At 70.0% G+C, this 56,018-nt stretch carries 55 protein-coding genes (2 of these 55 cut by a window edge); 22 read left to right on the forward strand and 33 right to left on the reverse strand.

Translation table 11 applies throughout. The annotated features are described in order from the left end of the window. Both ACZ60T_RS08985 and pglW read right to left on the reverse strand, forming a co-directional pair. On the reverse strand, positions 1–218 hold the beginning of the coding sequence (locus ACZ60T_RS08985; protein WP_469665358.1) for a hypothetical protein. It extends 268 nt beyond the left edge of the window; the window shows 218 of its 486 coding nt (coding positions 1–218); its start codon is at positions 216–218; the stop codon falls past the left edge of the window. A 76-nt stretch (positions 219–294) separates the two neighbouring features. Further along, positions 295–4,764 carry a BREX system serine/threonine kinase PglW gene (gene pglW / locus ACZ60T_RS08990; protein ID WP_469665359.1) on the reverse strand — a complete coding sequence of 1,490 codons (4,470 nt, stop codon included), beginning with the start codon at positions 4,762–4,764 and terminating at the stop codon, positions 295–297. A 549-nt stretch (positions 4,765–5,313) separates the two neighbouring features. Here pglW and ACZ60T_RS08995 point away from each other — a divergent pair. Together ACZ60T_RS08995 and ACZ60T_RS09000 are read left to right on the forward strand one after the other, a co-directional pair. Continuing rightward, a complete protein-coding gene (locus tag ACZ60T_RS08995; RefSeq protein ID WP_469665360.1) occupies positions 5,314–6,063 on the forward strand; it encodes a hypothetical protein in 750 nt (249 codons plus the stop codon). After that, the gene (locus ACZ60T_RS09000; protein ID WP_469665361.1) at positions 6,060–7,403 is read left to right on the forward strand and encodes a 7-cyano-7-deazaguanine synthase; all 1,344 of its coding nucleotides are present in this window, start codon (positions 6,060–6,062) and stop codon (positions 7,401–7,403) included. The genes ACZ60T_RS08995 and ACZ60T_RS09000 overlap by 4 nt, the downstream gene beginning before the upstream one ends. Before the next feature lie 726 nt (positions 7,404–8,129). On the opposite strand, the gene ychF is transcribed toward ACZ60T_RS09000, so the two are convergent. Beyond that, a complete protein-coding gene (ychF, locus tag ACZ60T_RS09005) occupies positions 8,130–9,218 on the reverse strand; it encodes a redox-regulated ATPase YchF (protein ID WP_365621703.1) in 1,089 nt (362 codons plus the stop codon). 346 nt (positions 9,219–9,564) lie between these two features. On the opposite strand from ychF, the gene ACZ60T_RS09010 reads away from it, so the two are divergent. After that, complete coding sequence (locus tag ACZ60T_RS09010) at positions 9,565–10,005, forward strand: DUF6542 domain-containing protein (protein WP_469665362.1); 441 nt, start codon at positions 9,565–9,567, stop codon at positions 10,003–10,005. A 50-nt stretch (positions 10,006–10,055) separates the two neighbouring features. Here ACZ60T_RS09010 and ppgK read toward each other — a convergent pair whose 3' ends face one another. Further along, positions 10,056–10,811, reverse strand: a complete 756-nt coding sequence (gene ppgK, locus ACZ60T_RS09015) for a polyphosphate--glucose phosphotransferase (protein ID WP_469665363.1) — start codon at positions 10,809–10,811, stop codon at positions 10,056–10,058. Positions 10,812–10,880: 69 nt separating this feature from the next. Continuing rightward, positions 10,881–11,885 carry a 4-hydroxy-3-methylbut-2-enyl diphosphate reductase gene (locus ACZ60T_RS09020; RefSeq protein ID WP_469665565.1) on the reverse strand — a complete coding sequence of 335 codons (1,005 nt, stop codon included), beginning with the start codon at positions 11,883–11,885 and terminating at the stop codon, positions 10,881–10,883. A 196-nt stretch (positions 11,886–12,081) separates the two neighbouring features. On the opposite strand from ACZ60T_RS09020, the gene xseA reads away from it, so the two are divergent. The 3 genes from xseA to ACZ60T_RS09035 all read left to right on the forward strand — a co-directional run bounded on the left by xseA (position 12,082) and on the right by ACZ60T_RS09035 (position 14,271). Next, complete coding sequence (xseA, locus tag ACZ60T_RS09025) at positions 12,082–13,317, forward strand: exodeoxyribonuclease VII large subunit (RefSeq protein ID WP_469665364.1); 1,236 nt, start codon at positions 12,082–12,084, stop codon at positions 13,315–13,317. Positions 13,318–13,327: 10 nt separating this feature from the next. After that, positions 13,328–13,552 carry an exodeoxyribonuclease VII small subunit gene (locus tag ACZ60T_RS09030; protein WP_469665365.1) on the forward strand — a complete coding sequence of 75 codons (225 nt, stop codon included), beginning with the start codon at positions 13,328–13,330 and terminating at the stop codon, positions 13,550–13,552. Positions 13,553–13,680: 128 nt separating this feature from the next. Next, a complete protein-coding gene (locus tag ACZ60T_RS09035) occupies positions 13,681–14,271 on the forward strand; it encodes a malonic semialdehyde reductase (protein ID WP_365621688.1) in 591 nt (196 codons plus the stop codon). 120 nt (positions 14,272–14,391) lie between these two features. Here ACZ60T_RS09035 and ACZ60T_RS09040 read toward each other — a convergent pair whose 3' ends face one another. Continuing rightward, positions 14,392–14,913: a DUF4245 domain-containing protein gene (locus ACZ60T_RS09040; RefSeq protein WP_469665366.1), complete on the reverse strand. Its 522-nt coding sequence runs from the start codon at positions 14,911–14,913 to the stop codon at positions 14,392–14,394. Between the two features lie 126 nt (positions 14,914–15,039). Here ACZ60T_RS09040 and glpX point away from each other — a divergent pair, with 126 nt between their 5' ends. After that, a complete protein-coding gene (gene glpX, locus ACZ60T_RS09045; RefSeq protein ID WP_365621682.1) occupies positions 15,040–16,074 on the forward strand; it encodes a class II fructose-bisphosphatase in 1,035 nt (344 codons plus the stop codon). 84 nt (positions 16,075–16,158) lie between these two features. Here the strand turns inward: glpX and ACZ60T_RS09050 are convergent, their stop codons facing one another. Together ACZ60T_RS09050 and ACZ60T_RS09055 are read right to left on the reverse strand one after the other, a co-directional pair. Beyond that, entirely contained in the window at positions 16,159–16,527 is a 369-nt protein-coding gene (locus ACZ60T_RS09050) for a WhiB family transcriptional regulator (RefSeq protein ID WP_365621679.1), read from the reverse strand. 163 nt (positions 16,528–16,690) lie between these two features. Then, positions 16,691–17,395, reverse strand: a complete 705-nt coding sequence (locus ACZ60T_RS09055; protein WP_365621676.1) for a DUF1707 domain-containing protein — start codon at positions 17,393–17,395, stop codon at positions 16,691–16,693. A 208-nt stretch (positions 17,396–17,603) separates the two neighbouring features. On the opposite strand from ACZ60T_RS09055, the gene ACZ60T_RS09060 reads away from it, so the two are divergent. The 5 genes from ACZ60T_RS09060 (at position 17,604) to ACZ60T_RS09080 (ending at position 25,572) form a co-directional block, all read left to right on the forward strand. Continuing rightward, positions 17,604–19,259 (forward strand): fumarate hydratase, encoded by a 1,656-nt coding sequence (locus tag ACZ60T_RS09060; protein WP_469665367.1) that lies wholly within the window; start codon positions 17,604–17,606, stop codon positions 19,257–19,259. Between the two features lie 140 nt (positions 19,260–19,399). Then, a complete protein-coding gene (locus tag ACZ60T_RS09065; RefSeq protein ID WP_469665368.1) occupies positions 19,400–20,785 on the forward strand; it encodes a class II fumarate hydratase in 1,386 nt (461 codons plus the stop codon). Between the two features lie 97 nt (positions 20,786–20,882). Continuing rightward, positions 20,883–21,575 (forward strand): cytidylyl-2-hydroxypropylphosphonate hydrolase, encoded by a 693-nt coding sequence (gene fomD, locus ACZ60T_RS09070; RefSeq protein ID WP_469665369.1) that lies wholly within the window; start codon positions 20,883–20,885, stop codon positions 21,573–21,575. A 280-nt stretch (positions 21,576–21,855) separates the two neighbouring features. Next, positions 21,856–23,949 (forward strand): SpoIIE family protein phosphatase, encoded by a 2,094-nt coding sequence (locus ACZ60T_RS09075; protein ID WP_365621667.1) that lies wholly within the window; start codon positions 21,856–21,858, stop codon positions 23,947–23,949. Positions 23,950–24,108: 159 nt separating this feature from the next. Continuing rightward, positions 24,109–25,572, forward strand: a complete 1,464-nt coding sequence (locus tag ACZ60T_RS09080; RefSeq protein ID WP_365621664.1) for a catalase — start codon at positions 24,109–24,111, stop codon at positions 25,570–25,572. Between the two features lie 59 nt (positions 25,573–25,631). Here ACZ60T_RS09080 and ACZ60T_RS09085 read toward each other — a convergent pair whose 3' ends face one another. After that, positions 25,632–27,908 (reverse strand): transglycosylase domain-containing protein, encoded by a 2,277-nt coding sequence (locus ACZ60T_RS09085; protein WP_469665370.1) that lies wholly within the window; start codon positions 27,906–27,908, stop codon positions 25,632–25,634. A gap of 239 nt (positions 27,909–28,147) precedes the next feature. On the opposite strand from ACZ60T_RS09085, the gene ACZ60T_RS09090 reads away from it, so the two are divergent. The 5 genes from ACZ60T_RS09090 (at position 28,148) to ACZ60T_RS09110 (ending at position 33,049) form a co-directional block, all read left to right on the forward strand. Then, entirely contained in the window at positions 28,148–29,083 is a 936-nt protein-coding gene (locus ACZ60T_RS09090; protein ID WP_365621658.1) for an SPFH domain-containing protein, read from the forward strand. Next, entirely contained in the window at positions 29,080–29,328 is a 249-nt protein-coding gene (locus tag ACZ60T_RS09095; protein ID WP_469665371.1) for a type II toxin-antitoxin system antitoxin, read from the forward strand. The genes ACZ60T_RS09090 and ACZ60T_RS09095 overlap by 4 nt, the downstream gene beginning before the upstream one ends. A 165-nt stretch (positions 29,329–29,493) precedes the next feature. Next, on the forward strand, positions 29,494–30,018 hold the full coding sequence (locus ACZ60T_RS09100) for a PadR family transcriptional regulator (RefSeq protein ID WP_365621652.1): 525 nt from the start codon (positions 29,494–29,496) through the stop codon (positions 30,016–30,018). Beyond that, complete coding sequence (locus ACZ60T_RS09105; protein ID WP_365621649.1) at positions 30,015–30,704, forward strand: ABC transporter ATP-binding protein; 690 nt, start codon at positions 30,015–30,017, stop codon at positions 30,702–30,704. Before ACZ60T_RS09100 ends, ACZ60T_RS09105 begins: the two co-directional genes overlap by 4 nt. After that, positions 30,701–33,049, forward strand: a complete 2,349-nt coding sequence (locus tag ACZ60T_RS09110) for an ABC transporter permease (protein WP_469665372.1) — start codon at positions 30,701–30,703, stop codon at positions 33,047–33,049. The genes ACZ60T_RS09105 and ACZ60T_RS09110 overlap by 4 nt, the downstream gene beginning before the upstream one ends. Before the next feature lie 47 nt (positions 33,050–33,096). Here ACZ60T_RS09110 and ACZ60T_RS09115 read toward each other — a convergent pair whose 3' ends face one another. Then, a complete protein-coding gene (locus tag ACZ60T_RS09115; RefSeq protein WP_469665373.1) occupies positions 33,097–34,062 on the reverse strand; it encodes a LysR substrate-binding domain-containing protein in 966 nt (321 codons plus the stop codon). A gap of 167 nt (positions 34,063–34,229) precedes the next feature. Here ACZ60T_RS09115 and ACZ60T_RS09120 point away from each other — a divergent pair, with 167 nt between their 5' ends. Beyond that, positions 34,230–34,784 carry a peroxiredoxin gene (locus ACZ60T_RS09120; RefSeq protein WP_365621641.1) on the forward strand — a complete coding sequence of 185 codons (555 nt, stop codon included), beginning with the start codon at positions 34,230–34,232 and terminating at the stop codon, positions 34,782–34,784. A gap of 2 nt (positions 34,785–34,786) precedes the next feature. Continuing rightward, entirely contained in the window at positions 34,787–35,320 is a 534-nt protein-coding gene (locus tag ACZ60T_RS09125) for an alkyl hydroperoxide reductase (protein WP_365621638.1), read from the forward strand. A gap of 117 nt (positions 35,321–35,437) precedes the next feature. Here the strand turns inward: ACZ60T_RS09125 and ACZ60T_RS09130 are convergent, their stop codons facing one another. The 10 genes from ACZ60T_RS09130 to ACZ60T_RS09175 all read right to left on the reverse strand — a co-directional run bounded on the left by ACZ60T_RS09130 (position 35,438) and on the right by ACZ60T_RS09175 (position 45,364). Further along, positions 35,438–36,814: an AI-2E family transporter gene (locus tag ACZ60T_RS09130; protein ID WP_469665374.1), complete on the reverse strand. Its 1,377-nt coding sequence runs from the start codon at positions 36,812–36,814 to the stop codon at positions 35,438–35,440. 172 nt (positions 36,815–36,986) lie between these two features. Then, positions 36,987–37,721, reverse strand: coding sequence for an aggregation-promoting factor C-terminal-like domain-containing protein (locus tag ACZ60T_RS09135; protein ID WP_469665375.1), 735 nt, complete (start codon positions 37,719–37,721; stop codon positions 36,987–36,989). A gap of 447 nt (positions 37,722–38,168) precedes the next feature. Then, complete coding sequence (locus tag ACZ60T_RS09140) at positions 38,169–39,494, reverse strand: PhoH family protein (RefSeq protein WP_365621630.1); 1,326 nt, start codon at positions 39,492–39,494, stop codon at positions 38,169–38,171. Between the two features lie 359 nt (positions 39,495–39,853). Continuing rightward, positions 39,854–40,627, reverse strand: a complete 774-nt coding sequence (locus tag ACZ60T_RS09145) for an isoprenyl transferase (RefSeq protein WP_365621628.1) — start codon at positions 40,625–40,627, stop codon at positions 39,854–39,856. Between the two features lie 609 nt (positions 40,628–41,236). Then, positions 41,237–42,010 carry a class I SAM-dependent methyltransferase gene (locus tag ACZ60T_RS09150; RefSeq protein ID WP_469665376.1) on the reverse strand — a complete coding sequence of 258 codons (774 nt, stop codon included), beginning with the start codon at positions 42,008–42,010 and terminating at the stop codon, positions 41,237–41,239. A gap of 125 nt (positions 42,011–42,135) precedes the next feature. Next, the gene (locus ACZ60T_RS09155) at positions 42,136–43,008 is read right to left on the reverse strand and encodes an LLM class flavin-dependent oxidoreductase (RefSeq protein ID WP_365621623.1); all 873 of its coding nucleotides are present in this window, start codon (positions 43,006–43,008) and stop codon (positions 42,136–42,138) included. Positions 43,009–43,089: 81 nt separating this feature from the next. Next, complete coding sequence (locus ACZ60T_RS09160; protein ID WP_365621620.1) at positions 43,090–43,671, reverse strand: dihydrofolate reductase family protein; 582 nt, start codon at positions 43,669–43,671, stop codon at positions 43,090–43,092. 96 nt (positions 43,672–43,767) lie between these two features. Continuing rightward, complete coding sequence (locus tag ACZ60T_RS09165; protein ID WP_365621617.1) at positions 43,768–44,109, reverse strand: helix-turn-helix domain-containing protein; 342 nt, start codon at positions 44,107–44,109, stop codon at positions 43,768–43,770. After that, on the reverse strand, positions 44,106–44,489 hold the full coding sequence (locus ACZ60T_RS09170) for a type II toxin-antitoxin system RelE/ParE family toxin (RefSeq protein WP_365621614.1): 384 nt from the start codon (positions 44,487–44,489) through the stop codon (positions 44,106–44,108). Before ACZ60T_RS09170 ends, ACZ60T_RS09165 begins: the two co-directional genes overlap by 4 nt. Before the next feature lie 110 nt (positions 44,490–44,599). After that, a complete protein-coding gene (locus ACZ60T_RS09175) occupies positions 44,600–45,364 on the reverse strand; it encodes a prepilin peptidase (RefSeq protein WP_469665377.1) in 765 nt (254 codons plus the stop codon). Between the two features lie 74 nt (positions 45,365–45,438). Between ACZ60T_RS09175 and ACZ60T_RS09180 the strand changes: the two genes are divergently transcribed. After that, positions 45,439–45,801, forward strand: a complete 363-nt coding sequence (locus ACZ60T_RS09180; RefSeq protein ID WP_469665378.1) for a DUF192 domain-containing protein — start codon at positions 45,439–45,441, stop codon at positions 45,799–45,801. 14 nt (positions 45,802–45,815) lie between these two features. Here the strand turns inward: ACZ60T_RS09180 and ACZ60T_RS09185 are convergent, their stop codons facing one another. The 3 genes from ACZ60T_RS09185 to ACZ60T_RS09195 form a co-directional block, all read right to left on the reverse strand. Further along, positions 45,816–46,352 carry a hypothetical protein gene (locus tag ACZ60T_RS09185; protein WP_469665379.1) on the reverse strand — a complete coding sequence of 179 codons (537 nt, stop codon included), beginning with the start codon at positions 46,350–46,352 and terminating at the stop codon, positions 45,816–45,818. 110 nt (positions 46,353–46,462) lie between these two features. Continuing rightward, positions 46,463–46,666 carry a hypothetical protein gene (locus ACZ60T_RS09190; protein WP_469665380.1) on the reverse strand — a complete coding sequence of 68 codons (204 nt, stop codon included), beginning with the start codon at positions 46,664–46,666 and terminating at the stop codon, positions 46,463–46,465. Next, positions 46,663–46,836: a hypothetical protein gene (locus ACZ60T_RS09195; protein ID WP_469665381.1), complete on the reverse strand. Its 174-nt coding sequence runs from the start codon at positions 46,834–46,836 to the stop codon at positions 46,663–46,665. Before ACZ60T_RS09195 ends, ACZ60T_RS09190 begins: the two co-directional genes overlap by 4 nt. A 237-nt stretch (positions 46,837–47,073) precedes the next feature. Between ACZ60T_RS09195 and ACZ60T_RS09200 the strand changes: the two genes are divergently transcribed. Both ACZ60T_RS09200 and ACZ60T_RS09205 read left to right on the forward strand, forming a co-directional pair. Beyond that, positions 47,074–47,388, forward strand: a complete 315-nt coding sequence (locus ACZ60T_RS09200; protein ID WP_469665382.1) for a GntR family transcriptional regulator — start codon at positions 47,074–47,076, stop codon at positions 47,386–47,388. Further along, the gene (locus ACZ60T_RS09205) at positions 47,385–47,648 is read left to right on the forward strand and encodes a GntR family transcriptional regulator (RefSeq protein WP_469665383.1); all 264 of its coding nucleotides are present in this window, start codon (positions 47,385–47,387) and stop codon (positions 47,646–47,648) included. The genes ACZ60T_RS09200 and ACZ60T_RS09205 overlap by 4 nt, the downstream gene beginning before the upstream one ends. An 86-nt stretch (positions 47,649–47,734) precedes the next feature. On the opposite strand, the gene ACZ60T_RS09210 is transcribed toward ACZ60T_RS09205, so the two are convergent. The 10 genes from ACZ60T_RS09210 to ACZ60T_RS09255 all read right to left on the reverse strand — a co-directional run. Continuing rightward, complete coding sequence (locus ACZ60T_RS09210) at positions 47,735–48,379, reverse strand: OmpA family protein (RefSeq protein ID WP_469665384.1); 645 nt, start codon at positions 48,377–48,379, stop codon at positions 47,735–47,737. Continuing rightward, the gene (locus tag ACZ60T_RS09215) at positions 48,379–48,918 is read right to left on the reverse strand and encodes a hypothetical protein (RefSeq protein ID WP_469665385.1); all 540 of its coding nucleotides are present in this window, start codon (positions 48,916–48,918) and stop codon (positions 48,379–48,381) included. The genes ACZ60T_RS09210 and ACZ60T_RS09215 overlap by 1 nt, the downstream gene beginning before the upstream one ends. Positions 48,919–48,999: 81 nt before the next feature. Then, complete coding sequence (locus ACZ60T_RS09220) at positions 49,000–49,650, reverse strand: pilus assembly protein TadG-related protein (RefSeq protein WP_469665386.1); 651 nt, start codon at positions 49,648–49,650, stop codon at positions 49,000–49,002. Beyond that, positions 49,647–49,883, reverse strand: coding sequence for a hypothetical protein (locus ACZ60T_RS09225; RefSeq protein ID WP_469665387.1), 237 nt, complete (start codon positions 49,881–49,883; stop codon positions 49,647–49,649). Before ACZ60T_RS09225 ends, ACZ60T_RS09220 begins: the two co-directional genes overlap by 4 nt. 164 nt (positions 49,884–50,047) lie before the next feature. Beyond that, a complete protein-coding gene (locus tag ACZ60T_RS09230) occupies positions 50,048–50,971 on the reverse strand; it encodes a response regulator (RefSeq protein WP_469665388.1) in 924 nt (307 codons plus the stop codon). A gap of 13 nt (positions 50,972–50,984) precedes the next feature. After that, positions 50,985–52,391, reverse strand: a complete 1,407-nt coding sequence (locus tag ACZ60T_RS09235) for a sensor histidine kinase (RefSeq protein WP_469665389.1) — start codon at positions 52,389–52,391, stop codon at positions 50,985–50,987. A gap of 74 nt (positions 52,392–52,465) precedes the next feature. Beyond that, positions 52,466–53,353, reverse strand: a complete 888-nt coding sequence (locus ACZ60T_RS09240) for a DUF5936 domain-containing protein (protein ID WP_469665390.1) — start codon at positions 53,351–53,353, stop codon at positions 52,466–52,468. A gap of 31 nt (positions 53,354–53,384) precedes the next feature. Next, a complete protein-coding gene (locus tag ACZ60T_RS09245; RefSeq protein ID WP_365621572.1) occupies positions 53,385–54,323 on the reverse strand; it encodes a type II secretion system F family protein in 939 nt (312 codons plus the stop codon). A gap of 98 nt (positions 54,324–54,421) precedes the next feature. Continuing rightward, positions 54,422–55,765: a CpaF family protein gene (locus tag ACZ60T_RS09250; protein WP_365621569.1), complete on the reverse strand. Its 1,344-nt coding sequence runs from the start codon at positions 55,763–55,765 to the stop codon at positions 54,422–54,424. A gap of 88 nt (positions 55,766–55,853) precedes the next feature. Then, a protein-coding gene (locus tag ACZ60T_RS09255) for a TadE/TadG family type IV pilus assembly protein (protein WP_469665391.1) crosses the window boundary here: on the reverse strand, positions 55,854–56,018 show its 3' portion. It continues 246 nt past the right edge of the window; 165 of the gene's 411 nt are visible here — the last part of the coding sequence; its start codon lies off the right edge, out of view — the gene reads right to left on this strand; the stop codon is at positions 55,854–55,856.

Consider the following 56,018-nt stretch of genomic DNA (forward strand, 5'->3'; position numbering starts at 1 on the left):
TCGGCCCACGGCTTGGACGACGGCTTCGCCTCGCCGGGCTTGGGGTCCATGCTCACCTCGGTGAACCGCAGCAGCAGGCTCTTCGCCGCGCACTCGGCCGCGAAGCCGTAGAGATGGTCCGCGGCGGGCAGCCGCCCGTCCTTCTGTAAGTAGTCGGCATCCCAGAAGTGACGATCCGCGGCGGAGGCGAAGTGGTCTTCCTGCTCGAGTTGCGGCACACGATGATCTTAGGTCGGACCCTGTGCTGAGGCAGGGGAAACACGAGCGCAAGTTCCTTGCCAGATCGGGTGGTTGTCAGCCGGTCGCCTTCAAAGCCCCCTGCCCACCGGCTGTTTCCTCTGCCAATTCCGCCGCAGGGCCCTGTCCCTTCAGCTCCTTCAGGAACAATCCCCCCAGGACCACCCACTCGCTGGCCCGGTCCACGATGTCCACCGTGCGGCCGTCCAGCGCCGGCGAGACCTCCGGGTCCTCCATGGGCACGACCAGCCACAGGCCGTGCGGGGCGTCCGCCGGGCGGCGGGCCGCCTCCTGGAGTGCGACCAGTGCCTCCCGTCCGCCGGACGTCCAGTAGCGAGCCGCGAGGGCCGTCTCGTGAGCGAGGAGCACCGTACGCGGACCCGTGCGCTCCGCCAGCGCCGCGGCACGGGCGACGAGCCGCTCGGACGCCACACGTGCATAGGACGCGAGGCCCGCCCCGATCGCTCCGGAGGATGTCAGCGTGGCGTCCGCCCGTAGCAGCGCCTGCCACGGCACCCCCTGCTCCGCGGCCAGCTCCCGCAGCACACCCAGGAACAGCTCGTCCAGCGACACCGGTACAACCCCGAATCGCTCCGCCAACCGCCCTGCCACACCGGGGAGTTCGGGGCCCTTGACGGTGAGGGCGAGGAAACCGCCGCGCCGATGGGCGGCCTCCAGGCGGGCGGACATCATCCGGCGCGGGTCCCGCCCCAGCGCCAGCTCGCTCTGCGCCGCGGCGATCAGGCTGCCCGTGCTGGTCAGCGCGGAGACCATCGGTCCGTCGGTACGGGTGTCGGTCGTCTCGCGGGCCCGCGGCACGAACCGCTTGCGCTGCTGGTCGTACTCGAGCGGGAAATCGGTCTGCGCCAGGGCCTCTTCCAGCTCCACGTACGTCGTGTCGGCCAGGACCGACAGACCGGGGAAGCGCGCGCGGATCCGGGCCACCAGGTCCGCGGTGCTGATGCCGCTGACCGCGCGTACCTCCGCGGGGGCCTGGGAAGTGCGAAGGGCGCGGACCAGGTCGAGGTCCAGCGGGAACAGTTCCAGACGCGGTGAGACCCCGACGCCGCCTGCCATGGCCGCCGCCAGGTCGACAAGCCTGGTATCCGCCAGCGACATCATGCCGTCGGGCGAGGACATCGCACGCAGCTCACGCAGTACCGTCGCCCGGCCCGGCAGCGGATCCCGGACGGCCAGCCTGGTCGCAGCCGCGCCGAGGGCGGCAGCGTAGTCGGCGAGTTCTGCGGGTGTTGGGTCATCGGAGCCCGGCTGGTCCTCCAGTGCCAGCACCACCCGGCCCCCACGCCGCAGGACGCCGAGCCTGGCGGGGGGTTCGTCGCCTGCGGCGTCCTCGTCCCGTTTACGGGTCTCCGTATCCGAGGCTGCACGTACCACGGCGAGCGCCTGGGCCAAAGTGTCGGTGGCCTCGTCCTCGTCCGCCGCGCCGTGCCGGGCGCGCAGCTCGCCGGCCAGTTCCTCGGCGGTCATCACCCTGCCCTGCTCAGACAGTATGGCGATCAGTTCATTGCGGATGCGCGTCAGCCACGGCAGGGCCGCCCACTGCTCGACCGCGGCCAGCTGGTGCTTCGAGACGGTGGTCTGGGTGACGCCGAGCGCCTTGGCAATGGCAGGCTGGGCCGGCCAGGGCTCCAGGGGGGCACCGCCGGGGAGCTGGAGCGTGGCGCGGACGACGTCGGGGCGTGGCCGCGCGCCACGCTTGCCCGCGGGCGGGGTGAGCCGGGCGGCGAGCACTTCGACCGGCTCCAGCGCCTCTTCGGGCGCGTCGGCCGGGACCGCCACCGGCCTGCGCTCCGCGGGGCGTTGACGGAGGGCCTGCGTCCACTGGCGGTGGCGTCGGTTGAGTTCCTTGCGGATGAGATTTCCCGCCCCCCGCGCGCGGGAGATCGTGTGCGGGGGGATCTCCAGCAGGGCTTTCACGGTCGACGCGCCCAGCCCGGCGGCCACGGACACGGCACGGGGCGACAGGCCGGCCGCCTCCAAGGGAGTGTTGAGATCCGCCACGGCGGCGGCCTGCTCGCGGGCGTCCTCGATGTCTTCCGCGGTCATACCGACCGTGGCGGGTGTGGTAGCCGGGCGAGCCCCGTCAGCCTTGCGGAAGATCCGGCGCCACGCCTCCTGTATGTCGCGCAGGCTGTCGTAGCGCTGCTCTACATCCCGGTGCAGCGCGCGCTCGAAGAATTCGGTCAGGCCTTCGCTCAGCGACTGGTCGAACAGCTCACTGGCCACGTACAACTTGGCGTCGGGAACCGTGAGCGGATCGATCTGGCCGTCCCCCCACACCGGGCGCACACCCGAGGCCATCTCGTGCAGAGTGACCGCGGCGGCGTACCACTCGGCGTGATCGTCGTAGCGCTCACGGCGGCTGCCTCCGAGGAACGGGTCGAGATAGCCGCGTGTGCCCGCGTGCAGGTCCTGGTCGGGGGCGTCGGCCAGGGAGAAGTCGAACAGCATCAGCTGCCAGGACCCGTCGCTGCGCTTGAACAGCCCCAGGTTGTCCGGCTTGATGTCCCGATGCCGCACCCCTCGGGCAGCGAGGCTGTCGAGGGCGGCGAAGAGGTCGTTGCCGAAGCGCTCCAGCCGGTCGTATCCCAGCGCTCCCACCCCGCGCAGCCGGGACCCCAGGCTCACTGGGTCCCGGTCGGCGGGCGAACGGAAGCCGCCCGCGTACTCGATCTCCAGTACGGTACGGCCGCCCAGGTCCCGCGGCTCGGCGAGCAGCTTCACGATGTGCCCGCCGCCCACCTCGCGCAGCGCCCTGGCCTCCGCGTACAGACGGGCGTCCTTGTCGTGGTCGAGCGCGATCTTGAAGACGCGGAGGGCGTCTTCCTCGGAGTCCGGCTCATCGCCGGTGCGCCGGACCAGCAGGGCACGAGCAGTCGCGCCGGTACCCAACACCCGGAGGACCGTCCAGGTGTCGCCGAGCGACTGGCCCGGCTGGACGGCGAGCGGGTCCGGGACCGGTGCCCCGGCCGATTCGGGGGGCGCTGCGTCGGCCTCGGCAGCGTCGAGGAGGCGCAGGAACTCCTCGGCGGACGACAGCCGGTACCGGGCATCGGTCTGCGTGGCCTGGAAGACCAGGTCGTCCAGGAAGGCGGAGACGCCGTCCGCCACAGCGTACGGATGCAGTCCGCCCTCGGCGGCCAGCCGGTCCACCAGGGCGCTGCGCCGGTCGGCCGGCGGACGTCCGGTGAGTAGCAGGTAGGCGAGGCTGCCCAGACCGAAGACATCCAGGTCGACCGGGTCCGCGAACTCCTGGTCCGTCTCGGGCGCGAGATACACCTGGGCGACATCGGCAATCAGCCCGGCGTCCAGCGGGGTGTCCCCGAGCGAGCGGTGCAGGGTGGTCTCGAAGTCCCGGGCGGCCGTCTGCCAGTCGGCGATCCGCAGCACCGGCTCGGAACTGTCCTCGCGCGCCGACACGTAGATCGAGCGCGCGGACAGGGCGCGGTGGTAGAGGGAGCGATTGTGCGCGTAGCGCACCGCCTCGGCGAGCTGCCGCACCAGGTCGAGGCGGACCTCGTGGGTCAGCCGGCCGCCGTACGCGTCGAGGTAGGCGTCGAGGCGCAGATCCGAGGGGCGATGACGGAACAGGATCGCGGGGCCGCCGACGTGCTCGCGGATCTGGGCAGCCTGCACGATGCCCCGGTGGTTGATGCCCTGCAGCACCTGGTACTCGCGCAGAGCCGCCCGGTCCACCGCTTGCCGCTGCTGCGTCGACGCCCCCTCGCCGACCAGATAGATCCTCACCCGGCCGTGCTCCGGTACCAGGCCGTCATCCCGTTCGGCGAGCCGGTCCTCCCAGCCGGGCCCCGCATCGAGGGCCCTCGGCTCAAGGCGCCAGTCGTCCCCGAACCGCAGGTGCGCCGTCGAGTGGCTGACCCCGATCCGCTGCATGAGCGTTTCGAGGAACTGCGCCTTATGCGGAGTGATGCGCCAGGTCTCGCGCTCGGGCGGCAGTCCCAGCAGGGCGTCCCAGATCCCCGGCAGGCCGCTGCCGCCGTCGTTGCGCCCGAAGACCGAGGTCCGCTGGAACTCGTCGAGTTCGCTGACGGCATCCGGGCTGTGCAGGAACACCGCCGGCTTGATGAAGGGCACCCGGCGCGGGTCCGCGCCCATCGCGCGGGCTGCCCGCTCCAGCTGGCTCCTGAGCTCCTTGGCCTTGAGGTCGGTCAGGTACAGGGGGTTCTTGAGCGTCCGGACCCGGTCCGCGTGGAACTGCCAGGTGTCACCGTGGTTCACCAGCCGTCCCGGATGGCCCTTCAGTTCCAGCAGGTACAGCCCTCCGGGAACAGCGATCAGCAGGTCGCACTCGTTGACCCGCCCGGACGGGCCCGTGAACTGGAACGTCGCCCACGCGCGGTACGGCTCGGCGTCCGGCAATAGCCGCCGTACGTGCTCGAGGCCCTCCTGCTCCCACGCGAAGCCGGAGCGCCGGGGCTGGAACCAGCGGGTACGGCGGGGCGGCGGGCCCGGCTTCGGAGCGGACGGCCGCTCGGCTGGCGTCACCGGGAGACCTCCTGAATCTAGTCGGTGAGAGCACGGCTGGGTGGTGAGGGCTTGCCGGCGGGGACCTGTCTTCGTCCGCCGGTATCCGCCGCGATCTGCCCCCGTTGGCCTCCCCGCACCCTGCTCGGCACACAGTGCAGCATCGTAGTCGGTACTGGTCGACTGGTTCGGCGCTGCGTGGATCAGGCGGTGCGATCAGCATCCCAATCTTGCCAGCCTGTGGACTGCTGCTGCGGACGCATAGAGGGATTACGCAACCATGCGATCACAGTGCGTGGCCACAGCTGTCTCATCTTTCGCAGATCTCACGCTGCGTGGCCCAGGACAGCCTCACACCCGCTTATCCGGACCGACGGATGCCGTACGGAAGCCGCGCATGGGCTGACTCAGTCGCGCCCTGTTGCGCGCATGCCATTCCCTGCTCCCCTGGAAGGGGCGAGACGCGCCGGACTCCTGCACGCCGGCTGGAAGGGATGGTGGGGCGTGGGCACGTCGTCGACATGGCCAGGACCGAGCGGACGCACCGGCATGGCGGGCGAGTGGAGCCGGGTGAGCAAGCGGATCTCATCGTGGCGGCCGGGCCCGGATGCGCATGATGCGGCGCGCAACCTCGACAACATCGCAGCCGACCACCTTGACGTGCTCCACCGCACCCTGAGGGAAGACCGGGACACCTTCGGGCTGTTCGAGGCGGTCTGTGCGGGCGGAGAGCGGCTGACGGTGACCCTTGAGAATTGGACACCGGCCGGGAACAGCAATAACGCCGTGACCCGCTTCGTCACGGCTGTGGGGGGCACCGGCGGCACCATGGCAGACGTCGCGGTACGCCGGGCCGTTGCCTCGACCGCGGCCCGACTGAACCGGTTCCTTCACAAGCACCCCAACGCCCTCGCGTCCGGCGGAGGCCTCACCGGCGAGCTCTTCTGCCTGATCTACCAGTGGTTCTTCGGAGACACGGTGGCGGAATTTCTGCGCCTCGCCGTCGCCGAGAAAGTCAAGCTCGCGGTTCCGTTGCTGAACGGACTCGACCCGGAGGACCACATCGCCGACTGGATAGCCGAACGCGTCCTCGACCTGCTGCCGAACCCATGTGAGGAGGCGGCCAACCTGGCGGGGGAAGTGGAACAGGCAGAGCAGGCAGCGACTGCCGCCACCAATCCGCTGGGTGTCCTGCGGCTGGTCGCCGGGGAGTTGGTGCCGCGGTCAGCCGGACGGGCACTGGGGCTGATCACAGATGGTCAGGACGAGGAAGGCGAAGCGGAAGCGTGCACGTCGGACGAGGAAGTGAGCACGGCATGACGGACACTCGCACGCAGTTCTTCTGGCTTTCCTCTCCGGGTACCGCAACATCACCGAAGCATCCGTGGCGGTCTCTTGATGACAGCGTCTACTCAGAACATTCCTCGCGTTTTGCGGACCACCGCCCACTGCACGGCCCCGCCCCCGACTGGGCAGACGACCTTCTGCGGGTGGCACGCGCCGTGTTCGCCGCGGACAAATTCGCATCCCGGGCCGACTGCTTCGACCAGTGGACCCGCCATATCCTTCTCTCTGTGCCGGTTACGGCTCCCGACCGATGGAACCGGGCCCTGCCCGCGCTATCGGCACTGCTGGGCACCATGACAGGTGACAGGTGGGAGATTTCGTTCCGGCACCCGGATACCGGGTTCACCCGGAACGTGCCTTTCGAGATTCCCGAGCAGTACGCGGGCGAGGTCGCCCTGTTCTCCGGTGGGCTCGACTCCCTGGGCTGGGCAGCCCAACGCGCAAGCGAACGGAGCACGCGCTCCCTGTTGTTCATCATGTTCGAGGAGCGCAACCTGAAAGCAGCGCAGGACACTGTGTACGACGCCGTGTGCGGACTGCGTGCACGCCCCCTGCGTCGCCTCGTCCAAAGCCAGACCGTACGGGGCTCTGGTGGCGGCGAACGGAGACTGGAGCTCTCCACCCGTTCGCGCGGTCTGCTCTACACGGCATCCGCCGTGCACGCCGCCGCCGCGGAAAAGGTGCCTATCGTGCATCTGCCGGAGAATGGTCAGCTCGCCGTCAATCCCCCATTGTCCACCGCCCGGTCCGGAGCCTGTTCGACGCGCTCGGTGCACCCTTGGACGCTGTACCACCTGAACCAGGTGATCAAGGAAGTGGCTGACCCGGACACGCCGACCTCGGACCCGGCGGTCCGCGTCGAGAATCCCTTCGCATACCTCACCAAGGGAGAGGCATGCGCCGCGTCCCGTAATGTCGGCTTGCCGCAACGCGTGCTGGAGGCCACGCTGAGCTGCGGCGCCTCCCCGGTGCGCCAACCCGGTGATTCCAAATTCGCCCACTGCGGCCTCTGCTACCCGTGCCTGGTCCGCCGCTCCGGCCTCCTGCATGCGCTCGGCGAGGACCGTACCCCGTACGAGGCCGATCCCTGGGACCCGGACCTGCCCGAAACCCGTACCGGCACCTGGCGGGCCCTGCGGCGATGGCTGGACAGAAGGTACACATTGCTCGATCTGGTAGCCGATACGCCGCTGCCGCCAGGCGCAGAACCCGCACGGCTCCTGGACGTCATCGAAAAGGGTCGCAACGAGCTTCGGGCGCTGGTGACATGGGCAGACACAGAGGGGATCCGGGCGGCTCGGGTGGCTCTCTGAGTGATCACCGGACAGCCTGGTGCGCTGGTTTCTACAGGAAGCCAGGAGACCCAAGTTCCTTTCGGCAGTGCGCCGAGCGCTGCCTTGGCGGCACCCCAGCCCGACTCGAGCGAGCGCGCAGGTCTGCTGACGACTTGCCATGGCCCCGCACCCGTGTACACCTGCATGTCCGGCCCCATGCCGATCGTCACGCGGATGCGAGGGCCCGGCGCACCCCTCGGCTGCTCCTGCCGGGAACTCGCCCCCGTGGCCAAGCGTCGACGGCTACCGGTTCAGCCGGACAATCATCTCGACCACCAACTGTCCGCCACAGACCAGCGGTTCCGCCCGCCCCCATGTTCCGTGTAGTGCCCCGCCGGGGACTCGACCCTGCGGCCAGCCGCGCCACCACCCCACGCCCCGGCGCCCCGCACACAGCCACCACGGGCAGCGACAGCGCCGCTGGCACCACCCCCGGCCCCTGTCATGCGAACCCCGAAATGCTCGCCCCACACGGGCACGACGCCGCCCCGCCGCACATACCGGCTCGCTGACTCTTCGTTCAGCCCACTCCAGCCAGAATCCAGCCGCCGTACAAAGAACGACGGATGACGACAGGTGACGAGCCGTCAGTTCATCCAGCCAACATCCAGCCGCGGGTACACCAACGGGGCCGACCCGGAATCGGGTCGGCCCCGCCTGACCTGCATATTTGCCTAGTTCGCCAGGTCCATGCTACCGCGTGGCCTATACATTGAAGCGGAACTCCACCACGTCGCCGTCCTGCATCACGTAGTCCTTGCCCTCCATGCGCGCCTTGCCCTTGGCGCGGGCCTCCGTGACCGAGCCTGTTTCGACCAGGTCGGCGAAGGAGATGACCTCCGCCTTGATGAAGCCCTTCTGGAAGTCGGTGTGGATGACGCCGGCGGCCTCGGGGGCGGTGTCGCCCTTCTTGATCGTCCAGGCGCGGGCCTCCTTCGGGCCCGCCGTCAGGTAGGTCTGGAGGCCCAGGGTGTCGAAGCCGACGCGGGCCAGGGTCGCCAGGCCCGGCTCGTCCTGGCCGACCGACTGGAGGAGTTCGAGGGCCTCGTCCTCCTCCAGCTCGGCGAGGTCCGCCTCCAGCTTGGCGTTGAGGAAGATCGCCTCGGCGGGGGCGACCAGGGCGCGCTGCTCGCTCTTGAAGTCGTCGTCGATCAGCTCGTCCTCGTCGACGTTGAAGACGTAGAGGAAGGGCTTCGTCGTCAGCAGGTGCAGGTCGTGCAGCAGCTCGGCGCGCTCGCTGCCCTGGACGATGCCGTGCGCGAAGAGCGTGTCGCCCTTCTCCAGCAGCTCCTTCGCCTCCTCGACGGCCTTCACCTTCGGGGCGACGTCCTTCTTGATCCGCGACTCCTTCTGGAGGCGCGGCAGGACCTTCTCGATGGTCTGGAGGTCCGCGAGGATCAGCTCGGTGTTGATCGTCTCGATGTCGTTCTTGGGCGAGACCTTGCCGTCCACGTGGACGACGTTCTCGTCCTTGAAGGCGCGGATGACCTGGCAGATCGCATCCGACTCACGGATGTTCGCCAGGAACTTGTTGCCCAGGCCCTCACCCTCGCTGGCGCCGCGCACGATGCCCGCGATGTCGACGAAGTCGACCGTCGCCGGGAGGATGCGCTGCGATCCGAAGACCTCGGCCAGCTTGGTCAGACGGGCGTCGGGGACACCGACGACACCGACGTTCGGCTCGATCGTGGCGAACGGGTAGTTGGCCGCGAGCACGTCGTTCTTGGTCAGGGCGTTGAACAGGGTCGACTTGCCGACATTGGGCAGGCCGACGATTCCGATCGTGAGCGACACGTTGCGACTTCCCGTACATGAGGAGGATGACTGGACTGGGGCTGCGTGGGCCCGGGTCCGTCAGGAGGTGTGCGGGCCGATCCCCCAGTCTACGGCGTGCCGGGCAGCGGACCGGCGACGTATCGAACGCTTGGCCAAGGTCTCGTCGTCGGCGTGTCTGAGGGGCTATTCCGCACATAAACAGACCTAAGTTGGTCCAGTGGAGCAACACAGGACGCGATCCGGGCAGCACGAACAGCGACGCGGTGCGCCCCTGCCCCCGCAGGGACGGCGGGGCGCTTCGGTACGGCCCGGCCCGGCCCCCCGCCCGGCGGCCCGCGGGCCGGTCGGTGCCCCGCGGCACCCTATGGCACCCGGGCGGGGCCTGCCTCCGCTGATCCAGCGGCTTCGACGGCTGCCCAACCCCCGGCTCACCGGTCTCGGCGGCGGGCTGTTCTGCGGGGCCCTCATGATCGTGCTCGGCTGCCTCGACCAGGTGCTGTTCGGCGCGTCGATGACCGCGTACGGCGTGCTGTTCCTCCCCGTGGCCGCGCTGACCGCGCTGTGGGTGCGGCGCGGGGACCTGGTGACCGCGCCCGTGGTGGTGCCGCTCGCCTACGCCGCCGGTCTGCTGGTCGTGGCCGACGCGGACGCGGGGTTCGCCGGCCACCTGGTGGGCCTGGTCACCGCGCTCGCCACGCAGGCGGGCTGGCTGTACGGCGGCACACTCATCGCGGGCGTCATCGCGACGGTACGCAGAGTACGGATGATGCGTCGCCGCCTGGCACAACGCCGCCGTTTGGCCTGACGGCCACCACCACCGGGCTCACACCTCGTCGTCCCGCCCTACGGCCGCCCTCACACAGGCCGCACATCCTTCGACGCCCGCATCGCCGCCCCCACGATCCCCGCGTTGTTCTGGAGCTGGGCCGGGACGATCTCCGCGGTCACTCCCTCGATCAGGGGCAGGAACTTGTGGGCCTTGCGGCTGACGCCGCCGCCGATGACGAACAGGTCCGGGGAGAACAGCATCTCCACATGGACCAGGTACTTCTGGACCCGGCGGGCCCAGTGCTCCCACGACATGTCGTGGTCTTCCTTGACCTTGGTCGAGGCCCGCTTCTCCGCCTCGTGGCCGCCGAGTTCCAGATGGCCCAGCTCGGTGTTCGGGACGAGGACGCCGTCGGTGAACAGGGCGCTGCCGATGCCCGTACCGAAGGTCAGCATCATGACCGTGCCGCCGCGGTCGCGCCCCGCGCCGTAGCGCATCTCGGCCACGCCCGCCGCGTCCGCGTCGTTCAGCACGGTCACCGGAAGGCCGCCCAGGCAGTCGGCGAACAGGGCGCGGGCGTTCGTGCCGACCCAGCTCGGGTCGACGTTCGCCGCCGTACGGATCGTGCCGCCGCCCGCGACCACTCCGGGGAACGTGATCCCGACCGGGCCCGACCAGCCGAAGTGGCCGACGACCTCCCGCACGCCGTCGACCACGCTCTGCGGCGTCGCGGGATGCGGCGTGAGCACCTTGAAGCGCTCCTCCGCCACATCGCCCCGGTCCAGGTCGACGGGTGCGCCCTTGATGCCCGATCCGCCGATGTCCACGCCGAAGATCTGCATGGGCACCACGGTACGACGTACGTCCGGTCGGCACGTCCCGATCGACGAGGCGGCACCACCGCCCCGGCGTCACTTCTCGCCGGTGCGCTCCGCCATGAGGTCCGCCGCCTCCGCGCGCAGGTCGCGGCGCAGCTCCTTGGGCAGCGAGAAGGCGATGGTCTCCTCGGCCGTCTTGACGATCTCGACGTCCTCGAAGGCGCGCTGCGCGAGCCACTCCAGGACCTGCTCCACCAGGACGTCCGGGACGGAGGCGCCCGAGGTCACGCCGACCGTCGTCACGCCCTCCAGCCAGGCCTCGTCGATCTCGTCCGCGAAGTCCACGAGGTACGCGGCACGCGCGCCCGCGAGCATCGCGACCTCGACCAGCCGCTTGGAGTTCGAGGAGTTGCGGGAGCCGACCACGATGACCAGGTCCGACTCGGCGCCCATCTGCTTCACCGCGACCTGGCGGTTCTGCGTCGCGTAGCAGATGTCGTCGCTGGGCGGCGAGATCAGTTGCGGGAACTTCTCCTTGATCGCGTCGACCGTCTCCATGGTCTCGTCCACCGAGAGGGTGGTCTGGGAGAGCCAGACGACCTTCGACGGGTCGCGCACCTCGACGTTCGCGACGTCGTCGGGGCCGTCCACGAGCTGGATGTGGTCCGGGGCCTCGCCGGAGGTGCCGATGACCTCTTCGTGGCCCTCGTGCCCGATCAGGAGGATGTCGAAGTCCTCCTTGGCGAAGCGGACCGCTTCCTTGTGGACTTTGGTGACCAGCGGGCACGTCGCGTCGATGGTGGCGAGCCGGCCCTTCTCGGCCTCCGCGTGGACCGTCGGCGCGACACCGTGCGCCGAGAACATGACGATGTTGCCCGGGGGCACCTCCTCCGTCCGCTCGACGAAGATCGCGCCCTTCTTCTCCAGGGTCTGCACGACGTACTTGTTGTGGACGATCTCGTGCCGTACGTAGATCGGGGCCCCGTACTGCTCCAGGGCCTTCTCGACGGCGATCACGGCACGGTCGACACCCGCGCAGTAGCCCCGGGGGGCGGCGAGCAGAACACGGCGGCCAGGCGAAGCGGTCATGGTCACCATCGTAAGGCCGCGCAACGCCCGTGCCGAGGCCGAACGGCGGACCGGGGCGGCCTCCCGGCCACCGGCCACCGGCCGCGCCTCCTCGCGTACCGGCCGCACGCCCTCGCGTACCGGTCGGGCCAGTACGTACCGGTCGGCGCACTCCGCACCCGTCACGCCACCCGCGTTGTCGGTCACGGCCGTTACGCTCGGGCGCATGGCTGTGAACACGTCCGCGGAATCCCCGTTGCCCGTCGGTGAGGTGTCGCGGCTCATCGGGGGGTGGATCGACCGGCTCGGGGCCGTGTGGGTCGAGGGGCAGATCACCCAGCTCTCGCGGCGGCCCGGCGCGGGCGTCGTCTTCCTGACGCTGCGCGATCCCTCGTACGACATCTCCATCAACGTCACCTGCTATCGCCAGGTGTTCGACGCGGTCGCCGATGTCGTGAGCGAGGGGGCGCGGGTCGTCGTCCACGCCAAGCCCGAGTGGTACGCCCCCCGGGGGCAGCTCTCGCTGCGGGCCGTGGAGATACGGCCCGTGGGCGTCGGTGAGCTGCTCGCGCGGCTGGAGCAGTTGAAGAAGTCCCTCGCCGCCGAGGGGCTGTTCGCCCTGGAGCGCAAGAAGCCGCTGCCCTTCCTGCCGCAGCTCATCGGGCTCGTGTGCGGGCGCGCCTCCGCGGCCGAGCGGGACGTACTGGAGAACGCGCGGCACCGCTGGCCCGCCGTCCGCTTCGAGGTGCGCAACGTCCCCGTACAGGGCGTGCACGCCGTGCCACAGGTCGTCCAGGCCGTGAAGGAGCTGGACGCGCTGGACGACGTCGACGTGATCATCGTGGCGCGCGGCGGCGGCAGCGTGGAGGACCTCCTGCCGTTCTCCGACGAGCAGCTCGTCAGAGCGGTCGCCGCCTGCCGTACGCCCGTGGTCTCGGCCATCGGGCACGAGCCGGACAACCCGCTGCTGGACCATGTCGCGGACCTGCGCGCCTCCACCCCGACCGACGCCGCGAAGAAGGTCGTGCCGGACGTCGGCGAGGAGGTGCAGCGCGTCCAGGCGCTACGGGACCGGGCGCGACGCTGTGTGCTGGCACTGGTCGAACGGGAGGAGCGCGGGCTCGCGCACGCACTGGCGCGACCCTCGATCCAGCATCCGCACCGCATGATCGACGAGCGGTCCGACCAGGTCAGCGCACTGGTCGACCGGGGTCGGCGCACGCTCGGGCATCTGCTCGACCGCGCCGATTCGGAGCTGACGCACACGCACGCGCGCGTGGTGGCCCTCTCGCCGGCCGCGACGCTCCAGCGGGGCTACGCGGTGCTCCAGAAGCCCGACGGGCATGTCGTGCGCACGCCGGACGAGGTGACGGCGGGCGAGGCGCTGCGGGCGCGGGTCGCCGAGGGCGCGTTCACGGTTCACGTGGAGAAGGCCGAACAGGCCGCGAAGGCCGAGAAATAGGGTGGGCGGTATGACCAGCAAGACGGACGAAACGCTCGGGTACGAGCAGGCGCGGGACGAGTTGATCGAGGTCGTACGGCGCCTGGAGGCCGGCGGGACGACGCTCGAGGAGTCCCTGGCGCTGTGGGAGCGGGGCGAGGAGCTGGCCAAGGTGTGCCGGACCTGGCTGGAGGGCGCCCGCAAGCGGCTCGACGCGGCGCTCGCCGAGGAGGAGGGCGCGGAGGGCTCCGGGTGACCGCGGGCGCGCTGTGAACTCGATCACCGCAGGCCAGGGCTTTGTTGAACCTTGAACCGACCTTCTCGTACGGTCGCTTCGTCAACCCTGAATCCGGGTTGCGACGCACCACCGAGAGAGTTCACGCAATGCCCCTCGTTCTTGACCCCGCCGCCCAGGACCTGCTGTTCCGTGAGGCCCGCACCGCCAACGCCTTCACGGACGAGCCCGTGACCGACGAGCAGGTGCGAGCGATCTACGACCTGGTCAAGTACGGCCCGACCGCGTTCAACCAGACCCCGCTGCGCATCACGCTGGTCCGCTCGCCCGAGGCCCGTGAGCGCCTGGTGTCACACATGGCCGAGGGCAACCGGCCCAAGACGGCCACCGCGCCGCTGGTCGCGATCCTCGCCGCGGACAACGAGTTCCACGAGGAGCTGCCGACGCTGTTCCCGGCCGTCCCCCAGGCCAAGGACCTGTTCTTCACCGCGCGCCCGGTCCGCGAGGGCTCCGCCGCGCTGAACGCCGCTCTCCAGGCCGCGTACTTCATCGTCGGCGTGCGCGCCGCCGGTCTGGCCGCGGGCCCGATGACCGGCTTCGACGCGGAGGGCGTCCGCAAGGAGTTCCTGGACGACGACCACACCCCGCTGATGATCGTGAACATCGGCAGGCCCGCCGAGAACGCCTGGTACCCGCGCTCCCCGCGGCTGGCGTTCGACCAGGTCATCACCACGGTCTGACCTGGGACCGGACCCGCGTACATGCGTAAGGGGCCCTCGGTGATCACACCGAGGGCCCCTTGCGCACAACCGGTCCGAAAGGCCGCGAGGCTCCTCAGCGGGGCAGCCGCCGCCGAGGTCTCACTTCGTCCGCAGCGCCTCCGCCATCTTCGTGAGCTGCGCGAACGACGCCGTTCCGGTCACCAGGGTCGTGGAGTCGTCGCCCTTGAGCGCCAGCGCGCGGTAGCGGCCGCCGGTGTAGCGCTGCCAGCTCTGGCCGCCGATGTCCTGTGTGACCTTCGTCTCCCGGGCGCCGTGCGTGGCCTCCTCGATGAACGTGGCGGCCTTCTGCGTCGACTGCTCGACCGCCACGTACTCGCCCTCGGGGTCCTGGAAGCCGAGGTGCCAGGAGGAGGCGGGCTCGGCGTCGTACCGCACCGACGTGGCCTTCCAGGTGTCGGGCAGACCCGCGGGGGCCGCGACCGGGTACGCCGCCGCACGCCGTGCCGTGAGCAGCTCGACCCGGTAGTCGACGCGCTCCAGCTCCGGCGCATGGTCGTCATGCGGGATGAAGAGATAGATGAGGCCCGCCATCAGCCCGATCAGGCCGAGGGAGAGAATCATGTCCCGGACGGTCTTCTGCTTGCCTTTCAAACCTGCCACGCCTCTTATCGTCGCAGGTGCCAGGGTCTGCTCATCCGTTGGCCCCTGTGCTCATTTTGTCTGCCCGGCGATAGAGTCATGGGACCACCCTCACCCGGCCGTCGCCGTACAGAAAGGTGTGCTCCGATGACCGAAAATCATCATTTGCCGTCCGAACTGGAAGTTCCCTCCGAGGCTCCTGACCGCAATCTCGCCTTGGAACTGGTCCGCGTCACCGAGGCCGCCGCGATGGCCGCGGGCCGCTGGGTCGGCCGCGGAGACAAGAACGGCGCCGACGGTGCCGCTGTACGTGCCATGCGGAACCTCGTCCACACCGTGTCGATGAACGGCATCGTCGTCATCGGCGAGGGGGAGAAGGACGAGGCCCCGATGCTCTTCAACGGGGAGCGGATCGGTGACGGAACCGGCCCCGAGTGCGACATCGCCGTGGACCCGATCGACGGCACCACGCTCACCGCGAAGGGCATGCCGAACGCGATCGCGGTGCTCGCCGCCGCCGACCGCGGCACGATGTTCGACCCGTCCGCCGTGTTCTACATGGACAAGCTCGTCACGGGCCCCGAGGCGGCCGACTACGTCGACATCAACGCCCCGGTGTCCGTGAACATCCGTCGCGTGGCCAAGGCCAAGCAGTCCGCGCCCGAGGACGTCACCGTCGTGATCCTCGACCGGCCGCGCCACGACGGCCTCATCAAGGAGGTCCGGGAGACCGGCGCGCGGATCAAGCTGATCTCGGACGGCGATGTCGCGGGCTCGATCCTGGCGCTGCGCGAGGGCACCGGCATCGACCTGCTGCTCGGCATCGGCGGCACCCCCGAGGGCATCATCTCGGCCTGCGCCGTGAAGTGCCTGGGCGGCACCATCCAGGGCAAGCTGTGGCCCAAGGACGAGGCGGAGCGGCAGCGGGCCCTCGACGCCGGGCACGACCTCGACCGGGTGCTGACCACGGACGACCTGGTCTCCGGCGAGAACGTCTTCTTCGTCGCCACCGGCATCACGGACGGCGAGCTGCTGCGCGGTGTCCGCTACCGGTCCGAGACGGCCACGACCGACTCGATCGTCATGCGCTCCAAGTCCGGCACGGTCCGCCGCATCGAGTCCGTGCACCGGCTGAGCAAGCTGCGCGCCTACAGCTCGGTCGACTTCGACCACGCGAAGTAGGCGGCGGGCAAGGCCACTTGCGGCTCGATGAGGAGGGGCACCTCGGTGCGGAGCCGTGCCCCTTCCACGCGCCGACGCGCAGACTCAGCCGGCCGCGGCTATCGCCCCTCGCGTGGCCTTCTTCAGCTCCACCTCGCGGCGGCGGCGCCGGGCCAGCACCACACGCCGCTCGGCGGCGGTGAGCCCGCCCCAGACGCCGTACGGCTCGGGCTGGAGCAGCGCGTGCTCCCGGCACTCGACCATCACCGGGCAGCGCGCACAGACCCGCTTGGCGGCCTCCTCACGGGACAGCCGGGCCGCGGTGGGCTCCTTGGAGGGGGCGAAGAACAGCCCGGCCTCGTCGCGCCGGCACACCGCCTCCGTATGCCATGGGGCGTCCTGATCTCTGTCACGCGCCGGCACCCGCTGGTGCGGAACGTCAGCGACCCGGGGCGGATGCAGCGGTTGCAGCACGGTCTACTCCTGACGACGGCTTCGCGAGCGAGAGACGATGCAGCAAGGCCTACCCGCTGTGCGCGCGCCTATGCATTGCGTTCCCAACCCCCGGAATTCCAGGGGCTGTTCATGCCGTCGGAACAGGACCGGTTCGGTCCGCGGGCGACCGAATTCGCAAGCGTCAACGGTCCAGGTGTTTGCGCATGGCCTTGTCCACCTTGCTGGAGACCCGGTCGAGGATGTCCGCGACGAGCTTGCCGCGCTTGGGCTTCGCCTCGACATTGCCGAGGACGGCCAGTCCGTCCACGTAGACGACCGGGGCGTTCCGGTCGTCCGAATCCAGCGGGTTCACCTCGAAGTTGCCGAGCACACCGCCGCCGGTGCCACGCAGCGAGACGTTCTCCGGGACGCGGATCTCCACGTTGCCGAAGACCGATATCGCCTTGATCATGACCTGTTGGTGCTCGAATATCGCCTCGCTCAGATCGATCTCGACGTTGCCGAAGATCGCGTAAGCGTGCATCCGGCGGCCGGGGCGCCAGCGGCCCTTGCGGACGGCGCTGCTGAACACCGCCACCACGTTCTCGTCGGGATCGGCCGGGATCGCGCCCGGGGTGGGCCGGTGGGGGGCCGGGGCGGACACGGAGGCCGCACGGCGCGCGTGCCCCGCGGGCAGGTCGCGGACGAACCGCTCCAGCTCGCCGACCGTCTTGGCGCTCAGCACCCCGTCGACACGCTCGGCGTGCTCCTCGGCCGTGAGACGGCCCTCGGCCAGGGCGTCACGCAGGATGTCCGCGACGCGGTCGCGGTCGGCGTCCGAGCAGCGCAGCTCGGCCGGGGGCACGGGCTGCCCGTCCGTCGGGGCGGGGCTCTTGTGAAGGTCCACGGCAGCAGCGTACCCAAACGCGATAGATCGCGACTACCCCCGGGCCCGACCTGTGGACAACCGGCCCGCCCCCCCCTCGCCCGGTCACGGCCCCCTCACCTTCTCAACTGAGCCTCACCTCACACACGCGCGGTCCGCGCCAGGTTCTACGCTGGTGGACGCTGCCAACGGAGGCCAGCCGCTGTCTGTCTAGTGAGGAATGGGCGAGATGCCTGAGTTCGCGTACACCGATCTGCTTCCCACAGGAGAGGACACCACCCCGTACCGGCTGGTGACCTCCGAGGGTGTCTCGACCTTCGAGGCCGACGGACGGACGTTCCTCAAGGTCGAACCGGAGGCGCTGCGCAAGCTCGCCGAGGAGGCCGTCCACGACATCCAGCACTACCTGCGGCCCGCGCACCTGGCCCAGCTCCGGCGCATCATCGACGACCCCGAGGCGTCCGCGAACGACAAGTTCGTCGCGCTGGACCTGCTGAAGAACGCCAACATCGCCGCCGCGGGCGTCCTGCCCATGTGCCAGGACACCGGTACGGCGATCGTGATGGGCAAGCGCGGGCAGCACGTCCTCACCGCGGGCGCGGACGAGAAGGCCCTCTCGCGCGGCATCTACGACGCCTACACCAAGCTGAACCTGCGCTACTCGCAGATGGCTCCGCTCACCATGTGGGAGGAGAAGAACACCGGCTCCAACCTCCCCGCGCAGATCGAGCTGTACGCGACGGACGGCGGCGCCTACAAGTTCCTGTTCATGGCGAAGGGCGGCGGCAGCGCCAACAAGTCCTTCCTGTACCAGGAGACGAAGGCCGTTCTGAACGAGGCCTCCATGATGAAGTTCCTGGAGGAGAAGATCCGTTCGCTGGGCACGGCCGCCTGCCCGCCGTACCACCTGGCGATCGTCGTCGGCGGTACGAGCGCCGAGTACGCGCTGAAGACCGCGAAGTACGCCTCCGCGCACTACTTGGACGAGCTGCCGGCCGAGGGCTCCGAGCTGGGCAACGGCTTCCGGGACAAGGAGCTGGAGGAGAAGGTCTTCGAGCTGACGCAGAAGATCGGGATCGGCGCGCAGTTCGGCGGCAAGTACTTCTGCCACGACGTACGCGTGGTCCGCCTCCCCCGCCACGGCGCGTCCTGCCCGGTGGCGATCGCGGTGTCCTGCTCGGCCGACCGGCAGGCCGTCGCGAAGATCACCGCGGAGGGCGTGTTCCTGGAGCAGCTCGAGACGGACCCGGCGCGGTTCCTGCCCGACACCACCGACGAGCACCTCGCGCAGGACGGCGACGTCGTGCGCATCGACCTCAACCAGCCGATGGACGACATCCTCGCCGAGCTGACCAAGTACCCGGTCAAGACGCGGCTCTCGCTGTCCGGCCCGCTGGTCGTGGCGCGCGACATCGCGCACGCCAAGATCAAGGAGCGGCTGGACCGCGGCGAGGACATGCCGCAGTACCTCAAGGACCACCCGGTGTACTACGCGGGCCCGGCCAAGACCCCCGAGGGCTACGCGTCCGGCTCCTTCGGACCGACGACCGCCGGCCGGATGGATTCCTACGTCGAGCAGTTCCAGGCGGCGGGCGGCTCCAAGGTGATGCTGGCGAAGGGCAACCGCAGCAAGCAGGTCACCGACGCGTGCGGCGCCCACGGCGGCTTCTACCTCGGCTCGATCGGCGGCCCCGCGGCCCGGCTCGCCCAGGACTGCATCAAGAAGGTCGAGGTCGTCGAGTACGAGGAACTCGGCATGGAGGCCGTCTGGAAGATCGAGGTCGAGGACTTCCCGGCGTTCATCGTGGTGGACGACAAGGGCAACGACTTCTTCCAGGACCCGGCACCGCAGCCGACGTTCACGTCGATCCCGGTGCGCTCGTAGCGCTCGCGCGCGGCGGGGTGGCATTCGCCCCGCCGCGCGCCCCCGCCGCGCCCTCGCGCGTGCCGAGACCTGAGGGCACGGCTCTCCCCCGTCCGGCTCAACCCCGGAACATCCCGGCCCGCCCGCACGCTGTACCCGGTATGAGCGAATACCGCGTCGAGCACGACTCCATGGGTGAAGTGCGGGTCCCCGTCCACGCCAAGTGGCGGGCGCAGACCCAGCGGGCCGTGGAGAACTTCCCCATCTCCGGGCAGCGGATCGAGCGCGCCCATATCGAGGCGCTCGCGCGCATCAAGGGCGCCGCCGCCAAGGTCAACGCGACGCTCGGCGTGCTCGACAAGGATCTCGCCGAGGCCGTCCAGGCCGCCGCCGCCGAGGTCGCCGAGGGGCGCTGGGACGAGCAGTTCCCCATCGACGTCTTCCAGACCGGGTCCGGGACGTCGTCCAACATGAACACCAACGAGGTCATCGCCACCCTCGCCAGTGAGCGCCTCGGCCGCGAGGTCCACCCCAACGACCATGTGAACGCGTCCCAGTCCTCCAACGACGTCTTCCCCTCCAGCATCCACATCGCGGCCACCGCGGCCGTCACCCGCGATCTCATCCCGGCCCTGGAGCATCTCGGCGCCTCCCTCGCGCGGAAGGCGGACGAGTTCGCCGACGTCGTGAAGTCGGGGCGGACCCACCTCATGGACGCCACGCCCGTCACGCTGGGACAGGAGTTCGGCGGCTACGCGGCCCAGGTGCGCTACGGGGTCGAGCGGCTGAAGGCCTCGCTGCCGAGGCTCGCCGAACTGCCGCTCGGCGGCACGGCCGTCGGGACCGGGATCAACACCCCGCCCGGGTTCTCCGCCGCCGTCATCGCCGAGGTCGCGCGGGCCACCGGGCTGCCGCTCACCGAGGCCCGTGACCACTTCGAGGCGCAGGGCGCCCGGGACGGGATCGTGGAGACCAGCGGGCAGCTCCGGACCATCGCGGTCGGGCTGACCAAGATCTGCAACGATCTGCGCTGGATGGGCTCCGGGCCGCGGACCGGGCTCGCCGAGATCGCGCTGCCCGATCTCCAGCCCGGCTCCTCGATCATGCCCGGCAAGGTCAACCCCGTCGTGCCCGAGGCGGTCCTCATGGTGGCCGCCCAGGTCATCGGGAACGACGCGGCCATCACCGCCGCCGGCGCGTCCGGCAATTTCGAGCTGAACGTCATGCTGCCGGTCATCGGCAAGAACGTCCTGGAGTCCGTCCGGCTGCTCGCGAACGCCTCCCGGCTGCTCGCGGACCGTACGGTCGACGGCATCGTCGCGCACCGCGAACGCGCCCGTGAGTACGCCGAGTCCTCGCCCTCCGTGGTCACGCCGCTCAACAAGTACATCGGGTACGAGGAGGCGGCCAAGGTCGCCAAGAAGGCGCTCGCCGAACGCCGGACGATCCGTCAGGTCGTCCTGGACTCCGGGTACGTGGAGCGCGGCGACCTCACGCTGGAACAGCTCGACGAGGCGCTGGACGTCCTGCGGATGACGCATCCCTGACCCGCATCACCGACCCCGTGCGTCACCCCACCCGCACCCGACGCGCACCGTGACATCCACCGCAGCGCTGTATGCCCGGGGCACCTAATATCGCTGCATGACAGAGGGCGGAACGGTGAGACGAGTGCAGACGGGTGGACCTGTGGCGCACTGGGCCCCAGGGGACCAGATCCTGTGGCGGTACCGGGAGAACGCCGGTCCGCGCTTCCATATCGCGCGCCCCGTGACCGTCGTCCGCGACGACGCCGAACTGCTCGCCGTATGGCTGGCCCCCGGCACCCAGTGCGTCAAGCCCGTCCTGCTCGACGGGACATCGCCGCACGCCGAGCCGCTGGAGTCCCGCTACACCAAGCCGCGGACCACCCAGCACGACCGCTGGTTCGGCACCGGTGTGCTCAAGCTGGCGCGCCCCGGCGAGCCCTGGTCGGTGTGGCTGTTCTGGGAGCCGGGCTGGCAGTTCAAGAACTGGTACGTCAATCTGGAGGCGCCGCTTGCCCGTTGGGCGGGCGGGGTCGACTCCGAGGACCACTTCCTGGACATCTCCGTGCACCCGGACCGCAGTTGGGGCTGGCGCGACGAGGACGAGTTCGCCCAGGCCCAGCGGGACGGCCTGATGGACGCCTCGCTCGCCGAGCGGGTCAGGGAGGCGGGACGGTCCGCGGTGGACGTGATCAGCGCCTGGGGGCCGCCGTTCTCGGACGGCTGGCAGCACTGGCGCCCCGATCCGTCCTGGACGGTGCCGCCGCTGCCGGATGACTGGGACCGTACGCCCGCGTACATGACCTCGTGAGACCCTTGTTGCGCCCCCGCGGTACAACCGTAGGATCGTCGTCCGCAAGGATGCACGAGAGCAACTCCCGCAGTATGTGCCGAGCTTGACCATACGTCACCGAGGGGCAGCAGGACGTGAGCGAGGAGTACGAGGGCCACACCGGGGCGGCTCCCGGCCGCCCGGCCGGCGGACCAGGGACCGCCTGTGACCGCGCGGGAATTCCGTTCCCCGAGCACGTATTGCGGGTATCGGCATTTCTGCGGGACGAACTGCACGCACGGCGCGCAGCCCCGGACGGATGGATTCGACAGGCGTGACGGAGCACCCGGCCTCCCACGAGAGCCCCCAGGGCGGAGGGCCCGCGGACCCCCGCGGGGCGCTCCTGCATACCCAGAACCCGCTGCCCGCGGCGTTACCGGCGCAGACCCGGCCGGAGGACGCGCCCGCCGGGCCGTTGCAGTGTGCCGAGCACGAGCCGTCCGGGGGCCAGGGCGGTACGTCCGCCCCGCCGCCCGAGGCGGACGGCACCGAGCATTCCCAGCCAGTCCTCCACGAGCCCGGCGCGCACCGCCCGCGCCCCGCCTCCGAGGGCATTCCGGCCCAGCAGAGCGGCGAGGGGGACCGTCCCGGCGGCCCGCCCGGCGGCAAGGACCGGCGCACCGGCCAGACGCCGCCGAGCGGCCCGATGCCCATGCGGCGCGACGGGGACCGGCTGCGCTTCGTGGGCGCCGCGACGCGGCGGATCGCGCGCGGCATCGACCTCGACGAGATCGTGATGGGCCTGTGCCGGGCCACCGTGCCGACGTTCTCGGACGCGATCCTCGTCTATCTGCGCGAGCCGCTGCCGGTGGGCGACGAGCGGCCCACGGGGCCTCTGGTGCTGCGGCTGCGGCGGACCGACCGGATCCCGCAGGACCGTGATCTGGAGGACGGGATCCTGCCGGTGCCCATGCCGGAGACCTCGGGTCTCGCGGCGCGCAGCAACGAACTGTGCGAGGTGCGGCCCGGTGGCGCGCTCGCCGAGGTGCTGCGCGGGGTGCGGCCGGTGTTCGCGGACGCTCCCGCCGCCCGTGCCGCGCTGCCCGAGCTGCTCGGCGACGACCTCACGATCCCCGCGGGCCGGCGCGCGATCCTCGCGCCGCTGCGCGGTCGCCGCCGGGTCATCGGCGCGGCGCTGTTCCTGCGCAGCTCCGAGCGCAGGGCCTTCGAGTCGGACGACCTGCTGGTCGCGGCGCAGCTCGCCACGCACAGCGCCCTCGGCATCGACAAGGCGGTGCTGTACGGGCGGGAGGCGTACATCGCGGACGAGTTGCAGCGGACGATGCTGCCGGAGACCCTGCCGAACCCGACGGGCGTACGGCTGGCGTCCCGCTATCTTCCGGCCGCCGAGACCGCGCGGGTCGGCGGTGACTGGTACGACGCCATTCCGCTGCCCGGCAGCCGGGTGGCGCTGGTCGTCGGTGATGTCATGGGGCACTCCATGACCTCCGCCGCGATCATGGGGCAGCTCCGCACGACGGCGCAGACGCTCGCGGGGCTCGACCTGCCGCCGCAGGAGGTGCTGCACCATCTGGACGAGCAGGCGCAGCGGCTGGGCACCGACCGCATGGCGACCTGCCTGTACGCGGTGTACGACCCGGTGGCGCACCGCATCACGATCGCCAACGCGGGCCATCCGCCGCCGGTCCTGCTGCATCTGGGCGGCGAGGCCGAGGTGCTCCAGGTACCGGCCGGCGCCCCCATCGGTGTGGGCGGGGTGGACTTCGAGGCGGTGGAGCTGGACGCGCCGGCCGGGGCGACCCTGCTGCTGTACACCGACGGGCTGGTCGAGTCGCGGCTGCGGGACGTGTGGACCGGCATAGAGCAGTTGCGGGAGAAGCTCGCCGCGACGGCCCGGCTCACCGGCCTCGATCACGCGCCGCCGCTGGAGGCACTGTGCGACGAGGTCCTGGACATGCTCGGTCCCGGCGACCGCGACGACGACATCGCGCTGCTCGCGGCCCGCTTCGACGGGATCGCGCCGAGTGATGTCGCGTACTGGTTCCTGGAGCCCGAGGACGCGGCGCCGGGCAAGGCCCGGCGGCTGGCCCGCAGGGCGCTCGCCCGCTGGGGCCTGGAGGAGCTGACGGACTCGGTGGAGCTGCTGGTCAGCGAGGTGGTGACCAATGCCGTGCGCTATGCGTCACGGCCGGTCACGCTGCGGCTGCTGCGCACCGATGTCCTGCGCTGCGAGGTCGGTGACGATGTGCCGCAGTTGCCGCGGCTGCGGCAGGCGCGGGCGACGGACGAGGGCGGGCGCGGGCTCTATCTGGTGAACCGGCTGGCCCGGCGCTGGGGCGCGACCCGGCTGAGCACCGGGAAGGTGGTCTGGTTCGAGCTGAACCGGGGCTGAGGGGGTACTCGCCTCGGAGACCGGAGTCGGAGGCCTGAGGTCGGAGGCCCACCGAGGTTGGACTGTGTCCAGAAGTTGCCGTTATCAGATCGGCGGAGTTGACTGCTGAGGTGAGCGAAGCGACCTGACCGATTCCTCTGTCCTGACGGGAGGACGCTCGTGGCCCACACACCGCAGCAGATCCCTTACACGACCAGCAATTCCGGAATCCCGGTCGAGAGCGACGAACACTCGCTGACCGTGGGTTCCGACGGCCCGATCCTGCTCCAGGACCACTACCTGATCGAGAAGATGGCCCAGTTCAACCGGGAACGGGTCCCCGAGCGGGTGGTGCACGCCAAGGGCAGCGGCGCGTACGGGATCTTCGAAGTAACCAACGACGTCAGCCAGTTCACCAAGGCCGACCTGTTCCAGCCCGGGAAGCGTACGGAGATGCTGGCGCGCTTCTCGACCGTGGCCGGTGAGCAGGGCTCCCCCGACACCTGGCGCGACCCGCGTGGCTTCGCGCTGAAGTTCTACACGGAGCACGGGAACTACGACATGGTCGGCAACAACACGCCGATCTTCTTCGTCCGTGATCCGCAGAAGTTCCAGGACTTCATCCGCTCCCAGAAGCGCCGCCCCGACAACGGGCTGCGCGACAACGACATGCAGTGGGACTTCTGGACCCTCTCCCCCGAGTCCGCGCACATGGTGACGTGGCTGATGGGGGACCGCGGCATCCCGAAGACGTACCGCAACATGAACGGGTACTCCTCGCACACCTATATGTGGGTCAACGCGGGCGGCGAGCGGTTCTGGATCAAGTACCACTTCAAGACCGACCAGGGCATCGACTTCTTCACCCAGGAGGAGGCCGACCGGCTCGCGGGCGAGGATCCCGACATCCACCGCCGCGACCTCTTCCACGCGATCGAGCGCGGTGAGCACCCCTCCTGGACGGCCTATGTGCAGGTGATGCCGTTCGACGACGCGCCGGACTACCGCTTCAACCCGTTCGACCTGACCAAGGTGTGGCCGCACGGCGACTACCCGCTGATCGAGGTCGGCCGGATGACCCTGAACAAGAACCCGGAGGACTACTTCGTCCATATCGAGCAGGCCGCGTTCGAGCCGTCCAACATGGTGCCGGGCATCGGCCCGTCGCCGGACAAGATGCTGCTCGGCCGGCTGTTCTCGTACCCGGACACGCACCGCTACCGCATCGGCCCCAACTACGCGCAACTGCCGCCCAACCGGCCGCACTCCGCGGTGCGTTCGTACGCCAAGGACGGCCCGATGCGCTACGAGCCCGCGCGCACGGGCGCCCCGTACGCGCCCAACTCGTACGGCGGCCCGGACGCGGACACGGACCGGTTCGGCGACATCGCGGGCTGGCGGACGGCCGGTGAAATGGTCCGCGAGGCCAGCGAACTGCGCCGCGAGGACGACGACTTCGGCCAGGCGGGCACGATGGTCCGCCAGGTCCTGGACGACGCGGCCCGCGACCGGCTGGTCTCCAATGTCAGCGGCCATCTGAAGAACGGCGTCTCCCGGCCGGTCCTCGACCGCGCGCTCCAGTACTGGCGCAAGGTCGACAAGAAGCTGGGCGACCGTATCGCCCACAACGTCAACGGTGGCTGACCGCTTCCGCTGTCGAGAGGCGAGAGCGCCCAGTGATCGATTCACCGGGCGCTCTTGTGTCACTCCTTGCCGTTCGGCCCGGCCGGGTCGAGCGGGTCCTCGGTGGACGTCGGCGGGGGCTCCGGCGTCGTCGGGTCGTCCGTCGTCGGGGGGGCCTCGGTCGACGGTGCCTGGGTGGTCGGGGTCGTCGGCGGGGCGGTCGACGGCGGCGGGGTCGTCGGCGCCTGGGTGGTCGGCGACATCGACGGTGAGGTCTCCTGCGACGGCGTGGTCGGCGGCGGCGTGGTCGGCCGGAACGCCGCGCCCTGCGTGGTGTCCAGGTCGAACTTGCGGACCTCGCCCATCGCCCCGAAGGTGTATCCGGCCCAGATCTGCGCCGGGTAGCCACCGCCGTTGACGCGGCCCTTGCCCGGGAGGAGGCCCGTGGCACCGGTCAGGGAGACCTGGTTGTACGGCGGCTTCGGGTTCTCGCCGAACAGGCCGACCGAGGTGACCAGGCCCGGCGTGTAGCCCGTGAACCAGGCGGACTTGTTGTTGTCGGACGTACCCGTCTTGCCGGCGACCTGCTGGCCGTCGCGGTGCGGGTTGTCCCGCACCGACGTCTGGGCCGTACCGTCGTCGACCACGCCGGTGAGCACCGAGGTGACCGTGTCGGCAGCCTCGCGGCTGATGACCTGGTCGCCGATCGGGTCCGGGAGGTCCACCTCGCGGTCCTTGTGCTCGGCGGACGCGAGGATCGCCGGGGTGACCTTCTTGCCGTGGTTGTCGAGGGTCGCGTAGACGCCCGCCATCTCCAGGGGGCTCGCGCCCATGGAGCCGAGGGTCTGCGCGGGGACGGCCGGCAGGCCCTTGGTGTCCATCCCGAGCGACTTCGCGACCTTCAGCACCTCGTCCATGCCGACGTCGATGCCCATCTGCGCGAAGACCGAGTTCACGGACTTGTTCATCGCCGTCTGGACGGTGATGTCGCCGTAGTCGACGTCGTCCTCGTTCGGCGGGGCGAAGCCGACCGAACTGCCCTTGACCGGGCGGCGGCTGGTGCCGTCGTAGATCGTGTTCGCGTTGATCGGCCGGCCGTCCTGCGTCTTGGCCTCTTCCTCCATGGCGGCGGCGAGGATCACCGGCTTGAAGGTGGACGCGGGCTGGAAGTCGCGGCGGGTCGCGTTGTTGACGTAGTGCTTGACGTAGTCCACGCCGCCGTAGAGCGCGAGGACCTTGCCCGTCTTCGGGTCGACGGACGCGGCACCGGCCTGGACGTTGCCGTCGACCGAGCGCTCCTTCGGGTCCAGCTTGCTGGTGAGCGTGTCCTTGACGGCCTGCTCGAGCTGGTCCTGCTTCTTCTTGTCGATGTTGACCGTGATGGTCCAGCCACCCGCGTCCACCATCGCCTTGGCCTCGTCGAGGGTGGCGGCGGTGCCCTGGGCGACGAGCTGCCGCTTCAGCTCCGCGTTGGCCGCGTCCACCAGGTAGCCGGTCTGCCCCTCCATACCGGGCGCCGCCTTCGGCTCCTTGGGCACCGGGAACGTCATGGACTGACGCTTGCCCGCGTCCAGCCAGTGCTGGCCGACCATGTTGTTCAGGACGTAGTTCCAGCGGTCCTTGACCAGCCGCTTGCCCGTGTCGCTGGCGACCGCCCAGTCGTACTGGCTCGGCGCCTGGAGCAGCGCCGCCAGATACGCGCCCTCCTCGACCGAGAGGTTCTTGGCGTCCTTGTGGTAGTAGGCCTGCGCGGCGGCCTGGATACCGAAGGCGCCGCGGCCGTAGTAGCTGGTGTTGATGTAACCGGCCAGGATGTAGTCCTTGGACTTCTGGCGGTCCACCTTCAGCGAGATGACCAGTTCCTTCAGCTTGCGCGAGACGGTCTGGTCCTGGGTGAGGTAGTAGTTCTTGACGTACTGCTGCGTGATCGTCGAACCGCCCTGCGCGCCCTTGCCGGACAGGGTGTTGAGCACACCGCGGGTCGTGCCCTTCAGGTCGACACCGGAGTCCGTGTAGAAGCTCTTGTTCTCGGCGGCGACGAAGGTGCGCTGAACTTCCTTGGGAATGCTGGCGAGGTCGACGTTCTCGCGGTTGACCTTGCCGTCGCGGGCGAGCAGCGAGCCGTCGCTGTACTTGTAGACGTTGCTCTGCTTCTGCGCGGCGGCGTTGCCCGCGGGGATGTCGATCATCATGTACATCACGACGAACGCGCCCATGACGAGCAGCACGAACCCGAACAGTGAACCGAGAACGGTCTTCCAGGTGAAGAACCTGCGTATGCCGCGTCTGGGCGAGCGCTGGGGCGCCGCGCGACGGCCGCCCCGCTGCCGCGCTCGTCTCTCGTCCGCTCGTCCCATCAGTCGCTCGCTCCGCTCCGCTCTCGTGGGTCACGCGTGGCACGTGGCTCAGGTCAGCTCAGAAAGCTAACACCGCGCGCTGTGACAAAGAGGTCTCGATCCCGCCTTTTACGGACGTGACAATCAGCACCCGCTCTACCGGAACCGACGTTCGGGAGGGGCGGAAGGTTGCCGACTCGGGGTAAAGTGATATCACTTAGCTAGACGAACGCTAGTCCACGAATCGGGGGGTACCACCCATGTCGTCACAGGACGCTTCCACCACCACCGACATACCGGCGCGGCCCGCTCCGCGCGTCCAGGAGTTCCAGGCGCACAACATCGGCGGCGGGCTCGCGCTGCTGCTCGGGCTGGTCGGGCTGGCGCTGAGCACCGTCCTGCTGGTCGTCGCCTCCCTGGTCTCCGCACCGGGCGGCAAGGCCGCGCTGATCACGGTCGGCGTCCTGGTCGGTGTCGCCGCGCTGTTCTCGATGTGCGGGCTGAACATGGTCGCGCCCGGCGAGGCCCGGGTCGTCCAGCTCTTCGGGCGCTACCGGGGCACGATCCGGGAGGACGGGCTGCGCTGGGTGAACCCGTTCGCGACGCGTACGAAGATCTCGACGCGGGTCCGCAACCACGAGACCGCCGTCCTCAAGGTCAACGACGCCTACGGCAACCCGATCGAGCTGGCCGCGGTGGTGGTCTGGAAGGTAGAGGACACCGCGCAGGCCACGTTCGAGGTGGACGACTTCCTGGAGTTCGTCTCCACGCAGACCGAGGCGGCCGTGCGGCACATCGCCATCGAGTACCCCTACGACGCCCACGAGGAGGACGGGCTCTCGCTGCGCGGCAACGCCGAGGAGATCACCGAGAAGCTCGGCGCCGAACTGCACGCGCGCGTGGAGGCCGCCGGGGTGCAGATCATCGAGTCGCGCTTCACGCATCTCGCGTACGCTCCCGAGATCGCCTCGGCGATGCTCCAGCGGCAGCAGGCCGGCGCGGTGGTCGCCGCCCGGCGCGAGATCGTCGACGGCGCGGTGGGCATGGTCGAGGCGGCGCTCGCGCGGATCTCCGAGCAGGGCATCGTGGAGCTGGACGAGGAACGGAAGGCGGCGATGGTGTCGAACCTGATGGTGGTGCTGTGCGGGGACCGCGCGCCGCAGCCCGTCCTCAACACGGGATCGCTGTACCAGTGACGGATCCCGCCGGGGGTCCGGCCCCCAAGCGTCGGCCGCAGCAGCGCAAGCAGGTCCTGCTGCGGCTGGATCCGTCGGTGTACGACGCGCTGGCGCGCTGGGCGTCGGACGAACTGCGTTCGGCCAACGCCCAGATCGAGTTCTTGCTGCGCAGGGCCCTGACCGACGCGGGCCGTCTGCCGGGCGACACGAAGCCGATCCCCCGCCGGGGCCGCCCGCCGACCCCGAGGGACCCCGAGGCGTGACCTCACCGGCCGGGCTCCGGCCCGGCCACCCCGCCTGCCGACCCTCCCCCTCTCCCCCTCTCCCCCTCTCACCCTCTCACCCTCTCACCAGCGACAACGCACGTCGGAGTGCCCTATACACCCCCTGTATACACACGATGTATACGCGGTGTGTAGAGTGCTCGTATGTCCATCGGTCACACCCTTCTGGGTCTCCTGGAGTCCGGGCCGCGTCACGGTTACGACCTGAAGCGCGCCTTCGACGAGAAGTTCGGTCACGACCGGCCGCTCCACTACGGCCAGGTCTACTCGACCATGTCCCGCCTGCTGAAGAACGGCTTGGTCGAGGTCGACGGGATCGAGGCGGGGGGCGGCCCCGAGCGCAAGCGGTACGCCATCACCGAGGCCGGCGTCACGGATGTCGAGCGGTGGCTGGCCACCCCCGAGAAGCCCGAGCTGTACCTCCAGTCGACCCTCTACACCAAGGTCGTCCTGGCTCTGCTCACGCACCGCGACGCCGCCGACCTCCTCGACACCCAGCGCTCGGAACACCTGCGCACCATGCGGGCCCTGACCGAGCGCAAGCGCAAGGGCGACCTGGCGGACCAACTGATCTGCGACCACGCCCTGTTCCATCTGGAGGCCGACCTGCGGTGGCTGGAGCTCACCACCGCGCGCCTCGACAAGCTCCGTGAGGCGGTAACCCGATGACTCCTCCCCCCGGCTCCCTGCTGACCGCCGAGAACCTGTACAAGGCGTACGGCCCGACGAACGCGCTGGACGGCGCGGGCTTCTCCATCCACCCCGGCGAGATCGTCGCCATCATGGGCCCCTCGGGCTCCGGCAAGTCCACGCTGCTGCACTGCCTCGCCGGGATCGTCACCCCCGACTCGGGCACCATCACCTACGACAGCCGGGTGCTGTCCTCGATGTCCGACACCGAGCGCAGCGCGCTGCGGCGCTCGGAGTTCGGGTTCGTCTTCCAGTTCGGCCAGCTCGTGCCCGAGCTGACCTGTGTGGAGAACGTGGCCCTGCCGCTGCGGCTGAACGGCACGCCCCGCAAGGAGGCCGAGCGCACCGCGCTGTCCTGGATGCAGCGCCTTGAGGTCGACGACCTGGGCGGGAAGCGGCCGGGCGAGGTGTCCGGCGGCCAGGGCCAGCGGGTCGCCATCGCCCGCGCGCTGGTGACGAGCCCGCGCGTGGTGTTCGCCGACGAGCCGACCGGCGCGCTCGACTCCCTCAACGGCGAGCGGGTGATGGAGCTGCTCACGGAGGCCGCCCGGTCCACCAACGCCGCCGTCGTGCTCGTCACGCACGAGGCGCGGGTGGCCGCGTACTCCGACCGCGAGATCGTCGTACGCGACGGGAAGTCCCGGGACATGGAGCGCGCCGTATGAACGTGCGCCAGTGGGCCCGCGATCTGCGCATGGGGGCCAAGTTCGCCTTCACCGGCGGGCGGGAGGGCTGGATCCGGGTCCTGCTGACGGCCGTGGGCGTCGGGCTCGGCGTGGCGCTGCTGCTGCTGACGACCGCGGTCCCGAACGTGCTGACGGCACGGGATCAGCGGGCCTACGCCCGCGCGGACTACCCGGACCGCTACGGCGACCAGCAGCCGGCCAAGGCCGACGACACCCTGCTGATCGCCAAGCTCGACACGACGTACCACGACAAGAACATCCGCGGCCGGCTGGTGCAGCCCGAGGGGCCGCGGGCCACGCTCGCGCCCGGTCTGACGAAGTACCCCGCCGCCGGTGACATGGTGGTCTCCCCCGCGCTGAAGGAGCTGCTGGACTCCGGCGAGGGCAAGCTGCTGCGCGAGCGGATTCCGTACCGGGTGGTGGGGACGATCGGCGACAGCGGGCTGATCGGCTCCCAGGAACTCGCCTACTACGCCGGTGCGGACGACCTGGCGAAGCACCGCGACAGCTGGCAGGTGGCACGGCTCGACGGGTTCGGCAGCACGAACCAGACGACCGAGCGGATGGACCCGGTGCTGATCCTGCTGGTCATCGTCGTCCTCATGGCGTTGTTGATGCCGGTGGCCGTGTTCATCGCCGCGGCCGTGCGGTTCGGCGGAGAGCGCCGCGACCGCAGGCTGGCCGCGCTGCGCCTGGTCGGTTCCGACAGCCGGATGACCCATCGGATCGCGGCGGGCGAGGCGTTGGCGGGTGCGCTGCTCGGCCTCGTCCTCGGCACGGTCTTCTTCCTGATCGGCCGTGAGGCCGTCGGCTCGGTCGAGATCCAGGACATCAGCGTGTTCCCCGGCGACCTCAACCCCACGCCCGCGCTGGCGGCTTGTGTCGCGCTCGCCGTCCCGGCGGCGGCGGTGCTGGTCACCCTGTTCGCGCTGCGCGGGGTGGTCATCGAGCCGCTCGGCGTGGTCCGTACGGCCAAGCCCGCGCGGCGCCGACTGTGGTGGCGGCTGCTGCTGCCGCTGGCCGGACTGGCGATGCTCTACCCGATGTTCGGCCAGGGACGGCACAACGGGGACTTCAACAAGCCCCTGGTGATCGGCGGTGTCCTGCTGCTGCTGGCCGGTGTGACCGCACTGCTGCCCTGGTTCGTGGAAGCGGTCGTCGGGCGTCTCGGCGGGGGCGGGGTGGCCTGGCAACTGGCCGTACGGCGCCTGCAGTTGAGCAGCGGTTCGGCGGCCCGCCCGGTGAACGGCATCGCGGTCGCGGTGGCCGGGGCGATCGCCCTGCAGATGTTCTTCGCGGGCATCGAGAGCGACTACACCTCGGAGACCGAGTACGACCTCGGCCGGGCCCAGATGCAGGTGAGCATCCCACGCGGCATCCCGCGCGACCCGGTCACCGAGAAGTTCGCCGCCCTCAAGGGCGTGGAGAAGGTCACGACGCTCGGTGTCGGCAGTGTGGGCGACAAGAGCTGGCGCAGCAAAGAGGGGCCTGCCACCATGGCCCAGGTCGCCATCGGCGACTGCGCGTCGCTGCGCGAGGAGGCGTCCCTTCCCTCCTGCCACGACGGTGACGTCTTCGCCCTGCGAGCGAGCTGGAACGACACGGACACCAAGGTGTTGGCGAAGCCCGGCCGGACACTGCACCTGGGCGACTCCGAGGTCTCGGGCAAGGCCCTCGACGTGAAGTGGACGGTGCCGCAGGGCCTGAAGCACGCCCGTTCCACCAAGAACGCCAACGGCATGGAGCGCGGCGGCTTCCTGCTGACACCGAGCGCGCTGCCGACTCAGGCCGCCGGGGCGATCAGAGGAGAGTTCTACCTCTCCCTCGACGAGTCCGTGCCGGACATCAAGGAACGCGTGCGCAACACGACGTCGGCCGCGGACCGGTTCGCGATCACGACGGTCTGGACGTCCACCGAGGAGTCCACGAAGTTCGCCGCCATCCGCAAGGGCCTGTTCATCGGCGCCACGTGTGTGCTGCTGCTGATCGGCGCGAGCCTGCTGGTGTCGCAGCTGGAGCAACTGCGCGAGCGCAAGAGGCTGTTGTCCGCGCTGGTCGCCTTCGGCACCCGGCGGCGCACGCTGAGTCTGTCGGTGCTGTGGCAGACGGCCGTCCCGGTCGCGCTGGGCCTGGTACTGGCCTCGGTCGTGGGGCTGACGCTGGGCGTGGTGCTGCTGAAGATGTCGAGCACGCCGGTGAGCATCCACTGGTCGAGCGTGCTGGGCATGGCGGGCATCGGCGCGGGGGTCGTCCTGCTGGTGACACTGGTCAGCCTGCCGCCGCTGCTGCGGCTGATGCGGCCGGACGGGCTGCGGACGGAGTAGCGGACGGCCGGTGTGCGGGTCCCTGCCCAGGGGCCCGCACACCCGTCTCAGGCGGACACCTCGGTGTCGTACACCCGTACGGGCAAGGGTCGCAGCGCTTCGCGGAGCGCCGCGGCCAACTCCTCGTACTCCGCGCCGCGCGCGGCGCCCGCGCGCATGGCGAGGGCGATACGGCGGGCCGGGGCCGGGGCCGCGAAGGAGCCGGTGAGCAGTTGGTCGCTGCGGGTGGTCTCGACCTTCAGGGCGGTACGGGGCAGCAGGGTGACGCCCAGTCCGCCCGCGACGAGTTGGACGAGGGTGGACAGCCCGGCGGCGGTCGTGGACACCGGCGCGTCCCGCCGCCCGGCCTCCCGGCAGATGTCGAGAGCCTGGTCGCGCAGGCAGTGCCCCTCGTCCAGAAGCAGCAGATTCAGCTCGCGCAGGGCTTCGCGGGGTATGCCCTCGCGCCCTCCGAGCCGGTGGCCGGGCGGCGTGACGAGGACGAAGTCCTCGTCGAACAGGGGGAGTTCGACGACGCCTGGCATCCCGAGGGGCACGGCGAGCAGCAGCAGATCGAGGCGGCCGACGGTCAGCCCGTCGAGAAGGCTGCCGGTCTGCTCCTCGTGGACCTGGAGGTCGAGCTGCGGATAGCGGTCATGGACGAGCCGCAGGACGGTCGGCAGGAGGTACGGGGCCACGGTCGGGATCACCCCGAGCCGCAGCGCCCCGGTGAAGGGCGCCCGGACGGCTTCGGCCTCCTCCATGAGCGCGCCGACCTCCTTCAGCACGGCCTTGGCGCGGACGGCGAGGCGCTCACCGGCGGGCGAGAGGAGCACCTTGCGGGTGGTGCGCTCCAGGAGGGTGACACCGAGCACATCCTCCAGGGCGGAGACGGCGCTCGACAGCGCGGGCTGACTCATCCCGATGGCCGCGGCGGCGTCCCGGAAGTGGAGGTGGTCGGCGACCGCGGAGAAGGCGCGCAGTTGGGCGAGAGTGGGCTGCTGACGGCGCCCGCCGGTCCTGGGCCCTGCCATGGCGTACTCCTTCGACACAGTCACTACACACAGTCACTGATAGACGTGACCGATCAACACGACCGAGTGTAGCTATTTCCCGAATCAATTCCGCTGTGTCAGGATCGCTGTAGTCCAACCCATAGAAACACCAGGTGACCGGTGTTTCTGCGCTGCAAGGAGAGCACGTGCTCACTGTCGGTGACAAGTTCCCTGAGTTCGATCTGACCTCTTGCGTCTCGCTGGAGAAGGGCAAGGAGTTCGAGCAGATCAACCACAAGACCTACGAGGGCAAGTGGAAGATCGTCTTCGCCTGGCCGAAGGACTTCACCTTCGTCTGCCCCACCGAGATCGCCGCCTTCGGCAAGCTGAACGACGAGTTCGCCGACCGTGACGCTCAGATCCTCGGCTTCTCCGGCGACTCCGAGTTCGTGCACCACGCCTGGCGCAAGGACCACGCCGACCTGCACGACCTGCCCTTCCCGATGATGGCGGACTCGAAGCACGAGCTGATGCGCGCCCTGGGCATCGAGGGCGAGGACGGCTTCGCGCAGCGCGCGGTCTTCATCGTGGACCAGAACAACGAGATCCAGTTCACCATGGTGACCGCCGGCTCCGTCGGCCGTAACCCCAAGGAGGTCCTGCGGGTCCTCGACGCTCTCCAGACGGACGAGCTGTGCCCGTGCAACTGGACGCAGGGCGACGAGACCCTCGACCCGGTCGCGCTCCTGGCCGGTGAGTGAGCATGTCGCTCGACTCCCTCAAGTCCGCTGTCCCGGACTTCGCCAAGGACCTGAAGCTCAACCTCGGCTCGGTCATCGGTAACTCCGACCTCCCGGCGCAGCAGCTCTGGGGCACGGTGCTGGCGACCGCGATCGCCTCGCGCTCGCCGATCGTGCTGCGCGAGCTGGAGCCCGAGGCGAAGGCGAACCTCTCGCCCGAGGCGTACACGGCGGCCAAGTCCGCCGCCGCCATCATGGCGATGAACAACGTCTTCTACCGCACGCGTCACCTGCTGTCGGACCACGAGTACGGCACGCTGCGCGCGGGTCTGCGGATGAACGTCATCGGCAACCCGGGCGTCGACAAGGTCGACTTCGAGCTGTGGTCGTTCGCGGTGTCGGCGATCAACGGCTGCGGGATGTGCCTGGACTCGCACGAGCAGGTCCTCCGCAAGGCGGGCATGCCCCGCGAGACGATCCAGGAGGCCTTCAAGATCGCCGCGGTGATCCAGGCCGTCGGCGTCACGCTGGACACGGAGGCGGTCCTCGCGGAGTAGTCCGCGACCGTCACGCGACGGACCCCGTCCACCTCACGGTGGGCGGGGTCCGTTGCTGTACAGGGCGTCCGTTGCTCTACGGGGCGGCGGTCCGGGGCGAGCCGCGGCCCCGGCGCCTTACGCCGGGGTCCCGTCGGACGACGGCGCGTCCTTGGCCGTGGGCTGCGTCTTCCCGGTGGCCTCCGCGACCACGGGCCGCGGTGTCCCCGGCTCCGCGGGCTCCGCCGCCCCCTCGGCCCCCTCTGCCCCCGCGGTGGCCGCGTACGAACGCAGATAGCCGACCACGGTGTTGGTCACCGCCACCAGCGGCACCGCCACGACCGCGCCCCCGATGCCCGCGACCATGCCACCGGCCGCCACCGACAGCACCACCGCCAGCGGATGCACGCGCACCGCCCGGCCCAGAATGAACGGCTGGAGGACGTGCCCCTCGATCTGCTGGACGGCCAGCACCACGATCAGGGTCATGATGGCGGTGAACACGCCCTGGGTGACCAGCGCCACCACCACCGCCAGCGCGCCCGACGCGACCGCGCCCACCAGCGGGATGAACGAGAACAGGAAGATGAACACGGCGAGCGGCACCGCCATCGGGACATGCAGGAAGTAGATCCCCACGCCGATGAAGATCGCGTCGATCAGCGCCACGATCACCGTGCCCCGCACATAGGCGGTCAGCGTGCGCCAGGCCCGCGGACCCGCACCGGCCACGCCGGGGCGCGCCGCCGCCGGGACCAGCTTGAGCGTCCACTGCCAGATGCGCTTGCCGTCGTACAGCAGGAAGAGCGTGGAGAACACCGTCAGGAGGATGGCCGTCAGCGCCTCCACGACGACCGTCACGCCCTCCAGGCCCGCCGACGTGATCTGCTCGGTGTTGGCGCCGACCGCGTTCCGCAGGTTCTTCGCGATCTGGTTGACCTGCTTGTCCGTGACATGGAAGGGGCTGTTCAGCAGCCATCGGCGCAGTTCGTCGATGCCGTCCTGGATCTGGCCGGACAGCGAGTCGATGTTCTCCATCACCTGCCAGGTGACGAACCACCCGATCAGGCCCATGACGACGAAGCCGAGGATCGCGGTCATCGCCGTCGCCAGGCCGCGCGGCACGCCGTAGCGGGTGAGGCGGGTCACGGCCGGTTGCAGCAGTGCCGTGATGAGCAGCGCGGACACGAAGGACAGCACCACGAGCTGGACGGCGCTGATGACGCGCATCAGCATCCAGACCGTGCCCGCGAGCACCAGGAGCCGCCAGCCCGCCTCGGCCGCCACGCGCATGCCCCAGGGCACCGCCTCGACGGGCTGCGGGCGCGGCGCCACAGCGGGGGCGTACGTCGGGGGCACCGGGACCTGGTCCACGGCCGGGACCGGGGCCGGCGCGGGCTCGGGCTCGGGCTCGGTGTGTTCCTTCTCGACCTCGGCGCGGCGCTCGTCCAGCCGCTCACCCATCTGGGTGAGGCCGGCACCGACTCGGCCGAGCCACCCTGGCACTTGCGACATGATCCGTCCTCTTCCCCCGTGTCCCCGGGTGCTGCTCACCACTCCCCCCTGGAAGTCGTCCGCTCCGACGGTACATGGCCGGGGCCGAGGATCGGGAACAGCCGAAGCCCCTCTCCGTCAGACGGCGAGGGGCTTCGTGAGGTTGAGTGGCGCGCGGAGGCGGGCTCCCGGCTCAGTACCAGTGGTTGGCCTGCCAGAACGACCAGGCGCCACAGGGGCTGCCGTAGCTGGCGTTCATGTAGTTGAGACCCCACTTGATCTGCGTGGCGGGGTTGGTCTGCCAGTCGGCACCGGCGGAGGCCATCTTGCCGCCGGGCAGGGCCTGGACGAGACCGTAGGCGCCGGAGGAGGCGTTGACGGCGCGGTAGTTCCAGGTGGACTCGTGGTTCACGATGTTGCTGAAGCACTGGAACTGTCCGGCCGGCACGATCTGGCGCGCGATCGCCTGTACCTGAGCGACGGTGTACGAGCTCTGGACGGGGATGCTGGCGGCGTCGGCGGAGGCGCTGGTGGAGGTGAGCTTGTCGCGCTCGGCGTCGCGGCTCGCCTTCTCCTCGGCTTCCTTCTCCTTGCGGGCCTTGGCGTCCGCCTCGGCCTGCTTGGCAGCCTTCTGCTTGGCGATCGCGTCGGCAGCCGCCTGCTTGCGGGCCGCGGCCTCGGCGTCCTTCTTGGCGCTCGTGTCCGCGGCGATGGCCTGGACGTCGGCCTGCTGCGTCAGGGTCGCCGTCTGTACCTGGGCCTGCTGTCCGGCGGGGATGTCCGCGAGGAGAAGCGTCGAGTCGCTCGCCATCGCCTCGGCGTCGTTGTTCTGCGCGGTGCTGCCCGAGGCAACTCCGACGACGCTTCCGACAGCGGTGACCGCCGTGGCCGAGACCACTGCGAATCCCCGGACCGAAATGCGGCTCACACGGTTTCCTTCCAGCATCGTCCGCTTCGGTGACCCTGGCGGACGCAATCGTGCCCCTGACGCTGGCCTCCCCACTACTGGGTCACGGGAGGCACGGGCCCGGTGGCAACCCCCTTGACGGGAGCGCTGCGTGGTGCTCGGGCGGCATACGACGGCGCTATGCAGTTCTGGTAAGTCTGTTGCGCGGTGCCTCCCCCACTGCCTTAAGGGCGTGGGAGGTGCCCCCAGGGGGGTACCGCTGTGCCGTATGCGGGGCCTGACAGGATGGAGACTCTGCCGCAACCTGACGCCGCGTGGCAATTCCGAGTTGCGTGTGAAAGCTCACACGCCTCTCACCCCAGTGGATTACGCGAATCCCTCACATGCGAAGGCGCCGCCCGGCTAGGCTCTCCACCTTTGCCGAACGGCGCCAACTGGCGAGTAACCGCCACGTCTTGGGCATGTGCCTCAGATCGGGATGTCCTCGAGCATCTCCGTCACCAACGCGGCGATCCGGGACCTCTCGGACCGGGTGAGGGTGACATGCGCGAAGAGCGGATGCCCCTTCAACTTCTCCACGACCGCGACGACGCCGTCGTACCGCCCCACCCGCAGGTTGTCCCGCTGGGCCACGTCATGGGTCAGCACCACACGGGAGTTCGCCCCGATCCGGGACAACACGGTGAGCAGGACGTTCCGTTCGAGCGACTGGGCCTCGTCCACGATCACGAAGGCGTCGTGGAGCGAGCGGCCCCGGATGTGGGTGAGCGGAAGGACCTCCAGCATCCCGCGGGCCGTGACCTCTTCGATGACCTCGCGGCTGGTGACCGCGGACAGCGTGTCGAAGACCGCCTGCGCCCAGGGGCTCATCTTCTCGGCCTCGGTGCCCGGCAGATAGCCGAGTTCCTGCCCGCCCACCGCGTACAGCGGCCGGAAGACCATCACCTTCTGATGCTGCCTGCGCTCCAGCACCGCCTCCAGGCCCGCGCACAGCGCCAGCGCCGACTTGCCCGTACCGGCCCGGCCGCCCATCGACACGATCCCGACGTCCGGGTCGAGCAGCAGATCGAGGGCGATGCGCTGCTCCGCGCTGCGGCCCTTGATGCCGAACGCCTCCCGGTCCCCGCGCACCAGGCGGACCCGGCCCTCGGGGGTCACCCGCCCCAGCGCGTTCCCCCGCTCCGACTGGATGGTCAGACCGGTGTGCACGGGAAGCTCCGCGGCCTCCGGGACATGGACGTGCCCGTCCTCGAAGAGGATGTCCACCTGGTCGCCGGACAGGGTCAGCTCGGACATCCCGGTCCAGCCGGAGGAGTCGGTGACGGCCAGCTCCGCCCGGTACTCCTCGGCGAGGAGACCGACGGAGGACGCCTTGATCCTGAGCGGCAGGTCCTTCGACACGACGGTGACGTCGAACCCCTCGGCCTGGAGGTTGCGGGCCACCGCGAGGATGCGGGAGTCGTTGTCCCCCAGGCGGTAGCCGGTGGGGAGCACGCTGGGGTCCGAGTGGTTCAGCTCGACCCTCAGGCTCCCGCCGAGGTCACCGATCGGGATGGGCGCGTCGAGGCGGCCGTACCGAAGGCGGTAGTCGTCCAGCAGCCGCAGGGCCTGCCGGGCGAAGTAGCCGAGTTCGGGATGGTGCCGCTTGGCCTCCAGCTCCGTGACCACGACGATCGGGAGCACGACCTCGTGCTCGTCGAAGCGGCTCAGGGCGTTGGGATCGGCCAGCAGGACGCTGGTGTCGAGAACATAGGTGCGCCGATCTGGCTTGTGGCGCTGTGTGCTGGTCACCACGGAAGGACGTACCCCCTCGGATGAGGTCGGGGAGCGACGAGGAGGACCTGGACCGGTCGCCGGCCGCGACGCACGGACCGGAAGCCGGCCCTCGGCCGCTTCCTCCGTGCAGTGACCACACGGTCGCGCTGGTGCAAAGGGCCTCCCGGGCAGGCGGCCCCTGCCGCCCGCTGAGATACGACACCCGTGGTTCGGGTGTCGACCTGTCTAGCCTTATGCCCTCGAACGAGCGCCGCCATGCCACGGCGCACGACGGCGCGCCGGTGAACTCCTCGTGACATCCGCCGCCGGAGGGGCGGCGGGCGCCCCGGCGCACGCCGGGGGCCCGCTCCGCCCGTGACCGGGGGTGCGGCCGCCGCTCAGCCGCCGAAGCGGCGGTGCCGGGCGGCGTAGTCGCGCAGGGCGCGCAGGAAGTCGACCTTGCGGAAGGCGGGCCAGAAGACCTCGCAGAAGTAGTACTCCGAATGGGCGGTCTGCCAGAGCATGAAGCCGGACAGGCGCTGCTCGCCGCTCGTACGGATCACCAGGTCGGGGTCGGGCTGGGCGCTGGTGTAGAGATGCTTGCCGATCATGTCGACGTCGACGGACTCGGCGAGGTCCTCCATCGAGACACCCTTGTCCTGGGCGTCGAGGAGCATGGAGCGCACGGCGTCGGCGATCTCCTGGCGACCGCCGTAGCCGATGGCGACGTTGACGACTATCCCGTCGACGTGTGCCGTGGACTCCTCGGCCTCCTTGAGGGCCTTCTGCATCGGCTCGGGCAGCAGGTCGCGCGCGCCCACGTGGTGCACGCGCCAGCGGCCGTCGGCGGCGAGCGTGCGTACGACGTCCTCGATGATGCCGAGGAGCGGGACCAGTTCCTCGGCGGGCCGGTCGAAGTTGTCCGTCGACAGCAGCCACAGCGTGACCACCTCGACGTCGGTCTCGGCGCACCAGCCGAGGAACTCCTCGATCTTGTGGGCCCCGGCCCGATGGCCCTGCGCGGCGGTCGAGCCCGCCGCCTTTGCCCAGCGTCGGTTGCCGTCCATGATGACGCCGATGTGCTTGGGCACCTGAGCGTGGTCCAGGTGGCCCTCCACCCGGCGTGCGTACAGCCTGACCAGCAGACCACGCAGCTTGTCGCGCAGGTTCACGTGATTGTCAGCCCCTCCGTGCAGATCAGATCAGGTGCGGGCGTGCGCGATCCCCGTCAGATGTGGCGGTCCCCGTCGGATGGCGGTCCCCGAGGTGAAGACTACCCCCGGAGCTAAAAGGGCTCCTGCCAAGGGGGTTGGGGCCGGGGCCGGTGCAGGGGGCGGAATCGGCGTGGAGGAAGGGCGCGCGGAGGGCGCAGAGGAGGTGCCTGGAAGGGGGCGCGGAGGCGGGCACAGCGGCGGTCGCGGAGGGGGAAAGAAAAACGGGCCGGTCCGTGGGGGGGAGACGGACCGGCCCGAGGGGGGGTTTCCACCATAACCCTTCGTGAGTGATGCTGCGTGCATCGGCGTGCCACAACTACTCTCCGGAGTCATCCGGCGACGTGTCGGTGGGCGCGGAGGCGCTCGTTCAGCGTGCCTCCCTGGCCGAATCACTGCGGATTTCATGGCGAACCGGCCGAAACCCGAGGCATTCCGAGGTATTCCGAGGTGTTCGAGCCAACATCCGCCGACGGATGAGGCGCTCGTCACCTTCGGGCCGCGTCCTCCGGGTGGGTGACCCCCGACACGCGCGCACGCTTGACGCCCGCGTGGCGTTGCTCACGCCGGTCAGCGCTTGCGGGCCTCGATGAGGAAGCGGGTGCTGTGGGCGACGAAGGGGCCCTCGGTCCCGATCCGCTCGTGCAGGGAGCGGAGCTGCGGCCCGTACCGCTCCACGGTGAAGTCCGGGACCATCCAGATCACCTTGCGCAGGAAGTGGACGACGGCGCCGATGTCGTGGAACTCCATGCGCAGCCGTGCCTCCCGGAGGTCGACCACCTCCAGGCCCGCCGCCTGCGCGTCCGCCCGCGCGCGCTCCGGGGCGCGGGCGGTGCGGACCTCCTCCGGCTGCGGTCCGAGGAAGTACTCGACGACCTCGAAGACGCTGGCCGGGCCGACCTGCTGGGAGAAGTAGATGCCGCCGGGGCGCAGCACGCGGGCGATCTCGTGCCAGTACGTGCGGACCGGGTGCCGGCTGGTGACGAGGTCGAAGGAGGCGTCCGCGAAGGGCAGCGGCGCGTCCTCGGGCGAGGCCACGACCGCGGCGCCGCGCGGGTGCAGCAGGGCGGTCGCCTTGGTGACGTTCGGCGGCCAGCCCTCCGTGGCGACGGTGAGCGGCGGCAGCGCCGGGGCGGCGGCGAGGACCTCCCCGCCGCCGGTCTGGATGTCGAGCGCGGCGAACGCGTGCGCGAGCCGCTCCGCCATCGAGCGCGCGTACCCCCACGGGGGCCGCTCCTCCGTGGCCCGGCCTTCGAACCAGGAGAAGTCCCAGCCGTCGACCGGAGCGTCGACGGCTTCGCGGACGAGGTCCTCGTACATGCGGTGTGCGTGGCCGGTGGTCATGCCGTGATCCTCGCAGGGGGCGGGAGAGCGCGCGACAGGATTTCGTCCGCACGGACGGTCTCCGCGAGGGTGCCCGTCACCGCCGACAGCCCTTTCAACACCCCCTGTCCGTACGGGAGTCCGGGCTACGGCACCAGGGGGCGTACCTCCTGGGCGACGAAGCGGATGAACGCCTCGTGGTCCGGCTCGTCCTCCGTGGGCTGGAGGATCACGGTGTCGGCGCCCGCGTCGGCGAGCGCTCGGACCGCTCGGGCGACCGTCTCCGCGTCCCCGGCCACGCCGTGCTCCGCCCCCGTGCCGTCCCCGTCCGCCTCGACCTCGGCGCGCAGGCGGGCCTCGGCGCCGGGGCCGGTGGCCGTGCGGAGGTAGATGACGACGTGGTGGGGGTCGGTGCGGCCGGCCGCCTCGCGTCCCTCGTCGATGAGCCCGCGGGCGCGCCGCACCTGCTCCGGCGCGTTGGACGCGGTCAGGATCGTGCCGTCCGCGGCCTCGCCGGACAGGCGCAGGGAGCGCGGTCCGGTGACCCCGGCGAGGATGGGGAACGCCTCGGTGGGCGGCCAGTCCAGCGCGACGCCGTCCAGCTTCACGTACCGCCCGTCGACGGTGACGCGCTCCCCGGCGAGCAGGGCGCGCAGGGCGTGGAGGTACTCGCGCAGCAGGGTCACGGGGGACTCGGCGCGGGCGCCTACCTGTCCCATCCAGCTCTGGACGCCGTGTCCGACGGCGAGGGTGGCCCGCCCCGGGAACATCCGGGCGAGGGTGGCCGCCTCCATCGCGGTGAGCGCGACGTTCCGCAGCGGTACGGGCAGCAGCCCGACGCCGACGCGCAGCCGTTCCGTCCAGGCGAGCGCGGCGGACGCGGCCGAGATGCCGCCCTCCAGGAAGCAGTCCTCCCACAGCCACAGCTCGTCGAGGCCCGAGTCCTCCGCGAGCCGCGCGATGGCGCGCAGCCGCTCGGGAGGCAGTTGGGGGTGGAACACAGCGCCGAGTCCAGTCATGTGGATCTTCCTACCGACCGGTCCGGGGTTCGGCAAACGGATTACCGGGTTTCGTCAAACGACCGCGGCACCCAGCAGGGATCACCAGGTGACCGTGGCCGCGCGCTCGTAGTGCAGGAGCACGACACCGTTGGCGAAGCGGCGGGAGTGCATCAGATGCAGGGACGTGAGGTGGTGGGCCTCGGCCTCGTGGAAGAGCGGCTTGCCGCAGCCGACGAGGACGGGGTGGACGTAGATCCGGAACTCGTCGATGAGGTCGTTCCGCAGGAACTCGGCGGCGAGGTCCGCGCCGCCGAGCACGAGGTCGCCGCCCTCCTGGGCCTTGAGCGCGAGGATGTCCTCGACATCGACGTCCCGGACGATGGTGCTGTGCCAGTCGGCGTGCTGGAGGGTCCGGGAGAAGACGACCTTGGGCATGTTCCGCCAGATCCGGGCGTATTCGACGACGGGGGCGGACGCGGCGGGGTCGCGGTCGGCGGTGGGCCAGTAGTCGGCCATGAGCTGATAGGTGACGCGTCCCTGGAGGAAGGCGCCCATCTCCTTCAGGACGTCGTTGAAGTGCTGGTGCAGTTCGTCGTCCACCAGGTGCCAGTCGATCTCGCGGTCCGGACCCTCGATATAGCCGTCGAGAGACATGGACATCATCAGGATGATCTTTCGCATCGCACACCTCGCCGACCTCGGTCCCGGGCTCGGGGGCCACCGTACTCAGGCGGGGCCGACGGGGACCGGGTTGCCACGCGCTTCGACGGGACCCGTTCAGGCCGCGTCGGTGTGGTGTCCGGTGAAGGTCACCTGGGTGTCATCGTTGTCCAGGGCGATGTTCAGGGTGGCATCCAACGCTGTGGCCAACTTGGCGAGGAGCGGCAGCGTGGGGACCGTGTCCGAGCCTTCGATCCGAGAGACCTTCGCCTGGGTGAGTCCCGCGCGGGCGGCCAGTTCCGTCTGGGTGAGACCCAGTTCGGTACGCCGGTCGTACACGGCTTTCGCCAGGGCCATGGACAGTCGGATCTCACGCCGGGCCTCGACCACGTCCTCCGGCTCGGTGAATCCCTCACCGAGTTTGCGCTCGCGCAGCATCTTCCAGCGACTGTGGTTCATCGCTCGATCTCTCCTTCTTCGACGATCCGAACGAACTCGTCGTGCGCCGGGCCGTGCTCGGCTTCGCAGATCTTCTGGGCGAGTTTGGCTCGTCTGACCTCTCCATCCTCATGCATCCTCGTTTTACGGAAGACGGTCAGCAGCACCGCGGTGCGGTTCGGCGTGAGCCAGTACGTGATGCGCATCGCGGCGCCGTCGAGGGTCGGGCGCAGTTCGCGGACTCCGTCGCCGAGGTAGCGGGCATAGGGCTCGCCGAGGCCGACAGCCTGCTCCGCGAGCAAGCCGACGTATTCGTCGACCTTGAGGAAGTGCTTGGCCGGTAGCGCCTCCAGCCAGGCCCGTACCTCTGGCTCGATCTCGATGGCGAAGAACGCATCCACACTTTCACGCTATATGTCGCCGTCGACATATTCAAGGTGGTACCCCCAGACCTGGAAGGGACTGCACCGGGAACACGGGCATCGTGGGCCGCTCTCGCCGCGCGGCGCGTTCAGGCCGTCAGGGCGCCGAGGAGCAGGCCCGCCGTGGCTCCGCAGATCATGAACGGGCCGAAGGGGATCGCGCTCTTGCGGCCCGCTCGGCGCAGGGCGAGCAGGGCCAGCCCGTAGAGGGCGCCGAGCAGGAAGCCCGCGAACGCGCCGAGGAACAGGATCTCCCAGCCGTACCAGCCGAGTGCGACCCCGAGCGGGACGGCCAGCTTGACGTCACCGAAGCCGAGGCCGTCGGGGTTGATCAGGAACAGTACGAGGTAGGCGCCGCCCAGGATGAGGCCGCCCAGCAGGGCGCGGGGCCAGGAGCCGGTGTGGCCGGGGAGCAGGGCCACGACGCCGAGGAGGACAGGGGTGACCAGGGCCAGGGGGAGCGTGAGGTGGTCGGGGAGGCGGTGTACGCGTATGTCCACGGTCGCGAGCAGGACCAGCAGCGGTGCCAGCAGCAGCCACACGGCCAGTTCCGGTCGTACGCCCGCCGCCCAGGTGAGCGCCGCGCAGCCGAGGGCGGTGACGGCCGGGGCGGCCCAGGCGGGGCGCGGTGCCGGGGCGCAGGTGGCGCAGGAGGCGGGGCCGAGCCAGCCGCGCGGGCCCGGTCCGAAGGCGTGGCCCGAGGCGCAGGCCCGGCGCCAGGGTTCCTCCGGCTCGACGGAGAGCCGATAGGCGGCACGCGGGAGCAGCAGCCCGGTGGCGGCTCCCCACAGGGCGGCGGTGATCAGCAGGGCGTACACCTGGGAGACCTTAGGGGGCGAGGGCCGGGCGGTCATGGGCCCGTGGGCCCAACGCGGCGCCCGCCGGGCCCAGCACCGGCCCCGGCCCGTACGCCCTAGAGTTGCGGGCCATGACGACACGGCGGAAGTGGCGGAACGGTACGGGCACCCTCACCGCGCCCGAGGCCCCGGACGTCCCGGTGGAGGTCGCCGCCAGTTATGCCAGGCGCGCCCGTGGACTGCTCGGCCGGGACGGTGTCGCGGGGGCGCTGCTCATCACTCCGTGCGCGAGTGTGCACACCTTCCGGATGCGGTTCACGATCGATGTCGCCTATCTGGACCGGGACTTGACGGTGCTGGCGGTACGGACGCTGCGTCCCGGCCGTCTGGGCCTGCCCCGGCTGCGCGCCCGCTCGGTGCTGGAGGCGGAGGCGGGGGCGATGGAGCGGTGGGGGGTGCGGGCCGGGGTGCGGTTGTCGGTACGTACCGACTAGCCGGGTCGTTGCGATCAGGCGAGGTCCTCCGGCAGTTCCTCGATCTCCCGGTCGCTCACGACGGCCATCAGGACCATCGGGGCGTCGCCGTCGCACTGGCCGACCGAGATCCCCACCCAGCGGTCCGCCTTGTCCGGCCCCTCCGGCACGGGCCCCCACACGGTCAGGTCGCCGTAGTTCTCCGCGTCGCACAGGGCCTGGTGCACCGGCGGCATGGGCTCGCCCGCCTGCTCGCGGAACATCGCCACGTGCATCGGGACCTGCCGGGGCGTTCCCCATCGGCGCGTCAGTTCCGCCGCGAGGTCCAGGGCCTTCGACTCGGCGGCTTCCTCTTCCGCGCCCCACTCCTCCTCGTAGACGCCGGTGAGCCATCTGCTCTCCCAGAGGGGGGCCAGCACGAAGCCCTCGCCGATGTCATGGCTCCACTCCTCGGTGGCCGGGTCCTCCTCGCGCTCTGTCGGACCGGTGGCGGGCAGGGGTGTCGCGAGCAGTGCCTCGATGTCAGCCACGGCCCGCTCGCGGCTGAAGGCGTCACCGTACTGACGGATCACAGTGTGCTCCGATCCATGGGTCGGGGTAGCGGTCGGGAGGGGCGACCGTGCGACCGTGCCGGGCCTGGACGGTCGCCCCTCCCATCTTCCTTCTTACGACGGCGAGTTGTTCAACTCCGCGCGGGCACCTCGCTCTCGCGGCAGCGGGGGCAGCGGCAGGGCGGCCACCACAGGGTGTCCGGTACGGCGGACTGGGCGGCGCCGTCGTGGACGCGAACCTGGTCCGGGCCGAGGCGCTGTCCGTTGCGGTCGACGCGGTACGTACGCAACTCGATGCGGGAGGCGCCCGGTTCGGGCGGCGTCCCGGCCCTCACGACTCCCCTTCCGCACCCGCGTCCGGCGCCGGGAAGAGCGGGGCGCACTCCTGGCAGGCGTACAGGGTGTAGCCGGGGCCGGAGTTCTGGTGAACGGTGGCTACGGCGACGGGGTTCTGGGCGGTCGCTTGGCAGCGGACGCAGACGGGGGTGCCGTCGCTCCGGTTCATGACGCCACCTCTCGGTGGGTGCCGGTACCGGGCAGGACTACGTCCAGGACCCAGCAGGCCATGGCGTGGATAATGCTCACTGTCGTCAACCTCCATGGGGTTGGTGACCATGCCCCCGGACGGCGCCTACCGTCGCGGGGGTCTTCTCGTACCAGGGAGCGTAGCGCAACCTGGTCATGCCCTGCCATGGCATGACATGGATGCGCTTCGTTTTCCCTGGCCACTTACGGTCGAGTCATGGTGGACATCCCGGAGGGCTACGGCCCGAACGACGAACTGGACCCGGAGGCAGCAGACCCGCTGTACCTGCAACTCGCCGCGGTTCTCATCTCTCGAATCGACAGCGGCGTGTATCCGCTGGGCCGCGCCGTGCCAGGTGTCGACCGGCTGATGCAGGAGTTCGGGATCGCCCGAGGGACCGCCCGCAAGACACTGGTCCTGCTCGCCGAGATGGGCTACGTACGGACGGTCGTCGGCAAGGGGTCCTTCGTCATCGAGCGTGAGACCGCAGACCCTCCCTCCGACGCGGCCGAAGGCGAGGCCGAGGCATGATTGAGATCGATCGGGAGAACATCATCCCGATGTACGTGCAACTGGCATCCGTCTTGCGCGAGCGGATCCGACGCGGCGAGATCCCGGTTGGCCGACGCATCCCCTCCCAGTACGAACTGGAGCAGGAGTTGGGCGGATCGGTCAGCCGCCGGACCATTGTGTCCGCCATCGACCTCCTCCGGGCCGAGGGAATCATCCAAGGAGTCCGAGGCAAGGGCGTGTTCGTCATCGCCATGCCCACCGACGCGTCCGGCGGCTGAAGGCGCGATACGACGACCGGGGCCCGCCCCTCGCCTGTGACAGCGTGGGACGGGCCCCGTCAGGTTCGTGTGCCGTACGGACCGTGTCAGTTACCGCTCGCGCCGCGCGGGAAGGAGATCTCCACCCGCCGGTTCTTCTTGCGGCCCTCTTCGGTCGAGTTCTCCGCAACCGGGAACTGCTCGGCATATCCCCGGATCTCGAACTGGATCGTCGGGTCGTTCAACTCCCCGTCCAGCACCTTCTGTACGGCGTTGGCGCGGTTCTTCGACAGCACCATGCCGTGGTCGTGGCTTCCGAGGTTGTCGGTGAAGCCGAAGACGCGAACCGTCTTCGAACCCTGCTTCTTGATCTCGGCGGCGACATCCGCGATACGGGCCGTCGCCTCGCCGTTGAGCTTCGCGCTGTCCTTGTCGAAGAGGACCTCGGACTGGAGCGCGAACATCACATCCGCGTTCGTGTCCTCACGACGTTCCTCACCACCGAGGTCCTCGACCACGGACTTGATGTCCAGCACCTTCGGCGGGGCGAGTTGGGCGCCTGCAGGGATCTTGAGGCCGGGGGCGCTGGGGTCCACCTTGACCGGCGCATCGGCCGAGGCCGACGGGTACGGGTTGTCGTCCGCGAGGGCGTGCGGGGCGACGGAGAGACCGAGCGCGATCGCTCCCGCGAGTACGGCCGCCGCCGAACGCGTGTGTGCCCGCCGGGTACGGGATGCGGTGGCGGCGCTCATCAAGAGATCTCAATCGGGGTGCTGGGGAAGTCGGGGAACTCAAGGTTGACTTCGGTGGTGCCAGCCGGGGGGGCGGGGAACTGGGCGAAGAAGGGCAGCGACCCACCAGCACTAATGCCGGACGTGTAATTGGTCGTGGTCAGCGGCCGGTTCTCCGTATCCCGCAGAACGTAGTAGCGCTTCTTCTCCTTGGAGTCCACCAAGGTCATAGCCGCCAAGGACGGGCCTGTCTTCATGACAGCGGATTCGCTGCCGCTCCACTTAACCGGCGTCGTAAAGACCTCGCCACCGGTGTTCTTGAACTCGCCATTGACGGTCAGAAATCCACCGCTGTCACGCTTAGCCTCGTATACGACCATCTCAATGCCCTTGTCACCCTTCACGGTAGCGATGACCTTGCTGGTATCCGGCACGGTCTTGCCACCGTCGCCCTTGTCGCTGTTCCCGGCAGGCTTCTCGGACGCCGCATTCGCCGGCTTCTTGCCGCCGTCGTCGCTGCTGCTGCAGGCGGTCACCGAGACGGCCAGCGTGGCGGCCAAGATGGCTGCCGCCCCAGCCCGACGCAGCTTCCCTACATGCCGAATCATCATGAGTCGCTTGTCCTTCGTGTTTGCTGGCGGTCAGTCCTCGGCCAGTCGGACACGGAAAAGGTCCGACAGGTCCGGCAGGAGGTCCTCGTGATCGGGATCGATGGTCCAGTCCTTGTCGTCGCACCGGATCGTGACGGGCGACGGCTTCTTGTCCCCTCCGCCGGACTCATTGCCCTTGTCTCCCGGCTGCTGCGCATCCTCGCTGGGCTTGTAGCTACAGAGGGGCTCTATGACGGCTGTGGCACGGGCCTTTGCAGGCTTGTCCGTACCGGGCAGCGCGCTCTTGCCAACCGTCTTCTGGGTCTCCAGCTCGACGGTGAATCCCCAGCGGCCATCCGTGAGCTTGTAGCAGGAGAAGGTGCCGTCGGTCCGGGCGTCGTTCCGCGCGGCAAAGCGGCGGGCCTCGTCGCAACCACCCACCATCCCCGCAGGATCGCCCTTGAGGAAGTTCTTCAGACCATCAATGTCGAGGATGTTGTCACGCAATCCGGCCTTGAGCCCGTCCCTGGATTCCATAGCCGCCGCAAGCGCCGCAGAATCAGCCGCTGTTTGGGCCTCGTTGCGCCGGACATCGGCCTTGCCGAACACGAAGTAGAGCAACCCAATGAAGAGCAAGCCGACCACCACCGTGATGTACAGCGGTGCGGCTTGCCCTTCCTCGCCGCGAGCCTGTCGGCTCACTCGCCCCCCAGCACCTCGTTGATCTTTGCCTTGAACTTGGTGGCGATGGTCTCGCCCATATTCGTGTTCAACAACGCCACCACAATCGCCACCACAAGAATCGTGATCCCGACATACTCGATAGCCCCCTGCCCCCGATCCCCCCGCGCCCTCATCTTCTCGACGCGCGCGTTGGCCCACGTGCCCACGTAGACCTTGGCGTTGGTGGCGGCCTTCAGAGCGGTGTCCTTCATGGTCTTCCCCTCCAGGTTCGGCCGACCGCCTGCCGGCCGACTCTGTGACGGCAGCAACGTAGGTCGGGGAACGCCCCTCCCGCATGGGTCCCAGGACCCAACCGCGGGCCCAAGCTCGGAGTTGGGCCTCGGCAGGGGGGCGCGGGGCCCGGCGGGAGGGGTGGTCAGCCACGGCCGTGGCCCCCTCGTGCCGCACGGTTCCAGAGGGCGATGGCCTCGCCGCGGCTCTGGGCGTTCAGCTTGGCGAAGATGCGGTTGATGTGGTTCTTCACGGTCTTCTGGCTGATGAAGCAGGTGGCGGCGATCTGCTGGTTGGTCATGCCCGACGCGATCAGCTCCATCACCTCCACCTCCCGCTGGCTCAGCTCTCCCAGTGCTTCTCCGGCCCCGGAGGGCGCCGCAGAACCCGGAGACGAATGTGCCACACCTGCCTGCTCACGCGACGGCATGACAGCAAATTGGCGCTCATTCAACTCCGTTGCCGGATGTTCCACCGGGGCCGTGAGGGTCGTACCCAGTCCTTCGGGAAGCTGACCGCCCCCGGCGGACGCGCCACCCCGCAAGCTGGCGAGCAGCGCGTTCGAAGCCGTGGGTGTCAGATGGGCCCGGCCCGCCCTGATGTCCCGTACCGCCGCCACCAGTTGGTCGGCGGTGAACTCGCCGTGCACCAGATAGCCGCCCGCGCCGAGGCGCAGCGCCTCGCAGACGATCTCGGCCTCTCGGCTGTACGTCATCATCAACACGGGTGCGATCCGCACGAGATGGGGCAGCGCGGAGATGCCGTCCACGCCGGGCATGCGGACGTCCAACAGAACGACGTCCGGGCGGTGTTGGACCGCCAGTTCGCACGCCTGGCGGCCGTCCGCCGCCTCGGCCACCACCTCCAGGTCCTGGCGGCCGGAGAGCAGCGCGGTCAGTCCGGCACGTACGACGGGGTTGTCGTCGGCGACGACCACCCGCAGCGGTGGGGCGGGCGGTGCCTCGGCGAACGGGGAGAACGGGGGGAACGCCGGGATACCGGGAGATCCGGCGGGTGCCGCGACCGGCGGGGGAAACGGTCCGGGTGAGGGGAACGTGTCGTCCGGCATGTGCGGCCTCCTCTCAGCTTGGTCGCTTGGGTGGGAGCGGTGTCTTGCTCTGGTCGGCGCGGTGGAACGGGGCCGGTATGGCGGGGAGCTGTCCGGTCGTCCCGGATGGTGGGTTCGGCGGCGCGGTCGGAGTCTGCGGGCTGAGGGCGGCCAGGGGCAGGTCCACCCGGACCTCGGTGCCCCGCGTCGCCTCGCCGCGCCCCACGCGGATACGCGCGCCGATGCCCGCCGCCCGCTCGACCATGCCGACCAGGCCGAAGTGCCCGGCCCTCCTGAGGTCGTCCAGCGTGGTGCCCGCGGGCAGGCCCTGGCCGTCGTCGTAGACGCTGACGCGCAGCAGGTCCCCGACGACCCCGGCGGAGACGTCCACCCGGTTCGGCCGGGCGTGCCGGTGGGCGTTCTCCATCGCTTCCGAGGCGACGAAGAGCAACTGGCGTGCGGCGGCATACGGTACCGGGGGCAGCGGGATGTCGTTCAGGGGGCGGTACCTGGCCCGTACGCCCTTGCGGCGCTCGAAGTCGGCGGTCCGCGCGGCGAGTTCGGCGGTGATGTCCACGCCGCCCTCCAGGCCGGACTCCCGGCGCAGGTCCGCCAGGAGTTCGCGGGACTCGGCGGCTGCGCGGCGGGCCGAGCGGGCGACGAGTTCGGCCTGCTTCTTGACGGTGCCGGGGTCCAGCTTGTCGGCGGAGTGGGCCAGGCCGTCGGCGGCGAGCGCGACACCGTGCAGGGTCTTGGCGACCGAGTCGTGCATCTCCCGTGCCAGGCGGGCCCGTTCGCTCTCGACGGCCTCACGGACGGCGAGCCGGGCGCGGGTCTCGGTCAGCGCGTGGGTGGCCGCGCCGAAGCCGAGAAGGAGGCCGCGCAGGCTGCTGCCGACCGCACCCGCCAGCACGCACAGCCCGACGACGAGCAGCGCCAACGGGTCCTGGTGCGCCCGGTTGTCCACCGCGCACGCCAGACCGACCAGCAGCGACTGGAGCGGCGCGAACACGGCGGCGCCCCGCCAGCCGTACACCAGGCCCGCCAGCAGCGGCGTGCAGATGGTGACGTACGCGAGCGTGGACGTGGGCGAGGCGCTGAACAGCAGCAGCGCGCCGAACAGCATGTCGGCGCCGAGCACGGAGGGGTGGCGCAGCAGTACGGGCCCGAACCGCTCCCAGTCGCGCAGCAGCGCGTACGACACCATGACGGTGACGAGGACGGCGGAGCCGATGAGCCAGCCGGACAGGTCGCCGTGCGCGTGGCGCAGTGCGAAGGGTGCGGCCAGCGCGGTCATCACCAGGCGCAGGCCGTAGAGCTGACGGCACAGTGCCGACAGGGCGTTGACCTGGATCGGCAGCGCCGGGGCGTCGTCGCGGGCCGCGGACAGGTCCCCGTCCGGGCCGCCGTTCAACGAGCGCAGGGTACGCCGCCGTGGCATCGTCCGTTCACCTCCTCCCTGTCCTGTCTGTCCTGCCCGTCCTGTCTGTGCACAGCCCTGCCGTGATCCTCGTGTCAGCTTCCGAGCAGGTCGTTGAAGTCGACTCCGGAGGCGTAGTAGAAGCCGACGGCGATGAGGATCATCGTTCCCGGCAGCATGAAGCTGGTGACGATCAGCGTCGACTTGGGGACGGCCTTGGCCGCCCTGCGCCGGGCGTTCTGCGCGTCGGTGCGGCGCATGTCGTTGGCGATCTGTATGAGCGTGTCGACGATGGGCGCGCCGAGTTCCTCGCCCTGCTGGAGCGCGGAGACGAACATCGAGACCTGGTCGGAGTCGTTGCGCTTGCGCAGTTGGTCGAACGCGTCACGGCGGCTGACGCCCATGTCCATCTGGCGCAGGGTGATACGGAGTTCGTCGGCCCAGGGGCCCTCGTACTTCTCGGCGACGCGTTCGAGGGCCTGGCGGAAGCCGAGGCCCGCGGAGACGACGACGGCGAGGACGTCCAGGAAGTCCGGGAGGGTCCGTTCGATGTCGTCCTTGCGGCGGCTCACGGCCGCCCTGATGGTGACGTCCGTCCAGCAGAGGCCGTAGGCGAAGAACACGATGGCCAGCAGGAGTTGGCCGCTCATGAGCATGGTGAGGCTGGTGAGGGTGCCGAGTCCGCCGTACACGGCGAGACGGGCCGCGTACCGGTCGACGGTCATGCCGTAGGGGTTGCCCGCCATGTTGAGTCTGCGCCGCACCTTGTCGACGCGCTTGGGACCCATGAGGCGCAGCACGCGCGGGGCGTATCGCATGCCGAGCCGGTCGATGGCGGAGCCCGCGGCGGTGGTGCGGGTGGAGCCGACCTCCAGGGCCACGGCGAGGTCGGCGGGCAGCTTGGCCTCGCCCCGGTAGAGCCGTATGCCGTGGAAGACCCCGTAGACGGCGAGACCGAGGGCGGCGGCGAGCAGCAGTTCCATGCGGTGTTCTCCTCCTTTCGTGGGGTCGGCGTCAGACGCGGACTCGGGTGAGCCGGTTGATGAGGAGGAAGCCGAGGGCGTAGAGGCCGGAGGCCGCGACGACGGCGATCTTGCCCACGGTGGCGTTGGTCATGTCGTCGAGCGCCCCGTCGCGCATGCTGTTGAGGATCAGCAGGAAGCCGAAGCCCAGCAGGGGTACGGCGACGGCCGTCACCTTCACCTGGGAGAGCAGCGTGGCGACCTCGCGGCGGGTCTCCTTGCGCTCCTCCAGGGTCTCGGTGAGGTTCCGCAGCGAGGAGACGATGGCGCCACCGGCCCGGTTGGACAGGATGAGCGTGGAGATGAGCACCTTCAGCTCGCGGGACGGCAGCCGCTCGCCGAGTTCGGCGAGGGCGTCCTCCAGCGAGAGGCCGACGGCGAGTTGGTCGGCGACCTTGCGGAACTCCTCGCTCGCCGGGTCGTCCAGTTCGTCGGCGGCCATGGCGATGGCGGTGCGCAGCGCGAGACCGGCCTGGGTGGCGTTGGCGAGGACGCGCGTCAGCTCGGGAAGCTGGTTGATGAAGGCCTCGTTGCGCCGGGCGATCTGGAAGTTGAGGAAGAAGTTGCCGCCCCACAGGCCGAGCAGCGCGGCGAGCAGCCCGAAGAACGAGGCGAAGAGGGAACTGATCACGAAGTAGAGGACGAGGACGCCCGCGACGACGTACACGACGTATTCGCCCGGGGTGATGTCCAGGCCCGTGGTGTGGAGCTTGCGCTCGACGCGCTTGCCGAACTTGGTGCGGCGCAGGCGCCGGTCCAGTCCCCGGAAGGGGCGCCGTCGGCGGGCGGCGGGCAGCTCGCCGCTCTGCGCCATCCGCTCGTACAGCACGTGTTCCTGTGCCTTGCCGGTGGAGTACGTATGCACGCCGATGACGGCGACGACACAGGCGAGCAGTGTGACGCCGGTGGCCAGAAGCGGGAGGTTGTCCATGGCGGGCGGGCCTTCTCGGGAGGCATCGGGCAGGGAGCGAGCGGGGGGAGAGTGCGCGGAGGGCGGCGGGTGGTGGTCGGCCGGGCGGGTCGTGGTGGTCAGCCGGCGGACTTCCGGGCGGCCAACTGGTCGTCCGAGTGGGCGATTCCGAAGGCCTGGGGGATCGCCTCGCCTCGCATGTAGAGCCGTTCGGCGACCCTGCGGGGCAAGGGGTAGTACTCGAAGTGGCCGTGCACGACGCCGTCCGACGTCATCGGCTGCGCCAGGAACCGGCACACCGAGACGATCCGGTACTCCTCGCGGCCGTACGAGTCGACCACGGCTATCTCGGTGATCCGGCGGGAGCCGTCGGCGTGCCGGGTGAGCTGCACGATGATGTCGACGGCGCTGTTGATCTGGTCCCTGATCGCCAGGAACGGGATCTCGACCTCCGACATCGACGCCAGCGTCTGCAAGCGCATCAGCGCGTCCTCGGCGGAGTTGGCGTGGACGGTGGCGAGCGAGCCGTCGTGACCGGTGGACATGGCCTGGAGCATGTCGAGGGTCTCACCGCCGCGGACCTCACCGACGATGATGCGGTCGGGGCGCATGCGCAGGGAGTTGCGGACCAGGTCACGAATGGTGATGCGGCCCTTGCCCTCGACGTTGGCGGGGCGGCTCTCCAGGGTGATCACATGGGACTGCTGGAGCCTGAGTTCGGCGGAGTCCTCGATGGTGACGATGCGCTCGCCGTCGGGGACGAGCCCGGACAGCGCGTTGAGCAGCGTGGTCTTACCGGTACCGGTGGCGCCCGAGACGATGACGTTGAACTTGGCCCGCACCAGACCGGCGAGCAGCATGGTCATCTGCTCGTCCAGGGAGCCGAGGCCGATCAGCTCGTGGAGGGTGAAGGCGCGGGGGAAGCGCCGGATGGTGAGGACCGGGCCGGTCAGGGAGAGCGGCGGGATGATGACGTTGACCCGCTCACCGGTGGGCAGACGGGCGTCGACCATCGGATTCGCCTCGTCCACCCGGCGGTTGACGGTGGACACGATGCGCTCGATGGTCTGCATCAACTGCTCGGCGGAGGCGAAGCGCAGGGGCAGCAGTTCGAGTCGGCCGCCGCGCTCCACGAAGACCTGGTCGGGCCCGTTGACCATGATCTCGCTGACGGACGCGTCCTCGAGGAGCGGTTCCAGGATGCCGAGGCCCAGCGCCTCGTCCACGACCCGGCGGATCAACTGGGCGCGTTCGGCCGTGGACAGCACGGGGCCTTCGCGGCTGATGATGTGGCCGAGGACCCGCTCGAGGCGGATACGGCGTTCCGAGGCCTGGAGCGCGGACATCTCCGCGAGGTCGATCTCCTCGAGGAGCTTGGCACGGTAGACGGAGACGAGACGGCTCTCCTCCGTCAGCCCCTTGGCGGGCTGCTCGGAGCCGTTGAGGCGCGCCCGCAAGCTCATGTCGTCATCTCCCTGTGCGGTGTGCTGTGTGCGGTGTACGTGTGCGGTGTACATGTGCGGTGTGCGGTCGGGCTGGTGCTGGTGGTGGTCAGGGGCTGCCGGTCGGCATGGTGGCGCTGCGCGATGCCCGCAGTCCGTCGAACAGGCCGGGGATCAGTGAGGGGACCGTGACCCTGGCGGTGACCGTGACCTCGTCGCTTCCGCGGTCCACGGCGAAGCTGGTGCCGTCTGCCAGCGAGCGGCTCATGGCGTC

The sequence above is a fragment of the Streptomyces sp. NPDC104371 genome, assembly GCF_055583785.1.

What these genes read in the sequence shown, in the direction of transcription:
- ACZ60T_RS09230 (WP_469665388.1), bottom strand. Translation starts at nt 50,971, where the DNA reads ATGCCGGACGACACGTTCCCCTCACCCGGACCGTTTCCCCCGCCGGTC.
- ppgK (WP_469665363.1), bottom strand. Translation starts at nt 10,811, where the DNA reads ATGCAGATCTTCGGCGTGGACATCGGCGGATCGGGCATCAAGGGCGCA.
- ACZ60T_RS09115 (WP_469665373.1), bottom strand. Translation starts at nt 34,062, where the DNA reads ATGGCAGGGCCCAGGACCGGCGGGCGCCGTCAGCAGCCCACTCTCGCC.
- ACZ60T_RS09210 (WP_469665384.1), bottom strand. Translation starts at nt 48,379, where the DNA reads ATGAGCGCCGCCACCGCATCCCGTACCCGGCGGGCACACACGCGTTCG.
- ACZ60T_RS09060 (WP_469665367.1), top strand. Translation starts at nt 17,604, where the DNA reads ATGCCTGAGTTCGCGTACACCGATCTGCTTCCCACAGGAGAGGACACC.
- ACZ60T_RS09075 (WP_365621667.1), top strand. Translation starts at nt 21,856, where the DNA reads ATGGATTCGACAGGCGTGACGGAGCACCCGGCCTCCCACGAGAGCCCC.
- fomD (WP_469665369.1), top strand. Translation starts at nt 20,883, where the DNA reads ATGACAGAGGGCGGAACGGTGAGACGAGTGCAGACGGGTGGACCTGTG.
- glpX (WP_365621682.1), top strand. Translation starts at nt 15,040, where the DNA reads ATGACCGAAAATCATCATTTGCCGTCCGAACTGGAAGTTCCCTCCGAG.
- ACZ60T_RS09195 (WP_469665381.1), bottom strand. Translation starts at nt 46,836, where the DNA reads ATGAACCGGAGCGACGGCACCCCCGTCTGCGTCCGCTGCCAAGCGACC.
- ACZ60T_RS09180 (WP_469665378.1), top strand. Translation starts at nt 45,439, where the DNA reads ATGACGACACGGCGGAAGTGGCGGAACGGTACGGGCACCCTCACCGCG.
- ACZ60T_RS09235 (WP_469665389.1), bottom strand. Translation starts at nt 52,391, where the DNA reads ATGCCACGGCGGCGTACCCTGCGCTCGTTGAACGGCGGCCCGGACGGG.
- ACZ60T_RS09240 (WP_469665390.1), bottom strand. Translation starts at nt 53,353, where the DNA reads ATGGAACTGCTGCTCGCCGCCGCCCTCGGTCTCGCCGTCTACGGGGTC.
- ACZ60T_RS09030 (WP_469665365.1), top strand. Translation starts at nt 13,328, where the DNA reads ATGACCAGCAAGACGGACGAAACGCTCGGGTACGAGCAGGCGCGGGAC.
- xseA (WP_469665364.1), top strand. Translation starts at nt 12,082, where the DNA reads ATGGCTGTGAACACGTCCGCGGAATCCCCGTTGCCCGTCGGTGAGGTG.
- ACZ60T_RS09090 (WP_365621658.1), top strand. Translation starts at nt 28,148, where the DNA reads ATGTCGTCACAGGACGCTTCCACCACCACCGACATACCGGCGCGGCCC.
- ACZ60T_RS09245 (WP_365621572.1), bottom strand. Translation starts at nt 54,323, where the DNA reads ATGGACAACCTCCCGCTTCTGGCCACCGGCGTCACACTGCTCGCCTGT.
- ACZ60T_RS09110 (WP_469665372.1), top strand. Translation starts at nt 30,701, where the DNA reads ATGAACGTGCGCCAGTGGGCCCGCGATCTGCGCATGGGGGCCAAGTTC.
- ACZ60T_RS09100 (WP_365621652.1), top strand. Translation starts at nt 29,494, where the DNA reads ATGTCCATCGGTCACACCCTTCTGGGTCTCCTGGAGTCCGGGCCGCGT.
- ACZ60T_RS09200 (WP_469665382.1), top strand. Translation starts at nt 47,074, where the DNA reads ATGGTGGACATCCCGGAGGGCTACGGCCCGAACGACGAACTGGACCCG.
- ACZ60T_RS09165 (WP_365621617.1), bottom strand. Translation starts at nt 44,109, where the DNA reads ATGAACCACAGTCGCTGGAAGATGCTGCGCGAGCGCAAACTCGGTGAG.
- ACZ60T_RS09205 (WP_469665383.1), top strand. Translation starts at nt 47,385, where the DNA reads ATGATTGAGATCGATCGGGAGAACATCATCCCGATGTACGTGCAACTG.
- ACZ60T_RS09155 (WP_365621623.1), bottom strand. Translation starts at nt 43,008, where the DNA reads ATGACTGGACTCGGCGCTGTGTTCCACCCCCAACTGCCTCCCGAGCGG.
- ACZ60T_RS09250 (WP_365621569.1), bottom strand. Translation starts at nt 55,765, where the DNA reads ATGAGCTTGCGGGCGCGCCTCAACGGCTCCGAGCAGCCCGCCAAGGGG.
- ACZ60T_RS09000 (WP_469665361.1), top strand. Translation starts at nt 6,060, where the DNA reads ATGACGGACACTCGCACGCAGTTCTTCTGGCTTTCCTCTCCGGGTACC.
- ACZ60T_RS09125 (WP_365621638.1), top strand. Translation starts at nt 34,787, where the DNA reads ATGTCGCTCGACTCCCTCAAGTCCGCTGTCCCGGACTTCGCCAAGGAC.
- ACZ60T_RS09175 (WP_469665377.1), bottom strand. Translation starts at nt 45,364, where the DNA reads ATGACCGCCCGGCCCTCGCCCCCTAAGGTCTCCCAGGTGTACGCCCTG.
- ACZ60T_RS09105 (WP_365621649.1), top strand. Translation starts at nt 30,015, where the DNA reads ATGACTCCTCCCCCCGGCTCCCTGCTGACCGCCGAGAACCTGTACAAG.
- ACZ60T_RS09065 (WP_469665368.1), top strand. Translation starts at nt 19,400, where the DNA reads ATGAGCGAATACCGCGTCGAGCACGACTCCATGGGTGAAGTGCGGGTC.
- ACZ60T_RS09160 (WP_365621620.1), bottom strand. Translation starts at nt 43,671, where the DNA reads ATGCGAAAGATCATCCTGATGATGTCCATGTCTCTCGACGGCTATATC.
- ACZ60T_RS09130 (WP_469665374.1), bottom strand. Translation starts at nt 36,814, where the DNA reads ATGTCGCAAGTGCCAGGGTGGCTCGGCCGAGTCGGTGCCGGCCTCACC.
- ACZ60T_RS09035 (WP_365621688.1), top strand. Translation starts at nt 13,681, where the DNA reads ATGCCCCTCGTTCTTGACCCCGCCGCCCAGGACCTGCTGTTCCGTGAG.
- ACZ60T_RS09225 (WP_469665387.1), bottom strand. Translation starts at nt 49,883, where the DNA reads ATGAAGGACACCGCTCTGAAGGCCGCCACCAACGCCAAGGTCTACGTG.
- ACZ60T_RS09150 (WP_469665376.1), bottom strand. Translation starts at nt 42,010, where the DNA reads ATGACCACCGGCCACGCACACCGCATGTACGAGGACCTCGTCCGCGAA.
- ACZ60T_RS09010 (WP_469665362.1), top strand. Translation starts at nt 9,565, where the DNA reads ATGGCACCCGGGCGGGGCCTGCCTCCGCTGATCCAGCGGCTTCGACGG.
- ACZ60T_RS09020 (WP_469665565.1), bottom strand. Translation starts at nt 11,885, where the DNA reads ATGGTGACCATGACCGCTTCGCCTGGCCGCCGTGTTCTGCTCGCCGCC.
- ACZ60T_RS09085 (WP_469665370.1), bottom strand. Translation starts at nt 27,908, where the DNA reads ATGGGACGAGCGGACGAGAGACGAGCGCGGCAGCGGGGCGGCCGTCGC.